Origin of the sequence: Maricaulis sp., from assembly GCF_030149425.1 — a bacterium.
In the GTDB taxonomy this organism is placed as follows: domain Bacteria; phylum Pseudomonadota; class Alphaproteobacteria; order Caulobacterales; family Maricaulaceae; genus Maricaulis.
The window spans coordinates 1-44,290 of record NZ_JASBRQ010000041.1 but is presented as its reverse complement, the minus strand read 5'-3'; the positions used below and the strand labels follow the sequence as shown (position 1 = coordinate 44,290).

The following is a 44,290-nucleotide window of genomic DNA, read 5'->3' as shown; positions in this document are numbered from 1 at the left end:
GTGCCGGGAGCGGACCAGGTCCAGGGGCGTATGGTACGTGCGCAATTCACGTGACCCCCTGATGGCAGTTAACCCAATCCGGCATCGTCGCCTCCGCCGGGGTGGGGCGCCTTTAAAGACAAAATCCGGGTCTGTAAAGTCAAAAACGACCGGGAGCCCGCAGGGGTGGGGCTATATTCTATACGCAGCGCCAAACCGGCCCGCCGTGACCCGCGATCGTCACAAAAAATACAAATCCGTACACGGCAAAAGAACCGGTTTCGGCCGGTTTTCTCGGATTCGATTCTGCACCGGGAAATGCCGGTCCAAAGGCGTAAAAATCCGAAATGTCACAAAAATTTCAATGATCAAATGCGGCCTTATGGTGAATCGGTCACTACTCCGAATTCGGCAATAATAGCAGGGTTTAAGGCGGTTGTTCCGGGCAACAAACTTCGCGGTCGGCCCAATTGATAGCGCCACCAAAGCGGCGGCCGGGTTTCTGTCATTCAAGCGTTACAAAGGTGCTGTTTATGCCCTCGCCAAGCGGCGGGCCCTGGTGGTTTGGGGCGCGTCGAAACTTGGTTTTGTCCTTTTTGGGGGTCTTCAATGTCGGTGAAGCAAAACTTCCGCAAGCTTCTGCTTGTCTCAACCGCCTGCGCCTTTTTCGCGGCCTGTGCGGACTCGTCCATTTCCTCTCCGGGTAACGAGAACCTGGGTACGCCTCCGGGCGGCGGCGGTGGCGGTGGCGGCACCGGTCAGAATATCGATCTGACGGCCAATGGCTGCGGCGATTTCGCGGTTGGCACCTTTACCCTTTCTGATGGCGGCACGCTGACCGCTTGTGAGATGTCCGGCAATATCACCGCCGACACCACGCTCGCTGCAGGCAGCGGCTATGTCGTTTCCGGCCCGGTCTTCATCGGCGAAGACGTCGGCAATGCCGGTACCGGCGGCATCCCGACCGTTGTGACGGTCCCGGCCGGCACCCAGATCATTGGCGCGAACGGCGCTGACTACCTGGTCGTCACCCGCGGCTCCGAGCTGCGTGTGCTGGGTACGCAGAACGACCCGGTCATCATGACCTCGCTTTCCGATATCGACGGTTCGGTCTCCGCGACCACGCGCGGCGAATGGGGCGGCCTGATCATCAATGGCCGCGCACCGATCAATGATTGTGACTCGGCTGTTGCTGGCGGTAGCGCTGATTGTACCAAGTCCGGTGAAGGTGGCACGGGCCTGTTCGGCGGCGATATCCCGACCGACAATTCCGGTATCTACCAGTACATGCAGCTGCGTTATGCAGGTTTCGAAATCTCGACCGATAACGAGCTCAACGGCATCGCCTTCCAGGGCGTTGGCAACGGCACCACGGTCAACAATATCCAGGTCCACAACAACAAGGACGACGGCATCGAGATGTTCGGTGGTACCGTCGACATGAAATACGTCGTTCTCACCGGTATCGGCGACGACTCTATGGACTACACCGATGGCTGGACCGGCCGCGCCCAGTTCGTCCTCGTGATCCAGGAAGGCACCGCTGCCGACCAGGGCTTCGAGTTCGACAACCGCGGTGGTCCCGGCGGCGCCAACGACCAGCTGCCGCGCTCCAACCCGATCATTTCCAACTTCACCCTGATCGGTGACAGTGCTGGGGCTGAATCGGACCAGGGCATGCTGATCCGCGAAGGTACCGCTGGCCAGCTCTACAACGGTATCGTCACCAACTTCACCGACGAATGCCTCGACATCGACCAGGACGCGACTTTCGCCCGCCTGGCGGGTGAAGGCGCAACCGGCGCGGCTGGCGACGAAATCCTGGACATCCAGTCTGTCGTCCTCGACTGCCCGAACGGCAACTTCTCCGAAAGCGGCGGCGATACGGTCGACGTTTCGGATTGGTTCCTGGGCCGTGCCAACAATGCTGAGATCACCAACTCCCTCGACGGCGTCTTCCCGGGCCCGGTTGAGCAGTCGATCGCAGCCGTCAATGTGAATGTCCTCGATCCGTGGTTCACGACCGTGTCCTACATCGGTGCTTTCGGTCCGGGCGACACGAACACCAATAACTGGACCACGGGCTGGACCTTCGGCGACTTCTCCGGTGCCGGCTCCACGGCCTGCCCGACGGGTACCGCAGAAACCGGTGAAGTTCTGAACTTCAAGCGCGTCTGCCGCCTGTCTGGTTCCTACACCGCTGACATCACCCTGGACAAAGGCTCCATCTACGAGCTCTCCGGTCCGGTCTTCATCGGTGAAGATGCTGGCGACAGCGCTGTCCTGACCATTGAGCCGGGCGTGACCATTTTCGGTAACTCCGGCGCGGACTATCTGGTCGTTGCACGTGACAGCCAGATCCGCTCCAACGGTACGCTGGCCGAGCCGGTCATCATGACCTCCCGCTCGGACGTCGAAGGCACGGTGGGTGACACCGACCGCGGCGAATGGGGCGGCCTGATCATCAACGGTAACGCTCCGATCAACGATTGTGACTCGGCTGTTGCTGGCGGTTCCGCCAACTGCACCAAGTCCGGTGAGGGCGGCACGGGCCTGTTCGGCGGCGATCAGCCGGCGGACGATAGCGGCAACCTCTTCTTCACCCAGGTCAAATTCGCCGGTTTCGAAATCTCCACCGATAACGAGCTCAACGGCATCGCCTTCCAGGGCGTGGGTTCGGCAACGGAAGTCAGCCACATCCAGGTTCACAACAACAAGGATGATGGCATCGAGATGTTCGGCGGCTCAGTGGACATGAAATACGTCCTTCTGACCGGTATCGGCGATGACTCCATGGACTACACCGATGGCTGGACCGGCCGCGCTCAGTTCGTCCTCGTCATCCAGGAAGGCACCGACGCCGACCAGGGCTTCGAGTTCGACAACCGTGGTGGTACCGGCGGCGCCAATGACCAGCTGCCGCGCTCTAACCCGATGATCTCCAACTTCACCCTCATCGGTGATGAAGCGGGCGCTGAATCGGACCAGGGCATGCTGATCCGCGAAGGTACAGCTGGCCAGCTCTACAATGGTATCGTCACCAACTTCACCGACGAATGCCTCGACATTGACCAGGACGCGACCTTCGATCGCCTGGCGGGTGAAGGCGCAACCGGCGCTGCTGGCGACGAGATCCTGGACATCCAGTCCGTGGCTCTCGACTGCACCAACAACTTCTCCGAAAGCGGTGGCGATCCGGTCGACGTGTCGACCTGGTTCCTGGGCCGTTCCAACAATGTCGAGTACACCAACTCGCTGACGGACGTGTTCATGCCGGGTGCGGCTGAAACCGGTCTGACGGCGACGGACGTGAACGCAATCGACAGCTGGTTCACGGACGTGAACTATGTCGGCGCGATCGACCCGACTGCAGCGACGGTGGACGACACCTGGGTTGCCGGCTGGTCCTTCGAGCCGCCGTGGCTCCCGTAAGCAGCAACGCAGTTTCATCTCCGGCCGGTTAAGGCCGGCCGGAGATGCCTTGTATCGAATGCAGTCACATGGTGATTAAGATGAAAACCAATCGAATTGCACTTTCGGCTGCGTTGCTGACGTCTACCACGTTGGTTCCTGTTGCAGCCGTCGCCCAGGACGCGCAAATCGAAGACCAGATCACGGTCCGTTATCAGTACATTCCTGATGACCGCCGCGTGACGTCCGAGGTTTCCGCGGTCCTGTCTCTCGACGACCTTGAAACCACTGGCGACTCCGACCTCGCATCTGCGCTGGTCCGGATCACCGGTATCTCCACCACGGGCGGTCGCTTTGCGGTTGTTCGCGGTCTTAACGAGCGCTACTCGAACACCCTCCTGAACGGCTCGCCGATGCCGTCTCCGGAACCGCTTCGCCGCGCCGCGCCGCTCGACATCTTCCCGACCAATGTTCTCTCGAACGTCCTGGTCCAGAAGACGGCAACGCCGCAATTCCCGGCTGAATTCGGCGGCGGTGTGATCGCCATTGAAACGGCCAGTCTGCCGAATGAGGGCTTCTTCTCGGCATCTGTTGGCGGTGGTTTTGACACGGTCACCACCGGTAATGATGGCCTGACCTATGACGGGTCGGACACCGACTGGATGGGCTATGACGACGGTATGCGCGACGTGCCGTCTGAAATCGCAGCGCTTTGGGATACGACGAACTTCGCCGGTTCCCAGCTGAACCGTGCCCAAAAGGCTGAGCTGGGTGCGTCCTTCGTCAATTCCGAGCTGTGGGTTGTCCAGACGGTTGATACCGATGCCAATGGTGACGTCTCCGTCTCCGTCGGTGACCGTTTCGACTTCGACAATTTCTCCATCGGTCTGCTGGGCTCAGCAAGCTATTCCAATAGCTGGCAGACCCGTGAAGGTACGCGTGGCGATGTCGGTCCCAACGGCTATGTCGCCGGTCCGCTCGACTTCACGACCTTCACCAATTCGGTCGACGAGACGAGCCTGTACAACAACACCACCGCAACCGAGAACACGATCGATGCGTCGGCCATGTTCTCTGCCGGCATCGATTTCTACGACGATCACGAGATCAGCTTCCTCTCCATGGTGCTGCGCTCGACCTCGAAAGAGACCCGCCGTACCCAGCGTTGGGACAACCCGTCGGAAATCGCCAACCAGATCGACAGCCTGTCCTGGTTCGAGCGGGAAGTGGTGTTCAACCAGCTCCTGGGTGAGCACACCTTTGCCAGCTTGGGCGATCTCGGCGTCGAGTGGCGTATTTCCGACGCCAAGGCGACCCGTGACGCACCGTATGAGCGCGAATATCGCTACGAATACGATCGTGACGGCAACCTGACCTACAACCCGACCATCACGTCGTCTAACTTCACCCGCTTCTCCGCGGTTGAAGACGAGACCTCCGATGCCGGTCTGGACTTCGAGCTGCCGGTTGTGTTCGGCAATTATGATGTCGAGCTGTCGTTCGGTTATGCCCAGATGAGCCGTGAGCGCGAGGCGTCCCAGCGCACCTTCCGCTTCCGCGCTGACTCGGACAGCTATGTCCGGGACATCGAGGACAGCCGGATCGACTATCTCTTCGCGGCGCAGAACTTCAACACGGAAGGCTTCTACCTCGACGAAGCCAACTCCACGGACAGCTCGCCGCAGCGTTATGACGCGGTGCTCGAGACCCAGGCCTTCTATGGCGGAGCCGATGTCGAAGTAACGCCGTTCCTGCGCGCTGCTTTCGGCGTCCGCTTCGAAGAAGAGACGGATTTCAACGTCCGCACCTTCGCGGTTCCGGGTGGTCTGTTGTTTGATCGTGATGTGGCAATTGACGCGCTTGTGGCCTCGTCCACGGGCTCTGACCGCGCCATCTTCTCCGAGCTGCAGGACCAGGACTACACCCTGCCGTCTGCAACTTTGACCTGGACCTTTGCAGACAATCTTCAGCTCCGGACCGCCTACTCGCAGTCCATCGCACGTCCGCAATTCCGCGAAGTCGCCTCGGCTGAATTCGTCGATCTGATTACCGATAACTCCTACATCGGTAACCCGTTCCTGCGGAACACGGAGATTGAAAGCTTCGATGCCCGCCTGGAATACTATTTCGGTCGCGAGCAGTTCGTCACGGTGGGCCTGTTCCACAAGACGCTGGAAAACCCGATCGAGGAACGTATCCGTCCGGTTGGTGACACGATCTTCTACGATTACATCAACGCACCGGAAGCGACGCTGCAGGGCTATGAGATCGAGTTCGAGAAGGTTTTCGACCTGTCGGACCGTTTCGAAGGCGCCTTCTTTGCCGACCGCGAGTGGTTCATCAAGACGAACTACACCAATATCGCCTCGGAAGTGTCGGTGGATGACGGCGATGTCGTGATCGTCAATAATGGCACGCTGCGTGGTCCGGTGGCCAATATCACGGCCGCAGACACGGTGATCCGTGACGGTCGCGAGCTGCAAGGTCAGTCCGAGCACCTGTTTAACCTGCAGTTCGGCTTCGAGACGTTTGACGGCCGGGCCCGCGGTGCTCTGCTTTACAACTACACCTCCGAGCGTATCCGCTCGGCCGAGCTGCTGACCTTTGACAGTGCGGCGAATGAGGTGGTTGTGGCGCTGCCGTCTGTGATCGAGGAAGTCCCGAGCTCGCTCGATTTCGTCTACAGCCGCACCGTAACGGTGGCGGACGCAGACTGGGATCTCGGCTTCTCGGTGCGCAATATTCTCGGCGACGGCTATGAAGCCACCGCCGTGGCCTCTTCCGCGGAGGTCGAACTGCCGGTGGATACCTATGATGTCGGTACCTCCTTCGGCTTCTCCATCTCGCGGACCTGGTAAGACTTCAGGCGGGGCGGGTTTTTCGAAACCCGCCCCGTTTTTGTGTCATTTTCTTTCGGGAAACCACGAAACGTCGTTAAACTGACGCATGACGCGTATATCGGATACCTCTCCGACGGGATTTATCCCTTCAACGCGTTGAAAGCCTGACCGAAACGGCAGGTGCAGGTGACCATGGCAGACATGCTTTCCTTCGCGGGTCAGACTTTCCGGAAGCCGAGGCTTGCCGTGATCGCCAAGCTCGCCCTGCCTGTGGTCAATACGCTCCTGATCATCGCAATCGCCTATGTCCTGGCGCGCGCCATATGGCTGCTCGCCTTTGGTGCCAGCGCGGGCGATTTTTCCACCGGATCCGCCGCTGGCAGCCGCAGCGCTTCCGCCCCGGCTTATGTCGCCGATATTGGACGCTTGCGCGATAGCAGCCTGTTTGAAGACCGGCGCGTCGTCGCGGATGCCCCGGTCCAGGCGGTCCAGCTCGCACCGGAAACCCAGCTCAATCTTACCCTGCACGGCGTGCGCCGCGGGGCCGGCCCGGACCAGGGCGCGGCGATCATCCAGGCGCCGGGCACGGGGCAACGCTTTGTCCGCACCGGCGCTGAGATCATTGACGGGGTAACGCTGGAAGAGGTCCATACCGACTACGTCATTATCAATCGCCGGGGCATCACTGAGTCTCTCTATTTGCGTGAAGAGCGACGCCAAGGCGCCAGCGGCGGGTCGGTCGTCGCGCCGACCGGTGCGCCGGGCAATACCTCAATCCGCAGCGCGGTCCGCGGCGGCACGGCGCGCAATATCGCAGAGCGTATCGATGTTGGCGGCCTGTTCGAGGTCGAACCCCGGTACGACGGCGCCAATATTGTCGGCTATCGCTTTGCCGGCGGGAACGCCGCCTTGCTGCAAAGCGCCGGTCTGCGCATGGGCGATATCGTCACCGCCGTTGACGGCGAAGATGTCACCGATGTCGAAGCCCTCGAAACCGTTTTTGAAGCGCTCGAAGACAATGAGCGCGTCAGTATTTCCATCGTCCGCGCTGGTATCCCTCTCAATCTTGAACTGGAATTGCCGTGATGTTTGTGTCCGTGAAGAACGCCGTCGCCGCCCTGATCGCCGCGAGCCTATTGCTCTTTGCGCCAGCCGCCGTGCAGGCCCAGGATAATCTGGTCAATTTCAATCAGGCTGAGATCCAGGCGGTCATCGATGATGTCTCGTCGGTGACCGGTTATACCTTCATCGTTGATCCCAATGTGCGGGGCCGGGTGACGATCACCTCGCAGACGCCGCTCACGGCCGATCAGTATTTCCAGGTCTTCCTGTCGACCATGCGTGTGCATGGCTACACCGTGGTCCCGACCGCCTCCGGCGCCTACCAGATCGTGCCGGACCAGGTCGGTTCGCGCAGCGCCGGCCCGGTCAATGAGGATATCCGCGGCGACCAGTATGTGACCGCAGTTCTGCGCCTCAATCATGTCGGTGTGCGTGAAGCGATCAATGTGGTGCGTCCGCTCGTCCACCCTCAGGGCGCGATCAATGCGACGCAAACCGGTAATGCGCTCGTCGTTGTCGACTATGCGGAAAACCTGCAGCGCATCCGCGAGGTCGTCCGCGATCTCGACCGCGACACTTCGGTCTATGAAATGGTCGAGCTGCAGAATGTCTCCGCTTCTGAAATTTCCCGCATCATCGAATCCGTGCGCACTCGCAATGCGTCGGGCGAGGATGATCAGAGCTTTAATGTGACCGTTGCGCCGATCCCGGCCTCCAACACGGTGCTTTTGCGGGGTAATGCCCGGGCCGTGAGCGAGATGGCCCGGCTGGTGCGCCAGGTCGACGGGGTGTCCCAGGCCAATCAGAGCTTCCGCGTGATCACGCTGGATCATGCCGATGGCGAGCAATTACTGCCCATCCTGCAGGAAGTCGTCGATACGCTCAGCTCGGATGACAATACCACTGGCCGCCGCGCCAGTGTCGCCCATCACGCGCCGACCAATTCGATCATCATCAATGCCGAGCCGGACGTGCAGCGTGAACTCGAGCTGGTCGTCAGCCAGCTCGATATCCGCCGCCCGCAGGTCCTGGTGGAAGGCATTATCGTGGAAATTTCCGACTCCACCGCCGCTGAGCTCGGCGTGCAGATGCTGCTGGCCGGTACCGGCAGTTCCGACACGCCGCTGGCGATGACGCGCTTCAACAACAATACACCGGACCTGTTGTCTCTGGCGGGCGCCATCGCGTCACCGGGGGATGATGACAGCACCACCAATACGTCCCTGCAGGATGCAGCCCTGGCCTCACTGCTCGGTGCCAGCGGTGCGACGCTCGGCTTTGGCGGTCAGAATTCCGACGGCACCCTGTTCGGCCTCGTGCTCAATGCGGTCGACAGCGATGTCGACAGTAATCTGCTGGCCACGCCGTCCATCCTGGCGATGGATAATGAGGAGGCGTCCTTCCTCTCCGGCCAGGAAATTCCGATCACCACGGGCGAAGCGCTGGGCTCGAACAATTCCAACCCGTTCCGCACCGTTGATCGCGAGGAAGTGGGTGTGAAACTGCTGGTGCGGCCGCAGATCACTGAAGGCGATACGGTCCGGCTCTATATCGAGCAGGAAGTGTCTTCAGTCGCTGGAACGGTGAGCACGACCTCGTCCGACCTGATCACCAATAAGCGCTCCATCGCCACGACGGTGCTGGCCGATAATGGCGAGATCATCGTGCTGGGCGGGCTGATCGAACAGGACGATCAGGCCACCACGAATGGCGTCCCGGTGCTCGGCGATGTGCCTGGTGTCGGGCGCCTGTTCCGCTCTGAAAGTGAAACCAGCGTACGCCGCAATCTGATGGTCTTCATCCGCCCGACCATTATCCGCAGCGAAGCGGATATGCAGGCGGTGACCGAGAACCGCTACGATTACATCGCGGGCCAGCAACGGATCGCTGATGAGAGCGGTGACAGCAGCCTGGAGACGATCATGAACATGCTCATGGTCGACATGCCGCAGACCGGGACCAGCGATGACCGCTAGCGCGCCAGACCAGACCGCGCCTGCTCCGCGCCAGACCTCGCCGGTAACCTATGCCTATGCCCGCCAGAAGGGTGTCGCCTACCAGCCGGGCGAGCCTGGCGTGTTTCTGTTGCGCGCCGGTGCGGATCGCCGGGCTCTGGTTGAGCTGCGCCGGGTGGTTGGCCGGACACTGCCGGTCTCGGAGTGCGATGCCGCCGCCTTCGACAAGGCGCTGTCGGACATTTATGCCTTCGACGCCATCGACGCGCAGTCTATGGAGGCGGAAGAGCAGGATGAGAGCCTTTCCCGCCTGATCGATGAGATTCCCAAGACCGAAGACCTGCTCGATAGCGCCTCTGATGCGCCGATCATTCGTCTGATCAACGGCATGATTGCAGAGGCCGTGCGCACCTCCGCCTCCGACGTTCATGTCGAGCCCTATGAGGACCGTGTCTCCATTCGCTACCGGATCGACGGCGTTCTGCGCGAGACTGTGTCGGTTTCGCAAAAGCTCGCCTCGCCGCTGGTCTCGCGCATCAAGGTCATGGCCCGGCTGGATATCTCGGAAAAGCGGGTGCCCCAGGATGGCCGTCTTACCATCACGCTGGGCGGCAAGGCTGTCGATGTCCGTGTGTCGACCCTGCCCTCGCGCTATGGCGAACGCGTCGTGCTGCGCTTGCTGGATAATTCCCAGGCTCGCTACAGCCTGGATGATCTCGGCATGCCGGTGGAGATGCTTGCCGATGTGCGCAAGGCCCTAGCCCAGCCCAATGGCATTGTCCTTGTCACCGGCCCGACCGGTGCCGGTAAGACCACGACGCTCTATGCGGGGCTCAACCTGCTCAATGATGCCACGCGCAATATCCTCACCGTTGAAGACCCGGTCGAATACGCGATCGATGGTATTGGCCAGACCCAGGTCAACGCCAAGGTCGGAATGACGTTTGCGGCCGGCCTGCGCGCCATCCTGCGCCAGGATCCCGATATCGTCATGGTTGGCGAGATCCGCGATGTCGAAACGGCCCAGATCGCGGTCCAGGCCAGCCTGACGGGACACCTTGTCCTCTCCACCGTGCACACCAATTCGGCGGTGGCCGCCATCGCCCGCCTGCGTGATATGGGCGTGGAAAGCTATCTTCTGGCGTCCACGCTGACGGCGATCCTGGCCCAGCGCCTGGTGCGACGTCTGTGTGCGCATTGCCGTGAGGCTTATGATCCGGACGCCGCCGAGCTGGAGCTCCTCGGTCTGCCCGCCAACACGGATGCCAAGCTCTATCGCCCGGTCGGCTGCTCGCAGTGTAACCAGCTGGGTTATGAGGGCCGGACCGGGATTTATGAGCTGGTCATGGTCGATGATGCCCTGCGCCGTCTGATTCATGATGATGCCCGCGAAGCGGATATGGCCGGGCACGCGTTCGACAATCGCAAGACCTTGTTCGACAACGGTATTGATCTGGTGCTGAACGGCACGACCAGCCTGTCGGAAGTCCTGCGCGTCTGTCGCGAGGACGGAGAGCGCAATGCCGGCCTTTGAGTATGAGGCACTCGACAAGGCGGGGAAGAAGTCCAAGGGGCTGATCACCGCTGACAGCGAAGTGGCGGCCCGGCGCGAGCTGCGCAGCCGGTCCATGGCCCCGTTGTCGATCCGCCATGCCGATGAGCGCAAGCCGCGGGCAACCGGCGAGGGGCTCTCGCTCAATATCCAGCTGACCCGGTCCGATTTGTCCGGCCGGGAATTGATGCTCATTACGCGTCAGCTTGCCAGCCTGATCGGCGCGGGCATGCCCATCGCGGAGAGCCTCGGCCTTGTTGCCGAGCAGGGCGGGCGGCATCATTTGCGGCGCATCCTGATGGCCGTCCGCGTTCGGGTCACCGAAGGTGAACGCTTGTCGGACGCGCTCGACGGTTTTCCGAAATCCTTCCCGGCGGTCTATCGTGCCATGGTCGCGGCGGGTGAGACGGCAGGCGGGCTCGGCGAAGTGCTCGCGCGTCTGGCGGATTATCTGGAGAAGGAACAGGCGGTGAAGACCCGGGTCACCGGTGCGCTGATCTATCCTGCGGTTCTGACCACCGTGGCCGTCGGCGTCATCGCCTTGCTGATGACCTTTGTTGTGCCGCGTATCGCCGAGCAGTTTACCGGTATGGGGATGACCTTGCCGCTTCTGACCCGGGTGATGATCGCGATCTCCGGCTTCATGCAGAGTTTCTGGCCGGTCCTGGTGGGTGGGCTGTTCGCATTGGTACTGCTTTGCGGCTTCCTTCTGCGCCAGGACAGTGTCCGGACGGTGTTCGACGGGGCGGTTTCTCGTCTGCCGCTGATCGGTACCTTCCTGCGCCATGTCGAGGCGGCGCGGTTTTGCCGGACCATGGGTATCCTGGTCGAAAGCGGCGCTGTCCTGCCCGATGCTTTGCGGGCGGCCCGGCGGGCCGCTGGCAATCTGGCCTTCAAGGGGCGGCTCGAGCTGGTGATCCGCGACATCGAAACCGGACGCGGCCTGTCGGACGCCATGCGCGCGCGCGGCTGGTTCCCGGCACTGGCCCTGTTCATGATTGCCGCCGGCGAACGATCCGGCGCCTTGGGCGAGATGTTCCGCCGCTCCGCCGATCAGCTCGAACAGGATCTGGACAGTTCCATCACGGTCGGGCTCAACCTGCTTGAGCCGGCTATACTTCTTATTCTCGGGGTCGGGGTCGGACTGATTGTCCTGTCTGTCCTGTTGCCGATCCTGCAACTCAATACCATGCCGCTCGGCTAGGGAGAGATCTGATGACGACGCAAGAGCAAAACCACACTTCTGCCCGTCCGGATGCGACCGACAAGGAAGCGGGCCTGTCCCTGCTCGAAGTCCTGGTGACCATCACCATTATCGGCATTTTCGGAACGATTGTTCTGCTCAACGTGCTGCCGGCCCAGGAACAGGCCATGGTGCAAAAAGCGCGGACCGACCTGGCCACGCTGGAACAGGCGATCGACGCCTATCGCCTGGATATGCGCCGCTACCCGACGACCGAGCAGGGGCTGGACGCGCTGGTCACCGCGCCGCGGGATGATGCTGCCAATTACCGTCCGGGCGGCTATCTGCGCCGGCTGGAGGACGATCCCTGGGGCAACCCCTACCAGTATGCCTATCCCGGCCGTGACGGCCGCGTCTTTGATATCTGGTCGCTCGGGGCTGACGGCCGCGAGGGTGGCGAGGATCTCGACGCCGATATCGGCAATTGGGATCGCTGATGCGGCGTCGCCTGCCATCTGATGCAGGCCTCTCCCTGCTGGAGATCCTGGTGGCGATTACCATTGTCGCAATGGTGTCAGCAGCGGTGGTGTTTGCTGTTCAGCCCGCTGACGATCCGCTCGACAGCGAGGCCGACCGGCTGACGCTGCGCCTCAACTATGCCAGCCAGGATGCCATTGCGACCGGTCAACCTGTCGGGCTTGTGATCGAGGAGTTCGGCGCCGGTTATGCCTTCTACCGCTATGTCGACGGCCTCTGGCGTCCGTTGGGCAATAATCCGGGGCTTGAACCGCACCGCATGCAGGCGGAGATCCGTCTCAGCGTGACCGACGCTGTGCTGGTGGAAGCGGAAGGCAGCGCCGTACCGGTATTCTGGTTCGACCCGGCCGGGCTCAACGATCCGTTCCGGCTTCGCCTGCAGGGGCAGGGGCGTGAGATCGAACTGAACTGGACCGAAAATGAAACCCTTGAGCGACGCGAGATCGGCGCATGAGCCCGGCCGTTGATCATCAAGCCGCTGAGCAGGGGTTCTCCCTGATTGAGGTCATGGCGGCGCTAGCGATCCTGGCGCTGGCCGGGCTGGCTGTGGTCAATATGGTCTCGGTGACAACGCGGAATACCACGGCCGTGGAAACCCGGGCACTGGGTATGGTGGCAGCGGAAAACCTGCTCAATATGGAACTCCTGCGTCCTGGCCGTATCACCGGCCGGTCGGGGGATTATGAGCTCGCCGGTGTCGGCTATAGCTGGGAACTCGATGTCGAAGCCACGACGGATCGCGAGCTGGTCCGGCTGGTCATGACGGTACGTGAAGGTGAGAGCGGCTATCTTGCCGGGCGTATCGAAACCTTCCGGCGGAGGCCGTGATGATGACCCATCCCGCCGATCAAAGCGCCGGTTTCTCCCTGCTGGAAGTGCTCATCGCGACCTTCGTCTTCGCTGTAATCGGGACCATTTCCGTCGCGCTTTTGGCGTCCACGCTGACCGCTCGCGACGTCAATGAGAAGGCCCTTGCGCGCTCTGCCGGTCTTGATCGTGTGCGGGTTTTGTTGCGTGAGGACCTCGGCCAGCTCGCCGACCGGACGGTGCGCGGGGCTGACGGCTATCCGCGCTCCTATGTCTTCGCCGGTGACAATGCCGGCCTCCGCCTGGGCGATGATGCCGAGGCCGAGCGTATCCTGTTTGCCTTCACCCGCCATGGCCGCGCCAATCCGGGCTATATCCGTGCGCGCAGCTCGCTGATTCATGTCGAATACCTCGTCCGTGGAGGGCAATTGATCCGCCGCGCCTCGGATTATCCGGACATGACCGGCGAAACCCGCCAGAGCGAGCAGGTGCTCGCCGACCGGGCGGAGGCGATTGCGGCGGATTTCTATTTCGGTGTGAACTGGCGCAGCCAGGCCCTGCGCCGTCCAGGCAGTGAGAACGAGGCCTTTCCGCGAGCCGTGCGGCTGCGCTTTACCGCTCCGGATTTCGGCGCGCTGGAATTCATCGCCGTGACACCGGAGGGATTGTCATGAGCGGGACCGTCCGGACCGTTTCCCGCGAGCGCGGCGCTGCGCTGATCAGCGCCTTGCTGCTGGTCGCGCTGATGACCACGGTGGCCATGGCGCTGGCGACGGATCTGCGCTTTTCCATGCGGCGCACGGCCAATCTGGAAATCCGCGACCAGGCCTACTGGTATGCGCTCGGCGCGCGTGACTTCGCCGAGATCTCCATCGAGCGGGCGATGAGCGCGCCGGACCAGGCCCTGCGGCCCGATGCGGAATGGCTCAACGGTCCGCAGATTTTCCCGATCGATCAGGGCCAGCTCGCCGGCACGGTCACCGACGGCAATAATTGCTTCAATCTCAACAGTCTGGTCGTGCGCGGCGAGGATGGCGTACTGCGCGAAGTGGCGGCGCACCGGCACCGCTATGAAATCCTGATGCGGGCGGCAGGTCTGCCGGCGCAGGAGGTCGGACGGATTTCAGCCCAGACGCTGGACTGGATCGACAGCGATGTCCGCCAGACCATTTCCGGCGGCGAGGACGAGCTCTACAGCGATCTCAGCCGGGCCTACCGCACCGGCAATACGCTGTTGGCCGAGCCCCAGGAATTGCTCGCCCTGGAGGCCATGACGCCGGACCTGTTCCGCGTGCTTGAGCCGCTGGTCTGTACCCGTCCGATGACCGATCCGCTCTCGGTCAATATCAACACGCTGCGCGCCGACCAATTGCCGCTCCTGATCGCCGCCCTCGACGGCAATATCACCCAGGTCGAGGCCGATGGCCTGCTCCTGCGACGTCCTCCGGCCGGGTTTGAACAGGCCTCGGAGTTCTGGGAGTTGAACCTGCTGGAAAACCTCGAGCTGACCGACGAGATGCGCGGCAGTGTCGGCATCACCACGAATTATTTTGAGATTGAAATCGACGTGCTTTATGCCGGCATGCGTTTCGAGCTCAACGAAACGGTCGAATGGCGCGGCGGGGGTTCGCTGCGCCGTCTGACCCAACGCTATGGAAGCTTCTCATGAGCCAGGATCTTGTCATCCAGGTCCACGATGCGGGCACGCTGGACTGGTCGGTGATCGACCGGGAGAGCGGCAATACGCTGCGCTCCGGCCAGGCCGGCAAGGATGAGGCGCCGGATATTGCGGACCGTAGCGGCATTGACCGGACCTTGTGCATCCTGCCCGGTGAGCGCGTCTTCCTCACCCGGATCAACCTGCCGGCCCGAAGTGAACGCGAGGCCCGCCAGGCCGCACCCTTCATGGTCGAGGATGAGCTGGCCGCCTCGCTGGAGGAGACCCGGATCATCCCGGGCGCACGCGCCGCCGACGGCAAGCGCTGGATCATGGCGGCGGAGAATGACTGGGTAGAGGCCTTGCAGCAGCGCCTGGAACCGGTGCTCGTGCGGCCGGTCTACACAATGGCTGACTATCAGGCCGCCGCCGACCAGGAGGCGGCCCTGACGCTGTTCGATCGCCGCGGTGATGTTCTGTTCTGGTATGGCCAGAGCGCGCAACAGGACGGGACCGCCTTTGGCGGGGCGGTTGATCCGGACCTGTTTGGTCAGATCGCTCACGCCATAGTCCATGGCGCCTCCGGCGGAGATGTCGCGGTCTCATCCTCGCTGGGCCTGACCGGAGCAGCGTTCCGCGCTGTCTCGCGTGAAGACCTTGCTGGTCGTGCACGGCGAATGGATGACGCTGACCTGGGCGATCTGCCACCCCTGTTTGGTGAGCGTTGGCTCTCGACCCTGGACTGGTCGGTTGTGCTCAAACCCCTGCGCTATACCGGTGCTCTCGCCGCGGGATTGCTGATCGCTTTCGGTGCGCTCCTGGGGTCCGAGGCGATGTATTACCGGCTGCAGGCGGACCGTTTTGACGCGGCCAGCGTGGCGGTGTTCCGGTCGGCCGTACCCGAGGTCACGCGCCGGGTTATCCCGGCCGAGGCCGAACGCATTCTCGGCGATCGCATCGCGGCGCTGGGGGGCGGGGAAACCTCCTCCTTCCTGTTGCACGTCACCGCCTTGTCCGAACTGACCGCGGGAAATGAGCGGGTGCGGATTGAGGGCATCCGTTTTGATCAGGCGCGGGCGGAATTGCGAGTCTCGGCCCTGTACACCGATTTTGCCGATTTCGACGCGCTCAGCGCCGAGGCGGCACGGTTGGGTATCGGCCTTGAGGATAATGGCGCGCGCGAAGGCGAGGCCGGCCTTGAAGGCGAGTTTGTGTTGAGGTTGCGATGAACCCGGTTGTCCAAGCTATCCAGACCTATTGGTCCGGCCGCAGTGATCGCGAGCAGGTTTTGCTGGCCATCATGTTCGTCATGCTGGCCGGGCTGATCGGTTATCTTCTCCTGGCGCGGCCGCTGATCGATTTCCACCAGCAGGCGCGCAATGATTATGCCGGATCCATGCGTCTGTACCGCGCTATTGAGGCGGATGCGGAGACCTATCGCGCGCTGTCCTCCAGCGGGGCCGCACAAATCGGGTCCGGGCAGTCCCTGCGCTCCATTGTCGGTTCGCTCGCGATCGGCAACCAGATTGCCATCGCCCGCATGATCCCCGGTGATGACGGCTCGCTGACCGTCAATATCGAGCGGGCCGAGACCCGGGCGGTGATGAGCTGGCTGATCGATCTGGAAGAGCGCTATGGCGTCCAGGTCATGGCCAGCACGATGGATCGCGAGGGCAATGAATACGCTCAGATCAGCCTGGTCCTGCGCCGCGGCGGAGGGGGTTAGATGCTGCGTTACCTGCTCATTGGACTGGCTGCTGTCCTCGTCTGGCTGATCGCGCTGATGCCGTTGAAGGCGGTGATGATAGTAGCAGGCGGTGCGAGTGCCTTCGGCTATCAGGACGTCTATGGCTCGCTCTGGCATGGCCGGGTTTACGGCATGCGCATCGCCGCCATGCCGGTGCGCGAGATCGAGCTCGCCGTTAATCCGCTGCCCTTGCTGGTCGGCCGCCTGTCGGCCGCGTGGAGTGTCAGTGACAGCAGTGTGCGTGGTCAGGGGCAAATGGCCATGGCCGGCGACTGGATGGAGCTGCGCGAGACCCGGTTCAATGCCAGCCTCGAGCGCCTCGGCGTCCCGGTTTTCCCGGGTCTTGATCTTGATGGCCAGGTCTCCGGCAATATCAGTCGGCTGGAGCTGGATGGCGATACCTGCCGTTCTGCTCAGGGGACGGTGCGGACCGCCGCCCTGACCCAATTCGCGGCCACCTATGGCTTTCAGGGGCCGGATCTGGCCGGGCAATTGTCTTGCCGCGAGGGGCGGCTCGTGCTGGATTTCTCTGGTATGTCGGATGATCTCGGCCTGACCGGTGAGATCGAGTTCGACCGCAGCGGGTATCAATGGTCGCTGGAATTGCAGACCTCTCGCGCCGAGCTGGCGGATGTTCTGGCTCTGGGCGGGCTGGAACGCGACGGCGATGTCTGGCGCCGCCAGGGGAGTGTGAGTTATGGCCAGCCCTAATGCATGGATCGCAGGTCTTGCGGGTGCGCTTGCGCTGGGCGGTTGCGCCACGAGTGGATTGCAAATGCCCGGTGTCGCGACGGCTCCGGTCGCCGAGCCGGTTGCGGCGGACGCTGTGGAAGCACTGAGCGAGCTGCCGGCGCAGCCGCTGGTCGCCGGCGCCTGCGGCACATTTTTCTGGAGCGCTGACAGTTCGCATCGCTTCCTGGCTTTTGAGAACGAGACCGAGGGCTTTGCCCGCGTCTTCGCCAATGGGCAGGTCAACGCGTTCTCGTTTCCCGCGCGCCAGAGCAGTTTTATTGTCGGCGACCCCTATGAGCGCCGTTATGTCGACGCTGGCCGCCAGCTTGACCTGCGCCTGACGGGGACGGTGGGCGAGCGGCTGCCGGAAGGCCAGAGAATTGAACGCTCGGTGTTGAGCATCCAGCAGCCCGACGGTCAGCGCCTCGTTATCCCGGTGATCGGGCATTATGCCTGCCGGCAATTGCGGCCAGGCTAGAAAGCCAGCTGAAACGGTGCACCGAAGGCGTGAAAACACCAGGCCAGGATAATGCCGTAGGCGATCCAGGGGCCGAAGGCGATGGCTGTGCTCTGGTCCGGCGCGCGGCGTTCCGCCAGTCCAACCAAAAAGACGTAGAGCAGGGCGCTCCAGCTGCCGATCAGCAAGATCACGGGCAGCATCCAGGCACCGCACCAGGCGCCACCGGCCGCGAGCAGTTTGGCGTCACCGCGGCCAAGCCCGTCAATACCGCGCAGATAACGATAGCCCAGCTCGATCGAGACCAGCACACCATAACCCAGCGCCGCGCCGATCAGCGGTGACCAGATCTGATCAAGAAGAACAGCATTCACGGCCAGTCCGGCGGGAATCAGCGGTAGAGTGATCTTGTCCGGCAGGCGGAAGCTCTGCGTGTCGGTCCAGACCAGCGCGATGAGGGCCGCGAGCAGCAATAAAGTGGCAAAGTGCAGCAGCACGGCGATCAGCCCTTGTCACGAAACTCTCATCGGCATACGCCAAAAACGGGTGAGTACGAAGGGGAAATAAAGCATGGCCGAGGCTGTTGCAGCGCTCCACGCCGATCATGTCCGCATGACATTCGGTGAGACCAAGGCGCTTGATGATGTGTCGCTGACCGTGAACACCGGCGAGATGGTCGCTCTGATCGGCCCGTCCGGTTCCGGCAAGTCGACGCTCTTGCGGGTCGCTGCGGCATTGCAGGTGGCCGACAGCAATTCCGGCCCGGTCTCCATCCTCGGCAAGACCATGCAGGAAGGCGGCAAGCTCGCCCCCGGTGTGCGCGATAACCGCTCCCATCTCGGCTTTATTTTCCAGCAGTTCAATCTGGTCGGCCGGTTGAGCCTGTTCGGCAATGTCCTGCTCGGTGCGCTCGGCCGTCTGCCGCGCTGGCGCGGTGTGCTGGGTATGTTCCCCAATTCGGTCAAACAGGCCGCCATGGATGCCCTCGACCGTGTCGGGATCGCCGAGTTTGCCGGGCGCCGCGCCTCCAACCTGTCCGGCGGTCAACAGCAGCGCGCCGCTATTGCCCGCTCCCTCGTGCAGGGCGCCGAGGTGCTCTTTGCCGATGAACCGATTGCGTCACTCGATCCCGTCTCGGCCCGCAATGTCATGGAATTGCTGCGCGAGCTGAACAAGGAAGATGACCTCACCGTGGTCGTCACCCTGCACCAGATCGATTATGCGCGTCAGTTCTGCGATCGCATCGTCGCGCTCAACAAGGGCCAGGTCCTTTATGACGGGCCGCAGGACGAGCTGACCAAGGAAAAACTGATCGAAATCTACGGCCCCGAATTCGAAGCGGCCTTCTACGGGGGTGAAGAGGCATGACCGTGATGATCAAGGCTCTCAAAGCGCTGCTCCTGGCACCGCTCCTCCTCGCCCTGGCCGCCTGTTCCGATGTCAGCACAGGCGAAGCCGGTACGAGCGGTTCCGCGGCGTCTGATGATCGCCGCACCATCAATTTCGGCATTATTGCCACGGAGAGTTCGTCCAACCTGGAATCCAACTGGCGGCCCTTTATCGCCGCCATGTCGGAATGGACCGGCTACAATATCCAGCCTTTCTACGCGTCGGATTATGCCGGCGTGATCCAGGCGATGCGCTATGACAATGTCCAGGTGGCCTGGTTCTCCAACTTCTCCGGCTTGCAGGCGGTCCGCCTAGCGGGCGGGGAAGTGTTTGCCAAGGCGACTTATCCGGACGGCTCCGAGGGCTATCACTCGGTGCTTCTGGTGCCGGTCGACAGCCCGATCCAGACGCTTGACGATATCCTCACCTGTGACGGTTCGATCGACTTCGGCATGGGCGACCCCAATTCCACCTCCGGCTTCCTGGTTCCGTCGGCCTTCATCTTCGCGCCGCGCGGCATCGACCCGAACGAGTGTTTCAACTCCGTGCGCAATGCCAGCCATGAAGCCAACGCCCTGGCCGTGGCCAATGAGCTGGTCGATGTGGCGGCCAACAACACCACCAACATGCTGGTGCTGCAGCGCTCGCGTCCGGATATCTATGCCAGCCTGCGCGAAATCTGGCGTTCGCCGATGATCCAGACCGATCCGATCATCTGGCGGGGCGATCTCGATGAGGAAGCCAAGCAGCGCATCCAGTACTTCTTCATGAATTACGGCCGCCGCGGCACGCCGGAGGAGATCCAGGCGGCGCGGGATATCCTCAATCCGCTGGTCTTCGGCACCTTCCTGCCGTCCTCCAATGCCCATCTCGATCCCATCGTGCAGCTGGAAATCGTCCGCGATATCACCCAGACCCGGACCGATGAGACCCTGAGCGAGGAGGAACGCGCCAGCCGTATCGCCGAGCTTGAAGCGCGTCTGGCCGAGGTCGAGGCGGGTAATAGCGGCCTGGTCAGCCTGGCCAGCTCTGTAGGTGAAACCCTCGAGGACGATGCCGCCAATGCCGGCACGGGGCAGGCCTCGGGCAGTGCCTCTGGCGGGGTCATCCTGCTGGGCCTGACCGGTGCGTTGCTGATCATCATGCTGTGGGCGAGCGCGCCGCGTGGACCGGGGCCGCGCGTGCCTCTGAGCGAGCGCCTGATCAATGTCTTCATTTCCGTCGGCGTGATCGTGATCCTGGTCTGGAGCTTTGATTCCGCGGATATGGACCGCTCCTATCTGCTGGTCGAAAACGCCGGCGATATGGGTGAGTTCATCGCCGGCTTCTTCCCGTCCAACATTTTCGATGCCGCCTCGCGGGCCGAATACTCCACCGATCTGCGCAGCGGGATCGCGGAAGCCGTGCCGCAAATGATCGTCACCGTTCAGATCGCGATCTGGGGCACGTTCATCGCCGTCATTGCGGCCATCCCCTTCGGCCTGATGAGCGCGCGCAATGTGGCGCCGGGCTGGATTGTGCAGCCGGTGCGCCGCCTGATGGATGTGTTCCGCTCGATCAACGAGCTGATCATCGCCCTGCTCTTCATCGCCGCGGTCGGCCTGGGCCCGCTCGCCGGTGTAATGGCGCTGGCCGTGCATACCACCGGTGTCCTGGCCAAGCTGTTCTCCGAGGCCGTCGAGGCTGTGGATGAAGGCCCGATTGAAGGCGTCCGGGCGACCGGTGCAACGCCGCTGCACGAAATCATCTGGGCGGTGATCCCGCAGGTGGCCCCGTTGTGGACCTCCTTCGGTCTCTATCGTTTCGAGTCCAATGCCCGCTCGGCCACCGTGCTCGGCCTGATCGGTGCCGGCGGTATCGGCCAGATCCTGTTCGAAGCGGTTCGCGCTTTCGATTATCAGCGTACCGCCGCCATCGTCCTGGTCATCGTCATCGCTGTGAGTGCCATTGACCTGATGTCGCAATTACTACGCAAACGGCTGGTATAGGCCTCGATCAAACTTTTTTTGATCGAGGATGCGTGCGGGTCATGAGGACGAGGCTGTTATTGCTGGCCGGGTTGCTGGCGCTTGCTGCGGGGCAGGCTGCCCATGCGCAGCAGCGCGATCAGATCCGTATTGTCGGCTCCTCGACCGTATTTCCCTTCTCCACGGCGGTGGCTGAAAGCTTCGGTGCGCGCACGCAATACCCGACCCCGGTGGTGGAATCGACCGGTACGGGAGGCGGGTTCCGCCTGTTCTGTGACGGTGTCGGCACCGAATACCCCGATGTCTCCAATGCTTCGCGCCGCATGCAGGCCTCCGAGTATGAGCGCTGCCGGAATAATGGTGTGCGCGAGATCACCGAGGTGAAGTTCGGCTTTGACGGTATCGTCTTCGGTTATGCCGATACCGGAGAGCCACCATTATCGCTCTCGCTGCGCGAGCTGTGGCTGGCGCTGGCTGCGGACGTGCCGGCTGATGACAGCTGCTCATCCTTTATCGCCAACCCGGCGCGGCGCTGGTCCGATGTCGATGCGTCCTTGCCGCCGGTACGGATCGAGGTCTTCGGGCCCCCGCCCACTTCCGGTACGCGGGACGCCTTTATCGCCCTGGCCCTGAAAGAAGGCGCCCGGTCCATCGGCTGTATGGCCACGCTGGAAGCCGCCGACCCACGCCGTTTTGATCGTCTCGCCAGCCGCATCCGCGAGGACGGTGCCTGGATAGATAGCGGCGAGAATGACAACGCCATCGTGCAGACGCTGGTCAACTCACCCGGCGCATTCGGCGTGTTCGGCTTTTCCTTCCTGGACCAGAATTCCGATCGCCTGGTCGGGGCGCGGGTCGACGGCGTCGAGCCCGAGTTCGAACTGATCGCTTCGGGCGAATACCCGATCTCGCGCTCGCTCTTCTTCTATGTGAAGAACCAGCATCTCGGCCTGGTGTCCGGCCTGTCGGATTATGTCCAGGAATTTGTCTCGGAGGATGCCTGGGGCGAGTTCGGCTATCTCACCGATCGCGGGCTCATCCCGCTGCTCGATGATGAGCGCGATGCGGCGGCCGACGATGCGCTCGCCCTTAACCCGATGCGCGAAGCGCCGAACTAGGCCGGCGCTTTCAGAACTCTATTCCAGGGTCGATTTGCGATTGCGCAGACGCTGCCAGAAGCGTCGCCGCTCCGGCTTGGGATGCGGTTTGAGATTGTCCAGGAAATCCGTCGCACACTGTTCCCAGGAGTGTTTTTCGGCATGGGAGCGCGGTGCGGCGCGGTCAATCTCGAGACAGTCCAGGCAGGCCTGGCGCAGGTCGTCATTGATGAAGCCGCCGCCGGAGCCCGGGATGATGTCCTTGGGGCCATGCGCCGGATAGGCCGCGACCGGCGTGCCGCAGGCCATGGCTTCCAGATTGACCAGGCCGAACGTGTCGGTCCAGCTCGGGAAGACAAAGACATCGGCATCGGCGAAATGACGGGCCAGCTCGTCGCCGAACTTGGCGCCGGTGAAGACGGCATTGGCGTATTTGGCCTGCAGCTCTTCCAGCTGCGGACCATCGCCGACCACCACCTTGGTGCCGGGCAGGTCGAGCTCGAGGAAGCTCTCGATATTCTTCTCGACAGCGACGCGGCCGACATTGACCCAGATCGGACGTTCCAGGCCGGCAAAGACATCTTCGCCGCCCATCATCCGCTTGGACGGATTGAACAGGTCGATATCGACACCGCGGGCCCAGGGCGTGAGGTTCTTGAAGCCACGCTGGGTCAGGTCGTCGCGCATGGACGGTGTCGTCACCATCATGCGGCCGCCGGCATTATGGAACCAGCGCATGAAAGCGTAGCCCGCACCGAGCGGGATGAGCGGCATGCGGGCGTTCACATATTCCGGGAATTTCGTGTGATAGCTGGTTGTGAAGGGGATTTTCCACTTCACGCAGATGCCGCGTGCGGCCATGCCGAGCGGGCCTTCGGTGGCGATATGGATCGCTTCCGGTTCGAACTCGGTGAAGCGGCGGGCGATATCCTTGCGGGCGCCCATCGCCAGCTGGATTTCCGGATAGGTCGGCAGTGGCATGGTCTTGTAACCAAGCCCTGGATGAATGACCTCGACCTCGCGCTCCATCTTGCGCAGCTCGGCGACCGTCCGCGAAAGCGTGCGTACAACACCGTTCATCTGCGGCTCCCACGCATCGGTCACCAGCATGATGCGCTGCGGACGCTCTTCGCTATCCTCCGCATCGGGGCCGTTCGTGGTCACGATATTGTTCGCGAGTTCTGCCTTTTTATTCATCTAATCAGCTGTTTGCGCCCATTTCACGCGGGCGACGCTCCGGGTTGCCTGACTAGGGTTTAGCCTATTCCAGCACGCAGGCGAAGACTTACCGCACACTGGGCTTGCCGTAGGCGTCACTCGGGATCATTCTCCGGCCAAATTTCAGGCCCTGAGGGAGGTGCGCCGTGAATATTCAAACGCGCAGTGCGATCGATTGGGATGCCATCGACTTCCATAAGTTTACCGATGAGTCCGAGCTCGTGCCCGGCCTCGCCGCAGCGGTCGGCTTCAGCGATGCTGAACGCGACCGGGTGCGCGATGACGCCATCGACCTGGTCAAGCGGGCCCGCGTCTCCACCAAGGTGCGCGGTCTCATGGAGTCCTTCCTGCAGGAATTCGGTCTGTCCAATAAGGAAGGCCTGGCATTGATGTGCCTGGCGGAAGCCCTCCTGCGGGTGCCGGACGGTGAAACCCGCGACAAGCTGATCGCGGAGAAGATTTCCGACGGTGACTGGGGGGAGCATGCGGGCAAGTCGGAGCACTGGCTGGTCAATGCCTCGACCCTCGGGCTGATGCTGACCGGCAAGATCATTGATGTCGATGGCGAAGCGCGCCGTAATCCGACGCAATACCTCAAGAAGCTGACCCAGCGCATGGGCGAGCCGGTAATCCGGACGGCGACCATGCAGGCCATGCGGATCATGGGCGAGCAGTTCGTCCTCGGCCGCACGATCGAGGCAGCCTTGAAGCGCTCGGCCAAGCACAAGGAAATCGGCTCCTTTGACATGCTGGGCGAGGGCGCGCGTACGGCTGCGGACGCGCAGCGCTATCACCAGCGCTATCTCGATGCCATCGAAGCGGTCGGCAAGGCGCGCGGCGACGGTCCGATCGAGCAGGTCCACGGCGTCTCGGTAAAGCTCTCCGCTTTGCATGCGCGCTATGAAGCCATCAAGGAAGAGCGCGTCATGAACGAGCTCTACCCGATGGTGCTGGAGCAGGCGCGGGCCGCCAAGTCGCACGATATCGGCTTCTGCATTGATGCCGAGGAAAGCGACCGCCTGGTCATTTCACTCAAGATTCTCGAACGCCTGGCCCGCGATCCGTCGCTCGATGGCTGGAATGGTCTGGGCCTCGCCGTGCAGGCCTATCAGAAACGTGCCCCGCACGTGCTCGACAAGATTATCGAACTGGCGCGCCAGACCGGCCGCCGTTTCCTGGTGCGTCTGGTCAAGGGCGCCTATTGGGATACCGAGATCAAATTCGGCCACCAGATGGGCTGGCCGGACTTCCCGGTCTGGACGACCAAAACGGCAACCGATCTCAATTATCTCGGCTGTGCCCGGCGCATGTTGGCGGCCCCACAGCAGATCTACAGCCAGTTCGCGACGCATAACGCTCACACGCTCGCCTCGGTTCGCCTGCTGGCCGAGAAGGCCGGGGTCACTGATTATGAGTTCCAGCGCCTGCACGGCATGGGTGATCCGCTTTATCGCGCCGCGCTGGAAGCGCATGGCGCACGCACGGTGCGGGTCTATGCCCCGGTCGGCAGTCATGAGGATCTCCTGCCGTATCTGGTGCGCCGCCTGCTGGAGAATGGCGCCAACACCTCCTTCGTCCATTCCTTCCTGGATGAGGCGGTTCCGGTTGAGGATGTCGCCCGCGGTCCGTTCGAAGCGGCTGCCGAACTGACGCGGCACCAGAAAATCCCGACCCCGGGCAAGCTCTATGGCGATGAGCGTCCCAACTCCAAGGGTACCGATCTGTCGCAGACCGCGGTGCGTGATCGTCTGGCCAAGGCCGTCGAGGCCTTTGACCAGGCTGGTCCGATTGCGGCCCATCCACTGGTGGCCGGGATTTCGGCCGAAGGCGAGGCCCGGCCGGTCGTCAGCCCCGTCGACCGGAGCCGCACGCTCGGCAGTATTGTCGAAGCCGATACAGCGTTGGTCGAAGCGGCATTTGAAAAAGCCCAGGCCGCCTTCCCGTCCTGGAATGCGCGCGGCGGCCGTGCGCGCGGCGAAATCCTGCGTGCCATGGCTGATGCCATGGAGGAGAATACTGACCGTCTGATCGCGCTGATGGCGCGTGAGGCCGGCAAGACCGCCCAGGACGGTATCGACGAGGTGCGCGAGGCGGTCGATTTCTGCCGCTATTATGCTGCCCAGGCCGAGCGCGAGTTCGATAGCCCGGTCCGCATGCCGGGGCCGGCGGGCGAGACGAATCATCTCGGCCTGACCGGTCGCGGTGTCTTCGTCTGCATCAGCCCTTGGAATTTCCCGCTGGCCATCTTTACCGGCCAGATTGCGGCGGCCTTGGCCGCGGGTAATACCGTTCTCGCCAAGCCGGCCGAACAGACGCCGCTGATCGCCTTCGAGGCTATCAAGCTGTTTCAGGCCGCCGGTCTGCCGCAAGACGTGCTCTATCTGCTGCCCGGCCAGGGCGAGACGGTAGGCGCGGCGCTGACTTCGGACAACCGCACGGCGGGCGTTGCCTTTACCGGCTCGACCGAGGTGGCACGCCTGATCAACCGCGCGCTTGCAGCCCGCGACACTGCGATCGCGCCGCTGATTGCCGAGACCGGCGGGCTCAATGGTATGTTTGTCGACACCACGGCCCTGAAAGAGCAGGTCGTCGATGATGCGGTGCTGTCGGCCTTCGGTTCGGCCGGTCAGCGCTGCTCGGCCCTGCGTGTGATCTTCCTGCCAGAAGACACGGCCGATGAGTTCATCGAGGGCCTGGCCGGAGCCATGGATGAATTGCAGATCGGTGACCCGGCGGAGGTCACGACCGATGTCGGCCCGGTGATTGATTCGGACGCGCGCCAGATCCTGATCGATCACATGGAGCGGATGAGTCGCGAGGCGACGATTCTCAAACAGCTCGATACCGGCCTGTCCGGTGAGACCGGCTGCTTCTTCGGTCCGGCCCTTGTGGAGTTGCCATCTCTGGACCTTCTGGAGCGTGAAGTCTTTGGTCCGGTACTACATGTTGTGCGTTACAAGCGGAAAGACATGACCGCCATGGCCGCCGCTCTGGCGGCCAAGGGGTATGGCCTGACCCTGGGGGTTCACTCCCGTCTGGAAACTTTCCACAGCCAAGTTCAGTCGCTGGTGCCGGCGGGCAATGTGTACGTCAATCGCAACATGACCGGAGCCGTTGTAGGGGTACAGCCCTTCGGCGGAGAGGGCTTGTCTGGCACGGGTCCCAAGGCTGGCGGGCCGCATTACCTGCACAGATTTGCGGGTGAAAAAACGGTGACGATCAACATTTCCGCGCAAGGTGGCGATCCGGAACTGCTCAATCTGTCGTAACCCTTTCTAAACCCCGGTAAACGGCGATTAACCCTTGCTACACAGGTCTGTCACGCCCCTTAACCGGGCGTGACGGCCGCCTGTCCGCGTTCAGGACTTGTTAACTAAAAAATCCGCTCAAAGACCATTCGGGGCGTTGACGACCGATTTGGGCTCAGCCACTATATGTTGGGTCAGCTGGTCACAGCGGCACACTATACAGATTTTTCAACCGTTCGGTTAAGTTGAGCGCGCGACGCTGTTTTTCGCGCGAACAGGACAGTTTTGCCTTCGGGTCTGGGGAGCACACGCGTCATGACACCATTGGATTCGGCCTCGCAGCACAAGATCGAGAACGAGCTTCCGGAAGCACCGCAGCCGCAACGCGGCAAGCCGAAACCGAACGCGGCAGACCATCTGCGCGTGGTGGAAAGCGTCAAGGTCGACCGCTCCCGTGATGCCCTGCTGACCGATTTCGGCAAAAAGACGCTGGAAGACCGCTATCTGCTCCCGGGCGAGAGCTATCAGGACATGTTCGCACGCGTCTCGACCGCGTATGCCGACAATACCGAGCACGCCCAGCGTCTGTATGATTATATCTCGAAGCTCTGGTTCATGCCGGCCACGCCGGTTTTGTCCAATGGCGGTGCCGATCGCGGTCTGCCGATCTCCTGCTTCCTGAACTCCGTCGGCGATTCGCTCGACGATATTGTCGGCACCTGGACCGAGAATGTCTGGCTGGCCTCCAATGGCGGCGGTATCGGCACCTATTGGGGCGATGTCCGCTCCATCGGCGAGAAGATCGGCGAAGTCGGCCAGACCTCCGGCATCATCCCCTTCATCCGCGTCATGGACAGCCTGACGCTGGCGATTTCCCAAGGCTCTCTGCGCCGCGGCTCGGCTGCCGTCTATCTCGACGTCAACCACCCGGAAATCGAGGAATTCCTCGAAATCCGCAAACCGTCCGGCGACTTCAACCGCAAGTCCCTGAACCTGCATCACGGCCTCAACATCTCCGATGCCTTCATGCACGCTGTCGCCAATGATGAAGAGTTCGAGCTAAAATCGCCGAAGTCCGGCGAAGTGGTCAAAACCATCAATGCCCGCAAGCTGTGGCAGAAGATCATCGAGCTGCGCCTGCAGACCGGCGAGCCCTACATCATCTATTCCGACACGGTGAATAACGCCCTGCCGCAGCACCAGCGCAAGCTGGGTCTGAAGGTGCGCCAGTCCAATCTGTGTGCTGAGATCATGCTGCCGACGGGTTATGACCATAACGGTCAGGAACGCACCGCGGTGTGCTGCCTGTCTTCGCTCAACGCGGCAAAATACCTCGAGTGGAAAGACGATCCGCAATTCATCGAGGACATTTTCCGCTTCCTCGACAATGTCCTGCAGGACTTCATCGAGCGCGCTCCGGCGGAAATGGACCGTGCCGTCTACTCCGCCATTCGCGAGCGTTCGGTCGGCCTTGGCCTGATGGGCCTGCATACCTTCCTACAGCAGATGAATGCGCCGTTCGAGAGCGCCATGGCCAAGTCATGGAACCTCAAACTGTTCAAGCATATCCGCCAGCAGGCTGACGCCGCTTCGGTGAAGCTGGCCGATGAGCGCGGTGCGTGCCCGGATGCGGAAGAAAACGGTGTGAAGGCCCGCTTCTCGCACAAGCTGGCGATCGCGCCGACGGCGTCGATCTCGATCATCTGCGGCGGTGTCTCTGCCGGCATCGAGCCGATCCCGGCCAATGTCTACACGCACAAGACGCTGTCCGGTTCCACCACGGTAAAGAACCCGCAGCTGGAAGCCGCGCTTGAAGCCAAGGGCAAGAATACGCCGGAGGTCTGGGCCACCATCCTCGAGCATGAAGGTTCGGTGCAGCAACTCGACTGCCTGGACGAGCACGAAAAGGCGCTGTTCCGTACCGCTTTTGAAATCGACCAACGCTGGGTCATCGAGCATGCCGCCGACCGCACGCCCTTTATCTGCCAGTCGCAGTCGCTGAACATTTTCCTGCCGGGCGATATCGATAAGTGGGATTTGCACATGCTGCACTGGACCGCCTGGGAGAAGGGCGTGAAGTCGCTCTACTATTGCCGCTCGAAATCGGTCCAGCGCGCCGCCTATGCCGGCTCTGAGTCGAAATCAGAGGCTGAAAAGAGCATGAGCGACGCGGCTCCGACCGATTATGAGGAATGCCTCGCCTGCCAGTAGGGGCTTTCTAAAGCGCTGAAAATAAAGACCGCTTCAGGCTTCTGAAGCGGTCTTTTTTGATCTGAATGGACAAAGAAGACAATCTCCCGTTAACTATATTCGTCTCGCAAGCGAAACGAAGTGCGGTCATCGAACCAGCATGCTTAGGAGACACGGGGGAGGACTTCAGATGCGTCTGGGGCGGACATCGGAACTTGTTTGCGCAGGACTGGTTGCGCTGGGCGGGACGTTTTACGTCCTGACCATGCCGACGCGTGCGCATAGCGAGTGGGCGAGTTCCAGCCAGATGATCCAGGACCAGTTCCTCGCCGAGGGCGATGTCAGACCCTTGTCGGCCCCGGCCGCACGGGTCGCCTTGTCGGCCCTCTCGCTGGACAGCGATATTGCCGGCCGCAATGCTTTCGCGGCGATGTCCTCGACCAATATGACCGAGATCGATCTGGGGAATGCCGGCCGGCTCCAGGTGGCGCTGATTGATGATGCCAATTCCGACATCGCCTTTGACCTGTTCTCGCCCTATGGCGATGAACGCTCTCCGGTCATACTGGATGCGGAGATCGAGCGCGAGACCGTGGTTGCGGTGAATTACGAGCGCAGTTTCGACAGTCTTGGCGATGCGGAACATCTCGACGTGTCGATCACCCCGCGAGCCGGCGTCAGCGTCAGTGATGACGGCACGGCCGCGGGAGCCGGGGCGGAATTGCGCATTGGCCGCCATCTCAGCGCCAACCTGCCGGACCAGCCGCGCTGGTATATGTTCGCAGGTGCCGATCGGCGTGCACTTTTATACAATCCCGCCGAAGGTGCCGATTTCGAGCGCGCCATGGCCTTCACCCGCCGCGAAGTGGTCGGGGATGCGCAGGCCGGTATCGCCGTTCGCTTTGGTGAATCGGCTGATATTTCCTTGGCCTATGTCCGGCGCGAGTATCAGCACAACGCCGGCACAGACAGTTTTGACGAGACCGAACAGTTCGGCGCGGTGACGCTGAACTGGCGCTGGTAGGGTTCAAAACAGGCCGGTTTGCCTAGCAATATACCGCCTCAGGCGCGCAAAGCTGTGGAAGACCAGCAACAATCTGTAGACGTTTGGTTCACTATGATCGCAATATGTTGTGGTTATCGCTTCAACGCCGCCGATTCAGATAGTCAGAGGTTTTCGCCCGATGTCGACCATCATCACCGAGACGCCCGGCCTGCTCACCAGCAGCCATTCCTACAAGCCGTTCCGCTATCCGTGGGCGTATGATTTCTGGAAGAAGCAGCAACAGGTTCACTGGATGCCGGAAGAAGTTCCGCTCGGTGAGGACTGCAAGGACTGGGCGACCAAGTTGACCGATCAGGAGCGCAACCTCCTGACCCAGATCTTCCGCTTCTTCACCCAGTCGGACGTGGAGGTGAATGACAACTACATGGAGCGCTATAGCCGCGTCTTCCGCCCGACCGAGGTGAAGATGATGCTGTCGGCCTTCTCCAATATGGAGACGATCCATATCGCGGCCTATGCTCTGCTGCTGGAAACCATCGGCATGCCGGACAGCGAGTTCTCGGCCTTCATGGAATACGAAGCCATGGCCGACAAGCATGACTACATGCAGCGCTTCGGGGTCGAATCGAATGAGGACATCCTGCGCACGGTGGCCATGTTCGGGGCCTTCACCGAAGGCCTGCAGCTGTTTGCCTCCTTCGCCATGCTGATGAATTTCCCGCGCTTCAACAAGATGAAGGGCATGGGCCAGATCGTGACCTGGTCGATCCGCGATGAGAGCCTGCACTGCGAAGGCATGATCAAGCTCTTCCACGCTTTTGCCAAGGAAACCGGAGCCCTGACCCAGGCGGTCAAGGACGACATCGTCCAGTGCTGCGAGACCGTGGTGCGCCTGGAGGACAAGTTCATCGATCTCGCCTTCGAAATGGGCGAAGTCGAAGGCATGACGCCGGACGATATCAAGAATTACATCCGCTATATCGCCGACTGGCGCCTCGGCCAGCTCGAACTGCCGGCGCTCTATGGCGTCAAGGAACACCCGCTGCCCTGGCTGTCGGAAATCCTCAACGGTGTCGAGCACGCCAACTTCTTCGAGGCCCGCGCGACCGAGTATTCCAAGGGCGCCACGCAGGGCGAATGGCATGGCGATGAAGGCGTCTGGTCGATGTTCGACAAGATGAAGCTGGACAAGGCCAAGGAGCCGGTCGGCACGGTTTAAGCCGGGCCAGCCCTATAAGCGATCAAAGTCAGGAGCCCTGCGGCAAGCGGGGCTCCATTCTTTTGCGCGTCCGGGTGCGGACAAAGCGGGCGATCGGGGTTTCGAATACTCGCTCGCAGATCATCGCGCCCGCCATGGCGGCGGCCAGCATGATCGGCAGGGCGAGGATATTGTCCCACAGACCCGGCTGGGCGAAGCGGGCCCAGATCAGGCCGAGCACGCTGAGTACAAGAATGTGGGTGAGGAAAAGCGAAAACCCGGCGCGGGCCAATCCCGCAAGGCTGAACAGGCCCGGCTGGGGTGCTGCCGCGGTCCAGCCGCCCAACCCCCAGATCAACAGGGCCGGCACGGGGGCATAGAAGGCGACGCGGTAGAGCGGTTCGATATGGCGAACCTGGATATCGTTGAGGTTCATAAAGGTCACCGCCGCAATGATCGCCACGGTGCTGGCGGCCACAACCGGTACCGCGATGCGCTTGTCCGGCGCCGCGATCAGGGCAACCGTCATACCGGCCAGATATTCCAGTGTCAGCGGGCTGGCGATGACGGCGAATTCATAGCTCCAGGCGCTGGCACCGATGCCGTAGAGCCCGAGCGTGATGACCGCCCACAGGGCTATGGCCGGCTTGAGCCAGGCCTGTGGCAATTTCAGAAGCGCAGCAGAAACGAGATAGAAATATACGAGGTGGACCAGCGACCAGGCCACGGCGTTGAGCGGTGGGCCCACATCCGGCCAGAGCAGGAAAGAGCGAACCAGGTCGGGCTCGATATAGCGGCTGCCACCGAAGACCAGGTCGGAATTGTAGAGATAGACCGCCAGCAGAGCCGCCGTTACCGCCCAATAGACCGGATAGACCCGGGCAAAACGATCAATGATGAACTGCCCCGCACCGGGCCGCGGTTTGCTGGTCCGGTTGAGATAAAGCCGGGTCATCATGTAGCCGGAGAGCACGAAGAAGAGGTCGACCCCGGAAATGCCATAGGTCAGTTGCGGCGATAACAGCGTGTCGCCGGCATATTTGGCTTCGACGGAAATATAATGGTGCACCGTGACCAGGCCGAAGGCGATGATCCGGAAAGCGTCGAGCCCCGGCAGATAGGCCCGCTCGCTTGCCGCCGCGTTTACATCCGTCTGCGCCATTGCTGGTCCCCTGAAACCGGTTTCAGCTTAAGCATGATGCTGGACCGGCGGGCAAGGCGGGCGGTCAGATGACCGCCTCGTCTGCAGGCTCGCGCATATTATAGCGGCTCGCCATCACCCGCCCGTAGGCCCCGCCATTGCCGATTAGCATGACATCGCCTTCCTGCGTGCGCGGCAGCAGGCGCTGTGTGCCCAGCTTGTCGGCACTTTCACAGATCGGGCCGACAATATCAGCGATCCAGTCTGCAGTGTCCTCGATCCGGCTCAGATTGACGATCTCGTGCCGGGCGCCATAGAGCGCTGGCCGGATCAGCGAGTTCATACCGGTGGCTAGACCGACGAAATTGGCATCCGGCGTCGATTTCGTCTGCGTGACCCGCGCCAGCAGCACGCCGGCCTCGGCAACGATGAAACGCCCCGGCTCAAGCCAGAACTCATAGGCCGGGAAGGCCGCCTTCAGCTCGCCCAGCATGATGTCGAGCGCATCGGTATCGATGCGCCGGGGTCCGGAGGCCTCGTCCACGCCAAGCCCGCCGCCGAGGTCGAGCACTTTGACATCGCCCAGATCGCGCGCGGTCTCGCTGAGGAATTGACCGACACGGCGCCAATGCTCCGGGTCGGATATGCCGGATCCGGAATGGACGTGCAGCCCGGTGATGCGGGCCCCCGCTGCCTTGGCCAGTGCCACCGCTTCTTCGATCTCGTCGGCATGCAAGCCGAACTTGGCTTCCGGTCCGGCGGTGCGGACATGCTTGTGGTGGCCTTCCGGACGCTGGGGGTTGATGCGCAGGGTCAGGCTGGCGCCAGCAAACAATTCCGGCCAGTGCTTGAGCGGGTGCACGCCGTCCAGCGTCAGGTGTACGCCCAGCTTCAATGCCTCGGCATACTCCGAACGCGGCGCGAAATTCGGCGTGAACAGGATGCGTTGCGCGGTCAGCTCAGGCGAGGCGGCCATGGCGGCGCGGACCTCGGCAAGCGACACGCATTCCACACCGAGACCCGCCTCGGCGACGGTCCGCAAAACGTCCGGGTGGCCATTGGCCTTCATGGCGTAAAAGCCGCGATCAAGATGCTTCAGGCCGGCAATGGCGCTGGCCCGGGCTTTGACCGTTTCCAGGTCATAGACATAGCGCGCGCCCTCAGCGGGACAGAGCTCGAGCAATTCCGCCCGCTTCTCGCGCCACCACAGCGGTGCAGCCGTCACGGTGTCGCTGGCCGGGGCCTCGCCAATCTCGCGCCAGCTTGCGCCGAAGGTCTTGTCGAGGGGTTTGGGCTGGATCAGCTGGTCATGCAGGCGACGGCAGAGGGCAACGCCCTGATCGCCATCCACGACAACGGTGAGGTTGAGGTCATTGGCAGCCTGGCTGACCAGACGCAACGGGTAGTGGGCAAAGGCTTCCATGGCCGGCCCGAACTGGGCCAGGAGCGCGCGGACCCCGCGCCCGACGAGGCTGACAGCGGCACAATTGGCGATCACGGTGACCTGGGCGATGCGCGCAAGGTCGTTTTCCAGGATCTCGATCAGTTCCGGGGTCAGAGACGGGTCCTCGTCCAGCGAGACAGTGACACTGGTCTCCGAGGTCGAAACCAGATCAATCGACACGCCATGACGCGCGAAGGGTTCAAAGGCTTGGGCGAGGAAGCCGGAGGCGCGCCACATGCCGTCGGTCTCCAGCGTGATCAGGCGCACGCCATGCTTCACCGAGACGGCTTTCAGGCGCGGTGCGTCTTCCGACGGAGCGGCGCTGATCCGTGTGCCGGCCATGTCGGGACGCTGGGTACACAGGACCTGCATCTCGATCCCGGCCCTGCGGACCGGTGCGATCGTGCGCGGATGCAGCACACCGGCGCCCATGGACGCTAGCTCCTGGGCCTCGTCATAGCTCAGCGCCTTGATCTGGCGGGCTGAACCGGTCAGGCGCGGATCGGCCGAGAAAAAGCCTGGCACATCGGTCCAGATCTCCAGCGCCTGTGCCTCCAGCTTGGCGGCGAAATAGGCGGCCGAGGTGTCCGACCCACCGCGACCAAGCAGGGCGGTATCGCCATCCTTGCGGCGGGCGATAAAGCCCTGGGTCAGCACGACCTCGCCGGCGTCGGCGTCGAGGCGCGCTAGCAGGTCAGCATCTGCAGCGTGATCACAATCGACCGCGAGATAGCCCTGCACCGGTCCGTCGGTTTGTGCGACCAGGGCGTCCCGGGCATCGAGCCATCGGGTCGCCAGGCCTTCGGAGTTGAGCCAGGCGGCGCCCAGGCGTGTCGCCATCAGCTCGCCCTTGGCCATGATCTCGGCCTTGAGGCGGGGGCTGGCATCACGGGTCAGGGCGATACCGGCGGCAAGGCGCGAAAGATCGCTGAACTCGTCGGCCAGAATTTCATCAGCGTTGAGGCCGAGCTCGGCGGCAAGCTCGCGATGGCGATCAAAGATCGGCTTAAGCGCTGCCTCGGCGCGGCCGGCCACGGCTTCGCCGGTCAGCGCATCAAGCGCATCGGACACACCGCGAATGGCGCTATGGACGATGAAGACGCGTTTGCCTGCGGCTTTCAGGTCAGCCGCGCGTTTATAGATGATGCGCCAGTCGGCCAGCGATTTGACGCTGGTGCCGCCGAATTTCAGAACGGTCCAGTTCCGGGCATCACTCATCATCTTCTCCATAGCGCTACAAGGCGAGCGGGGTGATTACAGATATATGTCGCAGTGCACAATCACTTCCACGTGTCGCACTGAAATCATCCGCGTCAGGGGAAAAAGGGCGGGGCCGTTCATTTCCGGTTGTGTGTGCGGGGTGCTAGTGTCCCGGTCATGAAAATCGGGAGGGTTTCATGAAAACTGTGATGATTGCAGCGAGTGCGTGTGTACTGGCCTGGTCCGATCTTGCCCTGGCGGATGCGGGGCAGCAACAGACCCGGGCGCAGGACTATAATTCCAGCCGCTCCAACACGACGTCGTCGACCGGCCCCGCCGGCGACGTCAACGAGAACCGCAATGAGGTCGCTGGCAGCGGAACGCGGGCGCAGGATTATAACTCCAGCCGCTCCAATAACTCCTCGTCGACGGTCGAGCCGGACTGCGCCAATCACAATACAACGCGCTCGAACCGCACCGCTCCTGCGCTGGATGCCGATAATGATGGCGACGGGATCGACAATGATTGCGACAGCAGCCCGGATTAGGCTGACTCAACCATCGTGGATACGGACCAGAAGCCGGGCGATTATTCGTCCGGCTTCTTGTTGTCCGGGCCGTCGTCCTCGTCCTTGTCCGATACCCGGTTCGTGATCTCGCGCGTGCGGATATATTGCTGATAGGTCAGCGGAAGGGCGGTCATCGACATCACAAACTGGAACAGATAGGTCATCATCGCCACCACGGTACCGATATCGGCATTGAGGCGTGTGACTGCATCGAAAATCCCGTACAGCATGACCGCGATCAGCAGGATGTAGGTGAGGCCGAAATTGAGTGCTTCAAAGTCCGACAGACGCACTTTCCACATCGCGAGCCGGCTGAAATGCCGTTCCCGGCTGGACCGTCTTTGACTCTCGAAAACCTGGATCTGCCGCTCATACTGATTGTTGAGCGCCTTGTTCAGGGTTTCGATGCGCTGGCTGGCGAGGAAGAAGATCAGCCCGGTGCCAAGCGTGGCACCAAGTGCAGCAAAGAACACCCGGATATCGTAGACGCCGATCATGATCACCGATCCGACCAGGGTGAAGACCGACATCACCGCGAGCGGCAGCGCGTCCTCGAAAAATCCGACAACTTCGGAAATCAGCTCGGCCCGGGCATTGACCTGGGTGATCGGCGCGTCCTTGCGCTGTTCGCGGGCGACCACTTCTGAGCCGACCTCGGCATAGATGCGGGTGTAGACGCGGGTATCATACATTCGCCTGACCACGCCAATGATGACGAAGCTGATCTCCAGCGCTGCCAGCCAGGCCAGCCCGGTCCAGTCGCCATTGATCAGGCCGTTAATGGCAATGCCGAACAGGGCCGGTTCGAGCACGCCAAGAACATTCTCGACCGTCAGCAAGGCGAACGTGCCCGAAATCTTCAGGCGAAAGCGCTGGAAGATACGGGCGTGGGTGATCTGGCTTTCAGGCGTGGTAGTGTCGCTCATTACTGCGATTTACACGCGAAACCGCTGCCGGGCGAGGGGAATGTCGCCTAGTCGAATACCGGTTCGCGCTTTTCCAGATTGGCCATTACGGCCTCGACCTGGTGCGGTTTGCCGATAATGGCCTGCTGCTCGCGGCTTTCGGCCATCAAAATGCTTTCGCTGGTACCGTCATCGAGCGTGTTGAGCAGCGCCTTGGAGCCGCGGATCGCGGACGGGCTGCGGCCGGCGATCTGGGCGGCAATCTCCATGGCACGGTCGAGCGGTGCCGTGTGGGTTTCCGTGACCAGGCCGACCGCCTGTGCCCGCGCGCCATCGATCCGCTCTGCGGTATAGGTCAGCTGACGCAGGATATCATCGCGGACCAGGCGCCGTACGGTGGCGTTGCCTGACATGTCCGGCACCAGGCCCCACTGGGTTTCGGCGATGGCGATCTTGGCATCGGGGGCGGCGATGCGGATATCGGCGGCCAGCGCGATCTGCAGTCCGCCGCCCAGGGCGCCGCCCTGGATGGCGACAATGACGGGTATGGGGAGTTCGTGCCACGCATAGGCGGCGTATTGCGGTTTGTTGGCCAGGCCATGGGTCCGGTCCTCGAGCGATTGCGCGCGCTCCTGGCCCGGGTTGGCCATGGCCGCGAAACTGCCAAAGTCCAGCCCGGCGCAGAACATGCGACCGCTTCCGCAAAGCACGACGACCCGCGCCTGCGCTTGGTCCCGGAGCCAGCCGGCCGCTTCGATCAAGGCGTCGAACATGGCCGGGTCGAGGGCATTGAGCTTGTCCTCGCGGACCATCTCGACCCTGGCGATATGATTGTCGATGGTGATTTCGACGCGTTCGCCGAACCGTTTTGTCTCTGCCATGGCTCCAACCTCCCGCCGCTCGATGCTGATCAGGACCGTGCGATGACCCGCTCCGGCTTGCAATCCCCATTTACGGCCCGGCGAAAATCGGGCAAACGGCTTTTTTATGTCCGATTTCTCCACTGCGACTTCGCCGCAAGAGGCGGTAGACCAGCTTGAAGCGCTCTACCAAGCCTCCGTTGATCGTCTCCGCACGGCCCTGAAAACCTTCCTCGATGGCGGTGCTCCGCCGACACCGGAAATGCGGGCCGAAAAGGCGTTCGCCTATCCGCTTCTGCGCGTCACTTATGCGCCGGACGGCCCGCCGCCGCCGGTCAGCCGCGCTTTCGGCAAATTCACCGATCCGGGTGTTTATGCCTCCACCATTACCAATCCGGGCCTGTTCCGGGACTATCTGGTCGAACAACTGTCCCTGCTCGATGATGATTATGACATCACCATCGAGACCGGGCTGTCGGATACGGAGATCCCGTTCTCCTACGTCCTCGACGGTGCTGACGATCTGGATATGAATGCGGCCAATCCGGCAGATCTGGTCCGGCACTTCCCCTATGCTGACCTGTCCAAGATTGATGATGCCCTGCCCAATGGCCTGCGGCCGTCCGAAGCCGGTGAACAGCGCCCGCTGAGCCTGTTTGACGCCCCGCGTACGGATTACTCGCTGCAGCGCCTGCGTCACTATACCGGCACGCCGTACGAGGATGTTCAGCAGTTCATCCTCTTCACCAATTACCACCGCTATGTCGACGCTTTCACGGCCTGGGCGATCCGCCAGCTCAAGGAAGACAATCACTACGAAGCATTTTCCGCTGCTGGCAATGTCACCGTCGATGCCAATACGCCCAATGCCCACGCGCTTGTCGAGGGCGCACCCTGGCGGCGTTTCCAGATGCCCGCCTATCACCTCAAGGCGCCGGGCGGACGCGGCATCACCTTGGTGAATATCGGGGTCGGTCCGTCGAACGCGAAAAATATCACCGATCACCTCGCCGTGCTGCGGCCGCAGTGCTGGCTGATGATTGGTCATTGCGGCGGTCTGCGTCATTCCCAGCGGCTCGGCGATTATGTCCTCGCCCACGCCTATCTGCGCTATGACGCGGTACTGGACGAGGATCTGCCGTTAGAAGTGCCGATCCCGCCGATCGCGGAAATCCAGATCGCGCTGCAAAACGCCGTGGCCTCGGTCAGTGGTGATAGCGGCGAGGCGCTGAAGTCTCGCCTGCGCACCGGCACGGTTGCGACCTATGCCGACCGGAACTGGGAGCTGCGCTATGCCGCCCAGGCCCGCCGCATCAACCAGTCCCGCTCGATCGCGGTGGACATGGAATCGGCCACCATCGCCGCCAATGGTCTACGCATGCGCGTGCCCTATGGCACTTTGCTCTGCGTGTCCGACAAGCCTCTGCATGGCGAGCTGAAACTGCCCGGTGCGGCCAACCTCTTCTATCAACGCTCAGTGTCGGAACACCTGGCCGCCGGGATTGAGACGATCGAAATCCTCAAGCGCGACGACGCCGCTGCGCTACACTCACGCAAGCTTCGCAGTTTCGACGAGCCGCCCTTCAGATAGGAGAGGTTTCATGGGTTTCGCTTTGCCGCACTGGCTGCCACGGGCGGCCCTTGAAGCCACGCTGATTGTCTTTGCCGTGGTGCTCGGTTTTCTCGTCAATGAATGGCGTGAGGACCGGGACAGCGCGGTCGAGGCGGAATTGGCGTTGAGCCGGATCGTTGTCGAGCTGGAAGCCAATCTGGCGACGCTGGAAACAGCGCAGGCGTACCACGAACAGATCGGGGAGAACCTGGCCGGCCTCGAGCAACAGCTGGCCTCCGGGGAGCTGCCCTCCGAAGGGCGTCTGCTCGACATTGCCATGTCGTCCATGCCGCAAGGCATCAGCCCGCCCATCCTGTCCGACGTCGCCTGGACCTATGCCGGCCAGACCGGGGCGCTGGATCAGCTGGATTTCGAGCTGATGGCGGAGGTCGCGCGGCTCTATTCCGTCCAGGAACTGGGCGCCGAGACGACCTGGCAGATGATCGCGGAGACGTTCTTTTTCAATGAAGAGAGTTTTGAGCTGCGCGATGTCACGGCCAAGGTCACATTCATGCGCCTGGCCTTTGTCGAGCTGGCGGCGCAGGAGGATTCCCTGATCCACGCCTATCGCACGGTTCTGCCGCAAGTGCGTGAACTGATCGAATAAGCCGCTTGCCCCGGGCGGCGCTGCGGCTTAACTCAGGATCATGAACAGGGTCACGCCGCTTGAGGGCGTTCACAATTTCCGCCATTTCCACGGTTATGACGCCGCCGATGGTGCTCGCGTCCGGGAGGGGCTGTTCCGCTCCGGGCATTTCTCCCGCTCCACCCAGTCCGATCGCGATCTGATCGCTGATCTCGGCATCGCCGTGATCGCCGATCTGCGCCGTCCGCGCGAACGGCAGAACGAGCCGTCGAACTGGCCGCAGGTTGAGCCGTTCCGGGTCATCGAGTCCGATGATGATGACAATGCCGAGCCGCCGCACATGCAGTTCCTGCGCAAAGGCGACCTCTCGGCCCCGGCTGTACGGGGCTATATGATGAGCGCCTATCGCCGCATCCCGCGTGAGGCCGGTAATCAGGCGGTGTTCCGCGATGGTTTCAGGGCTCTGGCTTCGGGTGAGGCGGACAATGGTTTCCTGGTGCACTGCGCCGCCGGCAAGGACCGGACAGGGATTTTCTGTGCCCTGGTTCTGGAAGAACTCGGGGTCGACCGCGATACGATCTTCGAAGACTACCTGCTGACCAATACAGCGGTGGATTTCGACAGCCTGATCCCGAAGGTGCAGGAACGTATGCGTGAGCAGCTCGACAAACCGGTTGATGAGGCGGCGCTGCGGACCTTCCTTGGTGTCGATGCCGACCTTCTGGCCCAGGCCTATGAGGTGATCGGTGATCGCGGCCGGTATCTGACCGAAACGCTCGGTATCAGCGAGGACGAGCGGGCAGCCCTGCGCGAGCGATGGCTCACGCCTTGAGCGCCGCCACGCCCCGTCCGGTGACGCTGGAGCGGCCTTGGATCGATCCGCTGACCGCTTTTTCCGCATTGGAAGCGCAGGCCTATGCGCTGTTATTGCATGACGGGCGCAATGGCCGGGCCCGTATTTTCGCCTGGCCGGATGAGGTGGTAGAGGGCGCAGACGCCACAGCTCTCAATACCTTTGGCCGCCGGTTCCGTGATCCGTCCTCCACCGGGGTATGGGCCGGGCTGTTTGGCTATGACCTGGCGACGGCCTTTGAGCAGGTCGATACGCCGGCGCCTCTCTGGCCCGTTGTGGCTATGGGACGCTATTCGGTCTGGGCAGAGTTTGACCATGATGCCGGCCATTACATCATCCACGCCCCGAGCGCTGATCGCGCCGATGAGCTGGCCCGCCTGCTCGAAGCCGCCAATCCGCCTGAAGCCGAAGCGCCCGGGGCTGCCCGCTGGGCGCCGCGCTGGCCCCAGGAGCGTTATCTGACGGCAGCACAGCGCGCGGTCGACTATGTCCACGCCGGGGATGTCTTCCAGGTCAATCTGGCCCAGGTTTTCGATGCCGGGCTCGCGCCCGGTGACACGCCTTTTGCCTATTTTTCCCGGCTTTGCAGCAACAGCCCGGCACCGCACGCCGCCTTTCTCCGCCTCGATGATGAACGAGTGGTTCTGACCAATTCGCCCGAGCGCTTCTTGTCAGTGCGGGGCGGCGAGGTCGAAGCACGTCCGATCAAGGGCACGCGACCGCGTCGCGTTGATGCCGTGGAAGATGCGGCGGAGATCGCCGCTTTGTCGGCATCGGCCAAGGACCGGGCCGAAAATCTGATGATCGTTGATCTGATGCGCAATGATCTCTCCCGCGTCTGCCGTCCCGGTTCTGTCACTGTGCCGGTTCTGTGCGAGGTGGAGAGCTATGCCAATGTCCACCACCTGGTCTCGGTCGTCCGCGGTGTGTTGGATGAGAGCCGGGATTTGGTTGATCTGATTGCCGCAAGCTTTCCCCCCGGTTCGATCACCGGAGCGCCGAAAGTGAGGGCCATGGAAATCATCGCCGAGCTTGAGGAGGAGCCGCGCGGGCCCTATTGCGGAGCCCTGGGCTGGTTGTCCCCGGCAGGCGATATGGACCTCAATGTCATGATCCGCACAGCGGCCCTGCGGCGTGAAGCCGATGGCTGGATCGCGAGCATCCGCTCTGGCGGTGGGATTGTCGCCGATAGCGAGCCAATGGCCGAGTATGAGGAAACCCTGGCCAAAGCGTCGGCCCTGAAAGCGGCGCTCGGGGCGGTATCATGATTGTCTGGGTCGATGGTGAGTTCCGCGCGGCCGCGGATGCCGGTTTCGGGGCGGCAGATCGCGGTGCGCTTCTCGGTGACGGATTGTTCGAAACCCTGCGTTTCGAGGCCGGCGAGGTCAAAGATCTTGATCGTCACCTGGCCCGCCTGCAGTCCAGTGGCCGGGCCCTGGGCTTGCCGGACCCGGTCGAAGGACTTGATCTGGCTGCGATTGCCCGGGCCTTGATGGCGCACTCGGAGCTGGATAGCGCGGCTTTGCGCTTCACGTTTACTGCGGGGGAGGGCGCGCGCGGATTGCTGCGGGCTGAAGCGCCACAGATTTCCCGGCGGTTGAGCTGTGCTCCGCTCGCACCGGCGCCTCAAAGCGTGCGCCTGGCGCTGACGACGATCCGGCGGTCGCCGTCGAGCCCGGCCGCTCAACACAAGACGCTGAGCTATATTGATAATGTACTGGCCCGGCGTCATGCCGTCGCGGCGGGAGCGGATATGGGGCTGATGCTGGATACGCAGGGACATGTCGCCTGCGCCGATTGCGCCAATATTTTCTGGCTTTCCGGTGAGCGGATCTATACCCCGGCGCTCAATGGCGCCGTCCTGCCGGGCACTATCCGTGCTCGCCTTTGCGAGCAATTCAGTGTCGAGGAGGGTGAATATGACCTCGCGCTTCTGGAAGCGGCTGATGCCATTATTCTCACCAATAGCCTGATGGGCGTAGTGCCGGTTACGGCGGTCGGCGAGCGTGTGTTCGCCGCGAATCCGGACTGGGTCGAAGCCTGGCAGGACGCGCTGGACTAGCTGCGCGAAACCACCATGGAACGGCGTGGGCGCAGGTAGAAGACTTCGGAAATATCGAAGTGCTGGACGCCAAGCTGGGTGAACAGCGTCTCATAGCGGTAATCAACTTCCACCATGATGACCGAGCGTCCCTGGGTCAGCACGCCGGCCGGAGGCTCGAAGGCTGAACCTTCGCCCAAAGGTGCCATGCCGTCCGCATCGCTCCATTGCACTTCCACATCACCGCTCAGGTCCATCATGATGCTGGAGATGCGGATCTCAAGCGGCTCCGAAGAGAAAGGGGCGATAATGGCGCTGCCCGCATTGAGAATATCGCGGATCTCATCATCCGTAATAACATCATCCTGTGCCACCAGATCGGCCAGGGCGCTGGCCGTGGAGGTGATCTTGCGATCAATCGACAGCGCCAGGCTGACCTCGACGGATCCCAGATAGATAATCAGCATCAAGGGTGCGATCAGTGCAAACTCGATCGCCGACACCCCCCTGGTGTCCCGCCGGAAGCGGCGCAGGAATGAACTGACGTGCCTAATCATCATAGGGCTCGTTGCGGAACACAGTGGCGGCCGAGATCAGGCGCTGATTGTCGTTCATATTGGACAGGGCGCGACCCATATTGGGGGTGATCAGGCGCCAGCGATAGAAAACGCGGACCAGCACAATATCCCCGGCATTGCCCGGATCCCAGCCGAAGCCGCTGGTATCAAGCGTTCCGTCTTCCCGGATCGGGCTGGACTGATCGATCCCGTCGAAATCCTCGAAAACGCGCACATCAAAGGAAAGGCGGTCACAATCGGCGATAACTTCGACGCGCTGACAGACTTCAGTGCGAAAGCCCTGGACCGACATACCAGCGGTCTGGGCCTGGCCGGTGCGGATCTGGCGCGCCGATTCCAGCACGGCGTTCTCAAGCACAGTGCCGGTAAAGAAGACCGCCGCGATCTCGATCATGGCAAACAGCAGGAAGAAGAAGGGCGCTGCGATCATCGCGAACTCGACCGCCGTCGCGCCTTTTTCGGCGCGCCGGAAACGTCTCAGAAAGCGGATGCTTGCAGCGATCATGACAGGGCTACCGGCCTATTGCGGTGCGTTCGGGTCTTCGCCCATCGCCATGGACACCACGTCCAGGCGGTCACTTTGCTGGTCGGAGAGCTGGTTGGTCCGAGCCTGCTCATCGCCGACCATGGGCACGTCTTCGCAGACATCGCCGCAATTGAGGGTGTAGCGCTCGGAGCCGCGGAACAGGGCGACTTGGCCTTCCGTGCCGGTAGTTACCACCAGCTCGCGTGACATCAGGATGCGGCCAACCCGGTCCAGGGCGATGATATTGGTCCGGCCGGGCAGGCGGGCCGTGATGATCAGATTGCGCCCGTCATGCACCATCGCGTCCGCAATGGACGGGTTGCCGACCACGACAGCCGAAGCTTCGCCAGGCAGGCGGACAATATCGGCGTGATTGGCAGTCATCACCACTTCATCGGCAGCAATGGCCGGGGTGGTGGCGATCATGGCCAGGGTAAACAGGGCTGCGAGGCGGGCGATCATGGCGGTACTCCGTCCCTTACAGGGTAAACTGGGGGCCACTATCGCGCGCGCGTCTGAATCTTTCCTAAATAGGCCTGTAGTTATTATCGGAATCAATTGCTTCCGCGAATTTTAGGTTTGTTAACTATAGCGGGGCTTTGGGCATTTAAAGACTCTGTTAAGTACGTGTTTTTACTGAATGGAAATTGTTCCTGTGTTTAATGGGCATCGTTCAGGAGGGGTCGGGACGGATCGGCTCCTGATGGTGAGGTACCTACACGGGAGTAATAAAAATGAAGTTT

General features: G+C 62.1%; 37 protein-coding genes. 28 read left to right on the top strand and 9 right to left on the bottom strand.

What is annotated here, in order from left to right; translation table 11 throughout:
• Nucleotides 1–588 precede the first annotated feature (588 nt).
• From Q1V57_RS06410 to Q1V57_RS06340, 15 genes are all read left to right on the top strand, one after another.
• Nucleotides 589–3,411, top strand: coding sequence for a hypothetical protein (locus tag Q1V57_RS06410; RefSeq protein WP_300528789.1), 2,823 nt, complete (start codon nt 589–591; stop codon nt 3,409–3,411).
• An 80-nt stretch (nt 3,412–3,491) separates the two neighbouring features.
• Nucleotides 3,492–6,248, top strand: a complete 2,757-nt coding sequence (locus Q1V57_RS06405; RefSeq protein WP_300528788.1) for a TonB-dependent receptor — start codon at nt 3,492–3,494, stop codon at nt 6,246–6,248.
• Nucleotides 6,249–6,422: 174 nt separating this feature from the next.
• Nucleotides 6,423–7,316, top strand: a complete 894-nt coding sequence (locus tag Q1V57_RS06400; protein ID WP_300528787.1) for a type II secretion system protein N — start codon at nt 6,423–6,425, stop codon at nt 7,314–7,316.
• Nucleotides 7,316–9,268 (top strand): type II secretion system secretin GspD, encoded by a 1,953-nt coding sequence (gene gspD / locus Q1V57_RS06395; protein ID WP_300528790.1) that lies wholly within the window; start codon nt 7,316–7,318, stop codon nt 9,266–9,268. Before Q1V57_RS06400 ends, gspD begins: the two co-directional genes overlap by 1 nt.
• Complete coding sequence (gene gspE, locus Q1V57_RS06390; RefSeq protein ID WP_300528786.1) at nt 9,258–10,781, top strand: type II secretion system ATPase GspE; 1,524 nt, start codon at nt 9,258–9,260, stop codon at nt 10,779–10,781. Before gspD ends, gspE begins: the two co-directional genes overlap by 11 nt.
• Entirely contained in the window at nt 10,768–12,003 is a 1,236-nt protein-coding gene (gspF, locus tag Q1V57_RS06385) for a type II secretion system inner membrane protein GspF (RefSeq protein WP_300528785.1), read from the top strand. Before gspE ends, gspF begins: the two co-directional genes overlap by 14 nt.
• 11 nt (nt 12,004–12,014) lie before the next feature.
• Nucleotides 12,015–12,479 (top strand): type II secretion system major pseudopilin GspG, encoded by a 465-nt coding sequence (gene gspG, locus Q1V57_RS06380; RefSeq protein WP_300528784.1) that lies wholly within the window; start codon nt 12,015–12,017, stop codon nt 12,477–12,479.
• Entirely contained in the window at nt 12,479–12,973 is a 495-nt protein-coding gene (locus Q1V57_RS06375) for a GspH/FimT family pseudopilin (protein WP_300528783.1), read from the top strand. The genes gspG and Q1V57_RS06375 overlap by 1 nt, the downstream gene beginning before the upstream one ends.
• Nucleotides 12,970–13,347, top strand: a complete 378-nt coding sequence (gene gspI / locus Q1V57_RS06370) for a type II secretion system minor pseudopilin GspI (protein WP_300528781.1) — start codon at nt 12,970–12,972, stop codon at nt 13,345–13,347. Before Q1V57_RS06375 ends, gspI begins: the two co-directional genes overlap by 4 nt.
• Complete coding sequence (gspJ, locus tag Q1V57_RS06365; RefSeq protein WP_300528779.1) at nt 13,347–14,000, top strand: type II secretion system minor pseudopilin GspJ; 654 nt, start codon at nt 13,347–13,349, stop codon at nt 13,998–14,000. The genes gspI and gspJ overlap by 1 nt, the downstream gene beginning before the upstream one ends.
• Entirely contained in the window at nt 13,997–14,995 is a 999-nt protein-coding gene (gene gspK, locus Q1V57_RS06360) for a type II secretion system minor pseudopilin GspK (RefSeq protein WP_300528777.1), read from the top strand. Before gspJ ends, gspK begins: the two co-directional genes overlap by 4 nt.
• Nucleotides 14,992–16,212: a type II secretion system protein GspL gene (gspL, locus tag Q1V57_RS06355; protein ID WP_300528774.1), complete on the top strand. Its 1,221-nt coding sequence runs from the start codon at nt 14,992–14,994 to the stop codon at nt 16,210–16,212. Before gspK ends, gspL begins: the two co-directional genes overlap by 4 nt.
• Nucleotides 16,209–16,709: a type II secretion system protein M gene (locus tag Q1V57_RS06350; RefSeq protein WP_300528772.1), complete on the top strand. Its 501-nt coding sequence runs from the start codon at nt 16,209–16,211 to the stop codon at nt 16,707–16,709. Before gspL ends, Q1V57_RS06350 begins: the two co-directional genes overlap by 4 nt.
• The gene (gspN, locus tag Q1V57_RS06345; protein ID WP_300528770.1) at nt 16,710–17,441 is read left to right on the top strand and encodes a type II secretion system protein N; all 732 of its coding nucleotides are present in this window, start codon (nt 16,710–16,712) and stop codon (nt 17,439–17,441) included.
• Complete coding sequence (locus tag Q1V57_RS06340) at nt 17,428–17,940, top strand: hypothetical protein (RefSeq protein ID WP_300528767.1); 513 nt, start codon at nt 17,428–17,430, stop codon at nt 17,938–17,940. The genes gspN and Q1V57_RS06340 overlap by 14 nt, the downstream gene beginning before the upstream one ends.
• Here Q1V57_RS06340 and Q1V57_RS06335 read toward each other — a convergent pair.
• Nucleotides 17,937–18,416, bottom strand: a complete 480-nt coding sequence (locus tag Q1V57_RS06335) for an A24 family peptidase (RefSeq protein ID WP_300528765.1) — start codon at nt 18,414–18,416, stop codon at nt 17,937–17,939. The genes Q1V57_RS06340 and Q1V57_RS06335 overlap by 4 nt on opposite strands.
• Before the next feature lie 73 nt (nt 18,417–18,489).
• On the opposite strand from Q1V57_RS06335, the gene phnC reads away from it, so the two are divergent.
• The 3 genes from phnC to Q1V57_RS06320 are packed head-to-tail and all read left to right on the top strand — an operon-like array spanning nt 18,490 to nt 22,393.
• On the top strand, nt 18,490–19,287 hold the full coding sequence (gene phnC, locus Q1V57_RS06330; protein WP_300528763.1) for a phosphonate ABC transporter ATP-binding protein: 798 nt from the start codon (nt 18,490–18,492) through the stop codon (nt 19,285–19,287).
• Nucleotides 19,284–21,296 (top strand): phosphonate ABC transporter, permease protein PhnE, encoded by a 2,013-nt coding sequence (gene phnE / locus Q1V57_RS06325; protein WP_300528760.1) that lies wholly within the window; start codon nt 19,284–19,286, stop codon nt 21,294–21,296. Before phnC ends, phnE begins: the two co-directional genes overlap by 4 nt.
• 41 nt (nt 21,297–21,337) lie before the next feature.
• On the top strand, nt 21,338–22,393 hold the full coding sequence (locus Q1V57_RS06320) for a substrate-binding domain-containing protein (RefSeq protein ID WP_300528759.1): 1,056 nt from the start codon (nt 21,338–21,340) through the stop codon (nt 22,391–22,393).
• 18 nt (nt 22,394–22,411) lie between these two features.
• On the opposite strand, the gene Q1V57_RS06315 is transcribed toward Q1V57_RS06320, so the two are convergent.
• The gene (locus Q1V57_RS06315) at nt 22,412–23,482 is read right to left on the bottom strand and encodes a glycosyltransferase family 1 protein (protein WP_366145095.1); all 1,071 of its coding nucleotides are present in this window, start codon (nt 23,480–23,482) and stop codon (nt 22,412–22,414) included.
• A gap of 254 nt (nt 23,483–23,736) precedes the next feature.
• Between Q1V57_RS06315 and putA the strand changes: the two genes are divergently transcribed.
• From putA to Q1V57_RS06295, 4 genes are all read left to right on the top strand, one after another.
• Entirely contained in the window at nt 23,737–26,859 is a 3,123-nt protein-coding gene (gene putA / locus Q1V57_RS06310; protein WP_300528755.1) for a bifunctional proline dehydrogenase/L-glutamate gamma-semialdehyde dehydrogenase PutA, read from the top strand.
• Nucleotides 26,860–27,153: 294 nt separating this feature from the next.
• Nucleotides 27,154–29,049: a ribonucleoside-diphosphate reductase subunit alpha gene (locus Q1V57_RS06305; protein WP_300528753.1), complete on the top strand. Its 1,896-nt coding sequence runs from the start codon at nt 27,154–27,156 to the stop codon at nt 29,047–29,049.
• Nucleotides 29,050–29,218: 169 nt separating this feature from the next.
• Complete coding sequence (locus Q1V57_RS06300) at nt 29,219–30,052, top strand: lipid A-modifier LpxR family protein (protein WP_300528751.1); 834 nt, start codon at nt 29,219–29,221, stop codon at nt 30,050–30,052.
• A 160-nt stretch (nt 30,053–30,212) separates the two neighbouring features.
• Nucleotides 30,213–31,253, top strand: coding sequence for a ribonucleotide-diphosphate reductase subunit beta (locus Q1V57_RS06295; protein ID WP_300528748.1), 1,041 nt, complete (start codon nt 30,213–30,215; stop codon nt 31,251–31,253).
• 28 nt (nt 31,254–31,281) lie between these two features.
• On the opposite strand, the gene Q1V57_RS06290 is transcribed toward Q1V57_RS06295, so the two are convergent.
• Nucleotides 31,282–32,394 (bottom strand): acyltransferase, encoded by a 1,113-nt coding sequence (locus Q1V57_RS06290; RefSeq protein WP_300528745.1) that lies wholly within the window; start codon nt 32,392–32,394, stop codon nt 31,282–31,284.
• Nucleotides 32,395–32,458: 64 nt separating this feature from the next.
• Nucleotides 32,459–35,035 (bottom strand): bifunctional aspartate kinase/diaminopimelate decarboxylase, encoded by a 2,577-nt coding sequence (locus tag Q1V57_RS06285; RefSeq protein ID WP_300528743.1) that lies wholly within the window; start codon nt 35,033–35,035, stop codon nt 32,459–32,461.
• 179 nt (nt 35,036–35,214) lie between these two features.
• Between Q1V57_RS06285 and Q1V57_RS06280 the strand changes: the two genes are divergently transcribed.
• On the top strand, nt 35,215–35,565 hold the full coding sequence (locus Q1V57_RS06280) for a hypothetical protein (protein WP_300528740.1): 351 nt from the start codon (nt 35,215–35,217) through the stop codon (nt 35,563–35,565).
• Nucleotides 35,566–35,606: 41 nt separating this feature from the next.
• Here Q1V57_RS06280 and Q1V57_RS06275 read toward each other — a convergent pair whose 3' ends face one another.
• Complete coding sequence (locus tag Q1V57_RS06275; RefSeq protein ID WP_300528738.1) at nt 35,607–36,512, bottom strand: ABC transporter six-transmembrane domain-containing protein; 906 nt, start codon at nt 36,510–36,512, stop codon at nt 35,607–35,609.
• Nucleotides 36,513–36,559: 47 nt separating this feature from the next.
• Entirely contained in the window at nt 36,560–37,372 is an 813-nt protein-coding gene (locus Q1V57_RS06270; RefSeq protein WP_300528736.1) for a crotonase/enoyl-CoA hydratase family protein, read from the bottom strand.
• A gap of 106 nt (nt 37,373–37,478) precedes the next feature.
• Here Q1V57_RS06270 and Q1V57_RS06265 point away from each other — a divergent pair, with 106 nt between their 5' ends.
• From Q1V57_RS06265 to Q1V57_RS06245, 5 genes are read left to right on the top strand one after another with little or no spacing between them, the layout of a single operon-like run.
• Nucleotides 37,479–38,942 (top strand): AMP nucleosidase, encoded by a 1,464-nt coding sequence (locus Q1V57_RS06265; RefSeq protein WP_300528734.1) that lies wholly within the window; start codon nt 37,479–37,481, stop codon nt 38,940–38,942.
• A 10-nt stretch (nt 38,943–38,952) separates the two neighbouring features.
• Nucleotides 38,953–39,570: a hypothetical protein gene (locus Q1V57_RS06260; protein ID WP_300528731.1), complete on the top strand. Its 618-nt coding sequence runs from the start codon at nt 38,953–38,955 to the stop codon at nt 39,568–39,570.
• A gap of 40 nt (nt 39,571–39,610) precedes the next feature.
• Nucleotides 39,611–40,381 carry a tyrosine-protein phosphatase gene (locus tag Q1V57_RS06255; RefSeq protein WP_300528729.1) on the top strand — a complete coding sequence of 257 codons (771 nt, stop codon included), beginning with the start codon at nt 39,611–39,613 and terminating at the stop codon, nt 40,379–40,381.
• Complete coding sequence (pabB, locus tag Q1V57_RS06250) at nt 40,366–41,670, top strand: aminodeoxychorismate synthase component I (RefSeq protein WP_300528727.1); 1,305 nt, start codon at nt 40,366–40,368, stop codon at nt 41,668–41,670. Before Q1V57_RS06255 ends, pabB begins: the two co-directional genes overlap by 16 nt.
• Complete coding sequence (locus Q1V57_RS06245) at nt 41,667–42,464, top strand: aminotransferase class IV (protein WP_300528725.1); 798 nt, start codon at nt 41,667–41,669, stop codon at nt 42,462–42,464. The genes pabB and Q1V57_RS06245 overlap by 4 nt, the downstream gene beginning before the upstream one ends.
• Here the strand turns inward: Q1V57_RS06245 and Q1V57_RS06240 are convergent.
• From Q1V57_RS06240 to Q1V57_RS06230, 3 genes are read right to left on the bottom strand one after another with little or no spacing between them, the layout of a single operon-like run.
• Entirely contained in the window at nt 42,461–42,946 is a 486-nt protein-coding gene (locus Q1V57_RS06240; RefSeq protein WP_300528723.1) for a TadE/TadG family type IV pilus assembly protein, read from the bottom strand. The genes Q1V57_RS06245 and Q1V57_RS06240 overlap by 4 nt on opposite strands.
• Before the next feature lie 46 nt (nt 42,947–42,992).
• Nucleotides 42,993–43,526 (bottom strand): TadE/TadG family type IV pilus assembly protein, encoded by a 534-nt coding sequence (locus Q1V57_RS06235; protein ID WP_300528720.1) that lies wholly within the window; start codon nt 43,524–43,526, stop codon nt 42,993–42,995.
• 15 nt (nt 43,527–43,541) lie between these two features.
• Nucleotides 43,542–44,009, bottom strand: a complete 468-nt coding sequence (locus Q1V57_RS06230) for a pilus assembly protein N-terminal domain-containing protein (protein ID WP_300528718.1) — start codon at nt 44,007–44,009, stop codon at nt 43,542–43,544.
• Nucleotides 44,010–44,290: the final 281 nt, after the last annotated feature.

Bases quoted from the DNA above. Each gene is read 5' to 3' on its own strand.
- Q1V57_RS06300 (WP_300528751.1), top strand. From the start codon at position 29,219: ATGCGTCTGGGGCGGACATCGGAACTTGTTTGCGCAGGACTGGTTGCG.
- Q1V57_RS06230 (WP_300528718.1), bottom strand. From the start codon at position 44,009: ATGATCGCCCGCCTCGCAGCCCTGTTTACCCTGGCCATGATCGCCACC.
- Q1V57_RS06245 (WP_300528725.1), top strand. From the start codon at position 41,667: ATGATTGTCTGGGTCGATGGTGAGTTCCGCGCGGCCGCGGATGCCGGT.
- gspI (WP_300528781.1), top strand. From the start codon at position 12,970: ATGAGCCCGGCCGTTGATCATCAAGCCGCTGAGCAGGGGTTCTCCCTG.
- phnE (WP_300528760.1), top strand. From the start codon at position 19,284: ATGACCGTGATGATCAAGGCTCTCAAAGCGCTGCTCCTGGCACCGCTC.
- Q1V57_RS06410 (WP_300528789.1), top strand. From the start codon at position 589: ATGTCGGTGAAGCAAAACTTCCGCAAGCTTCTGCTTGTCTCAACCGCC.
- gspN (WP_300528770.1), top strand. From the start codon at position 16,710: ATGCTGCGTTACCTGCTCATTGGACTGGCTGCTGTCCTCGTCTGGCTG.
- gspD (WP_300528790.1), top strand. From the start codon at position 7,316: ATGTTTGTGTCCGTGAAGAACGCCGTCGCCGCCCTGATCGCCGCGAGC.
- Q1V57_RS06315 (WP_366145095.1), bottom strand. From the start codon at position 23,482: ATGCTGGTGACCGATGCGTGGGAGCCGCAGATGAACGGTGTTGTACGC.
- gspK (WP_300528777.1), top strand. From the start codon at position 13,997: ATGAGCGGGACCGTCCGGACCGTTTCCCGCGAGCGCGGCGCTGCGCTG.
- Q1V57_RS06275 (WP_300528738.1), bottom strand. From the start codon at position 36,512: ATGAGCGACACTACCACGCCTGAAAGCCAGATCACCCACGCCCGTATC.
- Q1V57_RS06265 (WP_300528734.1), top strand. From the start codon at position 37,479: ATGTCCGATTTCTCCACTGCGACTTCGCCGCAAGAGGCGGTAGACCAG.
- Q1V57_RS06350 (WP_300528772.1), top strand. From the start codon at position 16,209: ATGAACCCGGTTGTCCAAGCTATCCAGACCTATTGGTCCGGCCGCAGT.
- Q1V57_RS06285 (WP_300528743.1), bottom strand. From the start codon at position 35,035: ATGAGTGATGCCCGGAACTGGACCGTTCTGAAATTCGGCGGCACCAGC.
- Q1V57_RS06235 (WP_300528720.1), bottom strand. From the start codon at position 43,526: ATGATCGCTGCAAGCATCCGCTTTCTGAGACGTTTCCGGCGCGCCGAA.
- gspG (WP_300528784.1), top strand. From the start codon at position 12,015: ATGACGACGCAAGAGCAAAACCACACTTCTGCCCGTCCGGATGCGACC.
- Q1V57_RS06400 (WP_300528787.1), top strand. From the start codon at position 6,423: ATGGCAGACATGCTTTCCTTCGCGGGTCAGACTTTCCGGAAGCCGAGG.
- Q1V57_RS06340 (WP_300528767.1), top strand. From the start codon at position 17,428: ATGGCCAGCCCTAATGCATGGATCGCAGGTCTTGCGGGTGCGCTTGCG.
- Q1V57_RS06270 (WP_300528736.1), bottom strand. From the start codon at position 37,372: ATGGCAGAGACAAAACGGTTCGGCGAACGCGTCGAAATCACCATCGAC.
- phnC (WP_300528763.1), top strand. From the start codon at position 18,490: ATGGCCGAGGCTGTTGCAGCGCTCCACGCCGATCATGTCCGCATGACA.
- Q1V57_RS06375 (WP_300528783.1), top strand. From the start codon at position 12,479: ATGCGGCGTCGCCTGCCATCTGATGCAGGCCTCTCCCTGCTGGAGATC.
- Q1V57_RS06280 (WP_300528740.1), top strand. From the start codon at position 35,215: ATGAAAACTGTGATGATTGCAGCGAGTGCGTGTGTACTGGCCTGGTCC.
- gspJ (WP_300528779.1), top strand. From the start codon at position 13,347: ATGATGACCCATCCCGCCGATCAAAGCGCCGGTTTCTCCCTGCTGGAA.
- gspF (WP_300528785.1), top strand. From the start codon at position 10,768: ATGCCGGCCTTTGAGTATGAGGCACTCGACAAGGCGGGGAAGAAGTCC.
- Q1V57_RS06260 (WP_300528731.1), top strand. From the start codon at position 38,953: ATGGGTTTCGCTTTGCCGCACTGGCTGCCACGGGCGGCCCTTGAAGCC.
- gspL (WP_300528774.1), top strand. From the start codon at position 14,992: ATGAGCCAGGATCTTGTCATCCAGGTCCACGATGCGGGCACGCTGGAC.
- Q1V57_RS06290 (WP_300528745.1), bottom strand. From the start codon at position 32,394: ATGGCGCAGACGGATGTAAACGCGGCGGCAAGCGAGCGGGCCTATCTG.
- Q1V57_RS06320 (WP_300528759.1), top strand. From the start codon at position 21,338: ATGAGGACGAGGCTGTTATTGCTGGCCGGGTTGCTGGCGCTTGCTGCG.
- Q1V57_RS06255 (WP_300528729.1), top strand. From the start codon at position 39,611: ATGAACAGGGTCACGCCGCTTGAGGGCGTTCACAATTTCCGCCATTTC.
- pabB (WP_300528727.1), top strand. From the start codon at position 40,366: ATGGCTCACGCCTTGAGCGCCGCCACGCCCCGTCCGGTGACGCTGGAG.
- Q1V57_RS06305 (WP_300528753.1), top strand. From the start codon at position 27,154: ATGACACCATTGGATTCGGCCTCGCAGCACAAGATCGAGAACGAGCTT.
- Q1V57_RS06405 (WP_300528788.1), top strand. From the start codon at position 3,492: ATGAAAACCAATCGAATTGCACTTTCGGCTGCGTTGCTGACGTCTACC.
- Q1V57_RS06295 (WP_300528748.1), top strand. From the start codon at position 30,213: ATGTCGACCATCATCACCGAGACGCCCGGCCTGCTCACCAGCAGCCAT.
- gspE (WP_300528786.1), top strand. From the start codon at position 9,258: ATGACCGCTAGCGCGCCAGACCAGACCGCGCCTGCTCCGCGCCAGACC.